Raw genomic sequence first — 56,974 nt, forward strand, 5'->3', positions numbered from 1 at the left:
CGGTCGCGCGTGGTGGCCTGCGCTGGTCGGACCGGCGCGAGGACTTCCGGACCGAGGTGCTGGGTCTGGTCAAGGCGCAGATGGTGAAGAACTCCGTGATCGTGCCCGTCGGCGCGAAGGGCGGGTTCTACGCCAAGCACCTGCCGGATCCCCAGGTGGATCGCGACGCGTGGCTGGCGGAGGGGATCGCGTCGTACAAGACGTTCATCTCCGGGCTGCTGGACATCACCGACAATATTGTTGCCGGTGACATCGTTCCGCCGCGCGACGTGGTCCGGTACGACGAGGACGACGCCTACCTGGTCGTTGCCGCGGACAAGGGTACGGCGACCTTCTCCGACATCGCGAACGGTGTGGCCAAGGAGTACGGGTTCTGGCTGGGCGACGCGTTCGCGTCGGGTGGTTCGGTGGGTTACGACCACAAGGCGATGGGCATCACCGCGCGGGGTGCGTGGGAGTCGGTCAAGCGGCACTTCCGCGAGATGGGCCACGACTGCCAGAACGAGCCGTTCACCGTGGTCGGTGTCGGTGACATGTCCGGTGACGTGTTCGGCAACGGGATGCTGTTGTCGGAGCACATCCAGCTGGTCGCGGCCTTCGACCACCGGCACATCTTCCTGGACCCGGCGCCGGATGCGGCGAAGTCCTTCGCTGAGCGGCGTCGGCTGTTCGAGCTGCCGCGCTCGTCGTGGGCCGACTACGACGCGGCGCTGATCTCCGAAGGCGGCGGCGTCTATCCGCGGACGGAGAAGGCGATCCCGGTCTCGGCCGAGATCTGCGACGCGCTCGGGATCGAGGGCTCACCGGCCCGGCTGACCCCGGCAGAGTTGATGAACGCGATCCTGAAGGCTCCGGTCGACCTGTTCTGGAACGGCGGGATCGGCACCTACGTGAAGGCGGCCGCCGAGTCGCACGGCGATGTCGGCGACAAGGCCAACGACCCGATCCGGATCAACGGCTCCGAGCTGCGTGCCAAGGCCGTCGGTGAGGGCGGCAACCTCGGCTTCACCCAGCTGGGCCGGATCGAGTACGCCGCGACCGGCGGCCGGATCAACACCGACTTCATCGACAACGTGGCCGGCGTGGACACCTCCGACCACGAGGTGAACATCAAGATCCTGCTCGACACCGTGGTCGCCGACGGCGATCTGACCGAGAAGCAGCGCAACGACATCATCGCGTCGATGACCGACGAGGTCGGCGGGCTGGTGCTGAAGTCGAACTACCGGCAGAACATCGCGCTCGCGAACGCAGCCGCGCAGGCCCCGGCGCTGATGCACGTCCACCAGGATTGGGTACGGCGGCTGGAGAAGCAGAAGCTGCTGGACCGCGAGCTGGAGTTCCTGCCGAGTGTCGCGGAGTTCAAGCGCCGCAAGGCCGACGGGCGCGGGCTGACCTCGCCGGAGCTGTCGGTGCTGATCGCCTATACCAAGATCGTGCTCGAGGCCGACCTGCTGGCGACCACGCTGCCCGACGACGCGTTCCTCAAGCACAAACTCGCGTCGTACTTCCCGAAGGCGATCCAGGAGCGGTTCGCCGACCAGATCCAGTCCCACCAGCTGCGCCGCGAGATCATCACCACCCAGGTGGTGAACGAGTTCGTGAACACCTCGGGGATCACCGCGTTCCACCGGCTCTCCCTGGAGACCGGCGGTTCGGTGGAGGACGTCGTACGGGCGAACCTGGCCGCGTCCCGGATCTTCGCGCAGCCCAGCCTGTTGTCGGCGAACGCCGATCTGGACAACGTGGTCGACGCGGCCACCCAGACGCACATGCGGCTGGAGACCCGCACGCTCGTCGAGCGCGCGACCCGTTGGCTGGTCAGCAACCGCCGCCCACCGGTGGACATCCAGGACCTGATCGACACGTTCGGTCCCGGAATTGCCAAGCTGACCACGGCGTTGCCGGAGCTGCTGCGCGGGCGTGAGCTGGCTTTGTTCGAGCAGCGTCGCGAGGCTCTGGTCGCGAAGGGCGTCCCGGTCGACGTCGCAACCAGCGTCGCGATCCTGCCCCCGGCGTACGCGGGCCTGGGCATCGTCGAAACGGCCTCGGCCGACGACCTCGACATCTTCGAGGTCGCGAAGGTCCACTTCGCGCTCAACGAACGCCTGCAGCTCGGCCTCTTCCTCGAGCGCATCATCGGCCTGCCACGCACCGATCGCTGGCAGACGATGGCCCGGGCCGCTCTCCGCGACGACCTGCACGCCGTCCACGCCCGCCTCACCCGCCAGGTCCTGGCCACCACGGATGCCGACGCCGACCCCGAAACCAGGGTTATCGCCTGGCAGGACCAGAACGCGACGGCGTTGTCCAGAGCAGCCACCATGCTCGAAGAAATCGTCGACACCGAAGGCCCGGAACTGGCTCATCTCTCGGTAGGCCTCCGCCTGGTCCGGACCTTGCTGGCCAACCAGGCTTAGCTTCGACGACGCTGAAACACCCTTGACAGAAGTGCGAACCCTCAGAGAGGTTTGATCACGTCGCGTTTACGCCCGAACGCGACGTGACGCCAACGCTCTGGGGGAGTGCGGTATGCGTTCGTCCCGCCCGAAATCGTTCACTGCAAGCGTTCTGGCCCTCGCCGTAGCGGTCACCGGTCTGCAAGGACCACCGGCCGCGGCGGCCGATCCGAAGAAACCCGATCCGGTATCGGCCGATAATTCGGTCATCTCCGTATCGGCCCGGACAGTGCCGACCCAACTTGATCCGTCCACGGCCGGTACCGCCAGGCCGCAGGCGACACCGACGAAGGTTGTCTGGCCCGCCGCGGGCACCGCCTCCGTCAACCTCTCCGGCTCCAGCCGCTCCCGTAGCGCTGGAGCCGTTTCCTTGCGCCCGGTCGCCGGTGGTCCGGACCAGGTGACCGTCGCGACGTACGACCACACGGTCGCCGAGAAGCTCGGCGGACACGGACTCGCGCTGCAGCTCACCCGCGCCGACGGCAGCCGTCGTACGGCGGCGGTCGGTGTCAGCGTCGATGTCGGCGGCTTCGCCGAAGCGTACGGCGGGAACTTCGAGTCGCGACTGCGGTTGATCGCCAAGCCTGCTTGCGCTCTGAAGACCCCGGCAGCGGCCGCGTGTTCCGCAAGCCGACCGGTGCCGAGCAAGATCGACCTGATCAACCACAAGCTGACCGCGACACTTCCGGTCGCTCAGCAAGGCATGGTGTACGTCGTCGCGGCCGCCCCGAGCGGTGAGGCCGGCTCGTACACGGCGACCAAGCTTTCGTCGTCGAGCAAGTGGTCCGTCGGCCTGCAGTCCGGTGATTTCAACTGGAGTTACCCGATTCCGAAGGTCGCTGCGATCTCCGGCAAGGCCCCGGACCTGGACCTGTCCTACTCGTCGCAGTCTGTCGACGGCATGACCGCCTCCGAGAACGCGCAACCCTCGTGGGCGGGCCTCGGCTGGAACCTCGACACGCCGTACCTGGAGCGTCGCTACAACGGCTGCTCGGACGACGGCGGCGACACCGGCGACCTGTGCTGGGCCGGTGACCAACTGATGCTGTCCCTCGAAGGCACCTCCTCCGAGCTCGTCAAAGACAAGGCCGCCGGCGGTGACATCTGGCGGGCCAAGCAGGACCCGGGCTGGAAGGTCGAGCGCAAGAAGGACGCCGACAACGGCGACAACGACGGCGAGTACTGGGTCGTCCGGACGCCGCAGGGGATGACGTTCACCTTCGGTCGCGGCAAGCAGGCGACCACCGGTACGGCGACCAACTCGGTCTTCACCGTTCCTGTCTTCGGCGACGACGACGGCGAGCCCTGTCACAAGAGCAGTGTCGAGGACTCCTGGTGCACCCAGGCCTGGCGCTGGAACCTCGACGGCGTAGTCGATGCCCACGGCAACAGTACGACGTACTTCTACGACGTCGAGAAGAACAAGTACGCCCGCAACGGCGAGTCCGGCAAGTCGACCGAGTACGTCCGCGGCGGCCACGTCCGCGACATCGTCTACTCGCAGCGCTCCGGCGACGAGGGTACGACGGCGCCCGCGCGACTGCACTTCGCCACCGACCTGCGCTGTATCGAGGCAGCGGGTGGATCCGGCACGTGTCCCGCGTTCGACAAGGACCACGCGTCGTCGTATCCCGACGTACCGATGGATCAGGTGTGCACCGGCAGCTGCACCGGCGATGAGCAGAAGTCGCCAAGCTTCTTCACGAACCAGCTGCTGCGCTCGGTCACCGCGCAGCGCAACGACGGCACCGACTTCGTCGATGTCGACCGGGTGGACTTCACCTACTCGTTCCCGGAGCCGTCCGATGGGACCAGCGCGTCGCTGTGGCTGGAGAAGTTCCAGCAGGTCGGCCTCGGTGGTTCCGGTACCGAGAAGCTGCCCCCGGTCGTGATCGCGGGTCGCGAGTCGCCCAACCGCGTCGACGCTGCGCCAGGGAGCGGCGTACCGAAGCTGCAGAAGTTGCGAGTCAGCGCGGTCACCGACGAGCTCGGCCGCCGGGTCGAGGTCGGCTACACCCAGCCCGACGGCTGCACGATCGACACGATCCCCGAGGGCAAGGCCGACACGAACACCCAGACCTGCTTCCCGGGCTGGCGTTCGAACGGCGACAGTTCCGGCTTCGGTTGGTGGCACCGGTACCTCGTCAGCAAGGTCACCGTGGTCGACCAGGCCGGTGGCGCGCCGCCGCAGGTGAACGAGTACCGGTACCGCGGCAAGGCGTCTTGGCACTACGACGATGACGACGTGACGCCGGTCAAGCGGAAGACCTGGAGCGACTGGCGCGGTTACGGCTCTGTCGACGTGGTCAAGCTGTCGCAGGCCGCGAAACCGCTGGAGGTCACCCGGAACCTGTTCTTCCAGGGGATGGACGGCGACCGGCTCGCGAACGGCGACAAGAAGTCCGTCGACGTCACCGACTCGACCGGCGGTTCGGTCAAGGACGTGCCCTGGTTGCGCGGCAAGGAGCGCGAGACGCAGCAATTCGCGCTGGACGCGTCCGGCAACCCGTCGTACGAGCTGGGCGGTTCGCTGCACACGTACACCTCGGCGCACACGACGCCGCTCGAGCCCGGTAAGACCGATCCGGACGATGACGCTCACCTGGTCGTCGAGAGCGAGTCGGTCAAGCGGGAGGCGGTCGTCCCCGAGGCCGGCGGCGCGAACACCACGCGCACCACGAAGATGACCACGACGTACGACGACTATGGCCAAGCGACCGACGTTGTCGACACGGCCGGCACCGACGTCCGCTGTACGCGCACGAGCTATGCACGTGACGACGCCACGATCGGCGACTGGATGCTCGCGTTCCCGTACCGGGTCCGCACGTACGACGGCACCTGTGCCGCGCCGAACAGCCTGATCTCGTCCAAGGACCAGTACTACGACGGGTCGGACACGGTCGGTGGTCCGGTCAGCAAGGGCGATGTCACCAAGACCGTCTCGGCGGTCACCGCCAGCGGTCCGAACGACATCACCAAGACCACCACCACGTCAGCCACCTTCGACGCTTACGGCCGCAGCCTCACCGAGACCGACGCCAACGGCCATACGAACAAAACCGTCTACGCCCCGGCGACCGGTCGGCCTGTCACCGTCACCGAGACCAACGCCCTCGGCCAGGTCGAGCTCACGACGATGGATCCCGATCGCCAGCAACCGTCGACGGTCAAGGACGCCAACAACCAGGTCACTTCGCAGACCTATGACCCGCTCGGCCGCCTGGCTACGGTCCGGCTGCCCGGTCAGGCCGCGGATGCCCCCGCGGCGAAGGTGTTCAGCTACCAGCTCGACCCGGATCACCAGCAGCCTCCGTTGGTGACCACCAAAGAGCTGCAGTCCGGGACGACCTACGTGACGTCGTGGTCCTTCCTCGACTCGACCGGCCGCGAACGCCAGACCCAAGAGGTCTCGCCGGCGTCGACCGGGGACAAGCCGAAGACGATCATCACCGACACCCGGTACGACGACACCGGCCACGTCGCCGCGGAGACGCTTCCAGTCGTCGTCGACGCTGCCGCGGGGAGCTCGCTTCAGGCAGTGCCGGGTGATCAGGTGGTCGAGACGCGGCACAGCTATGACGCCCTTGGGCGCAACACGAAGGCCGCACACTTTGCCCAGGGCAAGGAATTGTGGAGCTCGTCGACTGCGTACTTCGGCGATCACCTCCGGACGACTCCACCCCCAGGTGGTGTGGTGAAGACGTCGTGGGTCGATGTCCGCGGCCGTCAGGTCAAGACCGAGGACGGGACCGGATCGTCGATCGCAGCCACGACGTACACCTACTACCCGTCGGGTCTGCTGGCCAGTACGACGGATCCGGGCGGTCACAAGTCCACATTCAGCTACGACCTGCTCGATCGCAGGACCGAGACCGTGGACGCCGACTCCGGCCGGAGCCGCACTCAGTACGACGATGAGGGGAACGTCCTCGCGACCTGGGACGCGAAGACGCTGGCGTCCGGTCGACCGGGTCCGACGGTGTCCACGCAGTACGACGCCTTGGATCGGCCGACCGCCCGGTACGCCGGTGCGGCCGGGACTGGCGAGAAGATCGCCGCCTGGACATACGACTCGACCGAGATCGCGAACGGCATCGGCCGTGGGACGGCGCAAACGACGTACTGGAAGGGCAAGGCGTTCACCCGGGCCGCCATCGGGTACGACGCTCGCGGCCGGATCACCGGGCGCAAATGGACCTTCCCGCAGGGAGTGGGCGGTCTGCTGCACGGGTCGTCGTACACGGTGAACTATGGGTATGACGAGGCGGACAACAAGCTCACCACGACGTACCAGGACCCGGCGCTCGGCAACCCGAAGGAGACGATCACCGCCGGGTACGACAACCTGGGGAACCCGACGACGCTGTCCGGTGAGCTCACGGATCCGCTGACTGGCAACACGCACACGGATTCGTACGTGACGTCGACCGGCTACGCGGCTGACGGCAAACTCGCCGGTCGTGAGTATGCGAATGCGCATCACTCGCTGCGGCGCGCTTACGGCTATGAGCCGCAGACTCAGCGACTGTCCCGGATCCAGACCCTGATCGGCGACGAGAAGGCTGCCCAGGACGACAGCTTCGCCTGGGATCCGGACGGCAACATTCAGCAGATCACCGACGTCACGGGCTCGAAGTCCGTCGCGACCTGCTTCGACTACGACGGTCTCAACCGGCTCAACCACAGCTGGACGACGTACCAGACCGACTGTTCGGACGGCTCGTCGGAGACCGTCCACGACGGACCGGCCGGGTACAACCAGTCGTGGACCTACACGCCGGACGGCAACCTGACCTCGGAGACGACGCTCGGGCTGACGAAGAAGTACACGTACGGCGATCCGGCGCATCCGCACGCGGTGACGAAGGCCGGCGCGGCCGGCTTCAAGTACGACGCGAACGGCGCGATGATCGAGCGGCCCGGCCTGCTCGGTGGGCTGGTCCCGACCAAGCTCGAGTGGGATGCCCAGCAGCGGCTCGAGTCCGAGACCAGCACGCTGGTCAGCGAGACGCAGTTTGTCTATCTGCCGGATGGGACGCGGACGGCCCGGGTTGACCCGCTCGGGGTGACCGCGACGCTGTACATCGACGGCCAGGAACTCACGATCATAGCCGGTGTGCTCAAGGCATCCAGCCGGTTCTACGACCAGGCGGGTGTGGCGGTCGCTGTCCGCCAGACGCTCGGCAACGTGGTCTGGCAGTTGAACGACCAGCAGGGCTCGGCGCAGATTTCGGTTGCCGACGGCACCAGTATCGCCGCTCGCACCTACTACTCGCCGTACGGCGAGATCCGCAACCTGCTGCCGCCACTGCCATCCGAGCACGGCTGGCTGAACAAGATCAAGGATCCGACCACCGGGCTGAGCGCACTGGGTGAGCGGTACTACGACGCGACCCTGGGCCGGTTCCTCTCGACCGACCCGGCGACCGACGGGTCGTCCGCGCAGGCGGCGAACCCGTACTCGTACGCCGAGAACAACCCGATCACCTACATGGACCCGACCGGTCTGTGGAGTCTGTCGGGTGCCTGGAACGCGGTGAAGAGTGGTGTCAGCAAGGCGGTCGACTGGGTCGACGAGCACAAGGGACTGATCACCAACATCGCAGTCGGTATCGGCGTCGGCATCGCCATCGGCGCAGTCTGTGCGACCGGTGTCGGGTGCCTGATCATGGCTGGTGTCGCAGCCGGCGCTGCCGGTGCGGCGGCCGGGTACGGCGTCGATGTCGCCGAGGGGAAGAAGGACTTCTCCTGGGGTGGTCTGGCCACCGAAGTCGGTGTCGGGGCCGCGGTCGGTGGTCTGACCGCGGGGATCGGCGCAGGTCTCGGAGCCGGGGCCAGAGCGTTGGCCAACACGACCGCGGGTAAGGCGGTGACCGCAGCCGCCAGCAAGGCCGGTACGTCGGTCGCCAACTCCGCAGCCGGACAAGCGATCTCGGGTGCGGCGAAGGCGGCCACCGGTGCGATCAAGACGGCCGGCGGGAGGACAGCGGGCAAGGTCGCCGCGGTCGCCCGGCAGGCGACCGGCCGGGTCGCGCCACGAACCGCACGAGATATCGCCGCCAAACCGATGGCGCCGGCTGCCAAGTCACTGGCGCGCAAGATCGGGAACAGCCCGACCCAGAATGCCCAGCTGCAGAACGACATCCGCGCACTCCGCGCCCGCGGCGCCACCGACATGCGCGTCAACCAGCAGCAGGTCAACATCAACGGCGATCGGGTCGGCGTCAACCGGCCTGACCTCCAATACACTCTGAACGGCCGGCGGCACTACGCGGAGTACGACGCCCCGCCGCCCGTCCGTGCGCCGGGGCACAAGCAACGGATCATCGCGAACGATCCGACCGCCAAGGTGCACCTCTACACGGTTCCGTGATGGCAGCAAGGAGAATGCTGGAGTGATCACGCTTCTGTCCGACCGGTTCGCGCCCACGACCTCGCGGTTCGGGTTTCTCGAGGTGCCACTGGAGGTGGCGGCCGAGGGGCTCCGTGCGTGGCGGCAACAGCTGCACGGGCGGGCGAAGGCGGTACCGGTTGGCGGGAGTCTCCCGGAGATGCTCGAGCGGCTGCCACCACTGACAGGTGGTGTGCGGCCGCGCGAGCTCCTCGTCGGCACAGTGGGGGACCGCTGGACGGCGTACTTCGACTGTGGGTTCCAGGGCACTGATGCGGTGAGCACGGTCGGGTATCTGACCGAGGAGCTGAAGTGCCACGGGCTCGCTCTCGACTCGACGCCGCACACGTTCGGTACCGGGCTGGAGACGCCGGGGCGGTACGGCGCGGTGCAGTTCGAGCTGTTCGGGCCGCTGCCGACCGACTTCCTGAACTACGTCCGGACGATCTCGGCTTCGCACGACGGTAGCCGGTGGAGTTTCGAGGCTTCCGGAACGGTCCAGGCGTTCGAGCAGCCGGATCGGTACCAGGCTCGCACCGTGCGCTCGCGGTTCACTTCGGAGTTGCTTGCCGAGTACGCCGCCGCGCTCGGTGTCCGTCCGTTCGACGAAGACTTCTACGCCGACCGGGGAGTCCTCATCGAGACGCGTCAGAAGGTGCCGCGCAAGGGTCATGCGATGTCGCTTGCGGACACTCAGCACTACTGGGGCATCGTGCCCGGCGTCGCCTCGAAGATCCCTGGCTAGCGCTCGGAGACCAGTACGTCGACCGAGTACTGGTCGGCGCGGTAGCAGTGGCTGCCGTATTCGACCGGGGCGCCGTCGGCGTCGTACGCGGATCGGGTCATGGTGACCAGCGGCTCGGCCTTGGACATGTGGAGGGTACGGCGTTCCTCGGCGGTCGCGTTGCGGGCGCCGATGCGCTGGCGGGCGACGGTCGGACGAATGCCGCGGGCGCGGAGGACGGCGTACAGGCCGTCTCGTTCGAGGTCTGCGGTGGTCAAGTCGTTGAGTGCCGGGGGCAACCAGTTTCGCAAGATCGCGAGCGGTTGATCGCCGGCGTACCGGAGGCGGACGATCGAGACCAACGGGGTGCCGGTGGGCAGGCCGAGCATCTCGGCGGCGCGGTCGTCGTGGGCCTCGGTGGTCAAGGACAGTACGTCGGTGCGCGGGGTACGGCCCTCGCGGATCAGGTCGTCGTACAGGCTCGTCAGCTCGGCCTTGCGGTGCACCATGCGGTTGGCGACGGTGGTGCCGATGCCGCGGCGGCGGACCAGCAGGCCTTTGTTGACGAGCTCCGAGATTGCGCGGCGCACGGTCGGCCGCGAGAGGCCGAGGCGGTCCGACATCGCGATCTCGTTCTCGAACGGGTCGCCGGGGCGCAGGGTGCCGCCGCTGATGGCAGCAGTCAACTGCTCGGCGAGCTGGTGGTAGAGCGGCACCGGGCTCGTCCGATCGATGCTGATCGGGAGGGTCGCCATGGCCCGGGATAATACATGCCGCAGGTATGTATGTCTCTACGTGCGAATGTGTTAACAAACTATTGACACCCCGGGTACAGCCAGGAAAGCTGGCCGCGGTGGATCGGGTGCCGGCGGCGCGCGTCGTCGGGTGCGGCCGGTGGTCGGAGTGTGGACAGGAGAGGGCAGCGGATGCGGGTCGGGTTGGTTGGGGTTGGGCGGATCGGGGCGTTTCACGCCTCGACGCTGCGGGGTTTGCCGGCGGTGGATCAGGTGGTCGTCGCCGATGCTGACCCCTCCCGGGCCGAGACCGTGGCGAAAGAGCTCGGTCTCGGGTTCGCCCCCGACGTCGCTTCCCTTCTTGCTTCCGACCTCGACGGTTTCGTGATCGCGGCGGCGACCGGGGCCCATGCGGAGCTCATCGCGGCGGGGGTGGCGGCCGGCGTACCGACGTTTTGTGAGAAGCCGGTTGCGCTTGATCTGGCCGAGACGCAGCGGGTGGTCGAGCTGGTCGAGGCCGGTGGGGTGCCGGTTCACATCGGGTTTCAGCGGCGGTTCGATGCCGGTTATCAGGCTGCGCGGGCCGCGGTTGAGTCCGGCGAGCTCGGCTTCGTGCATCACATCCGCGCGAACACGAACGACGCGTTCCCGCCGCACCGCGACTACATCCCGCAGAGTGGCGGCTTCTTCCGCGACTGCTCGGTCCACGACTTCGACATCATCCGGTACGTCACCGGGCGCGAGATCGTCAGCGTGTACGCGACCGGCGCGAACCGCGGTGAGGCGTTCTTCGGCGAGGCCGGCGACGTCGACTCCGCGGCGGCGCTGCTCACCCTCGACGACGGGACCTTCGCGATCGTGAGCGGGACGCGCTACAACGCGGCCGGCCACGACGTTCGGATGGAGCTGCAGGGCAGTCTGGGGTCTATCGCGGTCGGGCTCGACGAGCACACCGCACTCCGGTCGGCCGAGCCCGGAGTGAACTTCCCGCCCGGTCCGCCGCATCTCACCTTCATGGATCGCTTCCAGGCGGCGTACGTGGCCGAGCTGACCGCCTTCACCGAAGTGGCCGCCGGGACGCGTGACGTCCCGTGCACGGTCCGCGATGCGCTCGCAGCGTTCCGGATCGCCGATGCCTGTGAGCTTTCTCGCCACGAGAACCGTGTTGTCACCGTTTCTGCCTGACCCACCTTGTTGCTGCGATAGAGGAGACTGTGCTCGATGACTGACCTGGCTGCCCGGATCGCGGGTGCTCCGATCTCGTGGGGTGTCTGCGAAGTTCCCGGCTGGGGCTATCAGTACGACGCCGAGACCGTCCTGGCCGAGATGCGCGCCGTCGGGCTCGCCGCGACCGAGTTCGGGCCGGACGGGTTCCTGCCCGAGGACCCGGCCGAGAAGGCGAAGACACTGGCCGATGCCGGGCTGCGTGCGGTGGGCGGGTTCGTGCCCGTCGTACTGCACGATCCGGCGCACGACCCGGCACCTGAGGTTGCCACTGCGCTCGAGGGGTTTGTCGCTGCCGGTGCGGGGACGCTGGTGCTCGCGGCCGCTACTGGCAGCGATGGGTACGACGACCGCCCGGTGCTGGATGAGACTGGGTGGAGCACGTTGCTCGGCAACCTGGACAAGCTGTCCGCACTGGCCGCCCGGAGCGGTGTGCTGGCGACCATCCACCCGCACGTCGGGACCATGGTCGAGAACGCTGCTGAGGTCGACCGGGTCCTGCAGGGCTCGTCGATCGGGCTCACGCTGGACACCGGCCACCTGCTGATCGGTGGGGTCGACCCGGTCGCACTGACGCTGGCTCACGCGGACCGCATCAGGCACACGCATCTGAAGGACGTGGATGCCGCCTGGGCCGCGAAGGTGCAGTCGGGTGAGGTTTCGTACACGGACGCGGTACGCGAGGGCATGTACCGTCCGCTCGGGCACGGTGACGTCGACCTCGGTGCGATCGTGAGCACGCTGGAGAAGGCCGGGTACGACGGCTGGTACGTGCTGGAGCAGGACACCATCCTGCAGGCCCGCCCGGCCGACGAGGGCCCGGTGGTCGACGTACGGGTGAGTATCGCGCACCTGCGCGCGATCGCGGAGGCTGTCGGATGAGCTGGGACGCTGCTGTTGTGAGACGGGGAGTTTGATGGCGGACGACGTACTGACGATCGGTCGTATCGGGGTAGACCTGTACCCGCTGCAGATCGGCACGCATCTGGAGGACGTGACCTCGTTCGGGAAGTTCCTGGGCGGGAGTGCCACCAACGTCGCGGTAGCCGCGGCGCGGCACGGCCGGAAGTCCGCGGTGATCAGCCGGACGGGGAACGACCCGTTCGGCACCTTCATCCACTCGTCGCTGCGTGAACTCGGCGTGGACGACCGCTTCGTCACGCCGGTGGAGGGGTTGCCGACGCCGATCACGTTCTGCGAGATCTTCCCGCCGGACAACTTCCCGCTTTACTTCTACCGCTTCCCGAAGGCGCCGGACCTGGTCATCAACCCGTCCGAACTGGACCTGGACGCGATCCGAGACGCCTCGATCTACTGGTCGACGGTCACCGGGTTGTCCGCGGAACCGTCGCGCTCCGCCCACTTCGCCGCTTGGGAAGCGCGTGGGCGCCGCCCGATCACCGTGCTCGACCTGGACTACCGCCCGATGTTCTGGGCCGACCCGAGCGAAGCACACGCCCAGGTCAGCCGCGCTTTGGACTACTGCACAGTTGCCGTCGGCAACCGCGAGGAGTGCGAGGTCGCAGTCGGCGAAACCGATCCGGACAAGGCGGCTCAGGCTCTGCTGGATCGCGGGCTCGAGCTCGCCGTCGTCAAACAAGGTCCCAAGGGCACCCTCGCCCGCACCCGCGACGAACGCGTCGAGGTCCCACCCCACCCGGTAGAAGTAGTCAACGGCCTAGGCGCCGGCGACGGCTTCGGCGGAGCCCTCTGCCACGGCCTACTAGCTGGCTGGCCCCTGGAGAAAATCATCCGCTTCGCCAACACGGCAGGCGCCATAGTCGCCGCCCGCCTCGAATGCTCCACCGCCATGCCCACCACCACCGAGGTCCTCACCACGATGGGTGAAAACGCATGACCGACTCCCGCCGCCCCATCCCAGTCCAACGCCCCACCCAGGGTGAGCCGCAGCCCGACCAGGTCAGCCCCACGGACCCCACCGTCGTACAGCGTGTAGTCCCACCAACCGCTCAGCCGAGCGAGGTAAGCCCCACGGACCCCACGGTCGTACAGTCGGTGCAGGCGGCCCGGGCCCGGCGGCGGGCCGGGATGCCGAACGATCCGACGATCGTGGCGCGTGTACAGGTTCCCGGTGCCGACGACCCGACGACCGTCGTTCCGATGAACGAACCGGCCCGTACGACGGACGAACCAACCATGACCGTCGCCGCAAACGACACAACCGTCGTCGTACCGACCGCCCCTGGAGTCGCCCACCCGGCCGCCACCTACGCCGGTCCCGACGACCCAACCGTCGCCGTGCCAACCACCCCGACCGAGGCCAGCGGTCCCGCACACCCACCACCCCCGAACGTGGTGGCCGCCGCGCCCGGAGTTGCTTACCCCGCTGATGATCCGACGGTTGTCGCGCCGGCTGGCGGATTCGAGCAGGGCGCTCCAGAGCGGGCGGCCGAGCCGGCTGTTGCGGTGCCGGCTGGTGGCGTGCCGACTGGGGGTGGGCAGGGGCGGGTGGTGCCTGCGGTGGATTCTTGGCATCCGGCGACGGAGGGTGGACGACCGCGTCCGGCTGCGGATCCGGTTGGACGGTCCGAGTCAGCACGAACCGGGCGCGACGATCTGCTGGCTCGATTGGACGAGTTGACGGAGATTCGGGTTCGGCAGCCGGAGCGGATTGCCGAGGCTTGGCAACGTCGTCGTACTCGCGAACTGGTGGGATCGGACGGCCGACTGCTGATCGTCGCCGCCGACCACCCGGCTCGTGGTGCACTGGGTGTTCGCGACGATCACTTCGCGATGGGCAGCCGCCCCGGCCTGATCGCACGACTGATGACGGCACTCGAGCGACCCGGTGTTGACGGCGTACTGGCGACTCCCGACGTACTGGAAGACCTTCTGTTGCTTGGTGCCCTGGAAGGCAAGGTCGTCATCGGTTCGATGAACCGCGGCGGCTTGCAGGGCTCGTCGTTCGAACTCGACGACCGCTTCACCGCCTACGGTTCCGCCGCGGATCTCGCGTCCCGCCGCCTCGACGGCGGCAAGATGCTGACCCGGATCGATCTCGCAGACCCCGGCACGGTCGCCACCCTGGAAGCCAGCGCGAAGGCCGTCACCGAGCTCGCCGAACACAAGCTGATGGCAATGGTCGAGCCGTTCTGGTCGACCCGCAAGGACGGCCGCGTCACGAACGTCCTCGACGCGGACTCGGTCATCAAGTCCGTCCACATCGCCGCCGGTCTAGGCGCGACAAGCGCCTACACCTGGCTCAAGCTCCCAGTCGTCGACAACCTCGAACGCGTGATGGACGCGACCACCCTGCCCACACTCCTCCTCGGCGGCGACCCCACGGTTGCCCCCGAAGAAACCTACGCACGCTGGGGCAAAGCACTCACCCTTCCCTCGGTCCGCGGTCTGGTGGTCGGCAGAGCACTCCTCTTCCCACCCGACGGCAACGTCGCCTACGCCGTAGACCAAGCCGCCTCCCTCGTCCACGGAGCCACCGCATGACCGCCGCAGCCCGTGACACCAGCCGCGCGATCTGCCTCCACGGAGGTGCCGCATGACCGAGTGGTTCAAACCAGCAGGCAGCACGGCGCGCGATGGGTTTGATGTGGCCGTCACCCCGGGGGACAAGGAGTGGGAGTACAGCGGTTTGTACGTCGCCACGCTTCGACCCGGGCAATCGGTCGAGTTCGATACCGACGACTGCGAGTACCTCGTGCTCCCGCTCAGCGGCTCGGCTGAAGTCGTCGTCGACGGCGAGAGCGTGCCGCTTGGTGGGCGGGCCGACGTGTTTGCCGGGCCGACGGACTTCGCGTACGTCCCGCGGGGAACCACCGTCGCGGTCACCAGCGCAGGCGGTGCACGCATCGCCTTCCCACACGCGAAGGCCGCGAACGACTACCTCTTCCGCCGGATCGGCATCGAGCAGGTGGAGTCCGAGTTGCGTGGGGCGGGCGTCTCGTCCCGGCAGGTGCGCAACTTCGGCACGCCGGGGGTTCTCGAGGCCGACTCGATGATCGCCTGCGAGGTTCTCACCCCTGCAGGGAACTGGTCGTCGTACCCGCCGCACAAGCACGACGAGCACAAGCCTGGTAAGGAAAGTGTGCTCGAAGAGATCTACTACTTCGAGCTGCAGCTGTCCGACGCGGCCCCGGTAGGTGTCCAGGGCAACGACCCGATCGGTTACCAGCGGGTCTACGGCACCGCGGACCGGCCGATCGACGTGCTTGCGGAGGTCCGCAGCGGCGATCTGGTCCTGGTACCTCATGGTTGGCATGGTCCTGCGATGGCGCCTCCTGGCTATGACATGTACTACCTGAATGTGATGGCCGGCCCCGGTGCCGAGCGCGAGTGGCTGATCACCGACGACCCGCAACACGGCTGGGTCCGCGAGCTGTGGGCGACCCAGCAGATCGATCCCCGCCTGCCCTTCGAACAAGCACTGCCTTTCGGAGCTGAAGGAGAAGAGTCATGACGGTGCGCCTCACGGTCGCGCAGGCGTTGGTGCGATTCCTGAGCGTCCAGTACTCGGAGCGCGACGGAGTCCGGCAGCGGCTGATCGCCGGCACCTTGGGCATCTTCGGGCACGGGAACGTTGCGGGTGTCGGCCAAGCATTGCTGCAGGCCGAGCTCGAGGACCCGACTGCTCTGCCGTACATCCTGTCCCGCAACGAGCAGGCCATGGTGCACACCGCAGCCGCGTTCGCCCGCACCCGCGACCGGCTCCAGACCTACGCCTGTACAGCAAGCGTCGGCCCAGGCTCGACCAACATGGTCACCGGCGCGGCCTTGGCCACGATCAACCGGCTCCCGGTTCTGATCCTCCCTTCGGATGTGTTCGCAACCCGGGTGGCGACTCCCGTGCTGCAGGAGCTGGAGAGCTTCGGCGCCGGCGACGTGTCGGTGAATGACGCCTTCCGCCCGGTCTCGAAGTACTTCGACCGAGTCTGGCGCCCCGAGCAACTTCCGTCAGCCTTGCTGAACGCGATGCGCGTGCTCACCGACCCGGTCGAGACCGGTGCGGTGACGCTGGCGCTCCCACAGGACGTGCAGGCCGAGGCCTACGACTGGCCGGAGGAGCTCTTCGCCGAGCGCACCTGGTACGTCGCGCGCCCGTTGCCGGAAGCATCAATTGTCGACAAGGCGGTAGATCTCCTACGGTCCGCGCAGCGGCCGTTGATCGTCGCCGGTGGCGGCGTGCACTACTCCGGTGCCGAGGACGCGCTGCGGGTCTTCGCGGAAGCGACCGGTATCCCGGTCGCGGAAACCCAGGCAGGTAAGGGATCGCTGACCTACGACCACCCGCAGTCGATGGGTGCGGTCGGCTCGACCGGCACGACGGCGGCGAACGCGCTGGCCCGTGAGGCCGACCTGGTGATCGGTATCGGCACTCGCTACAGCGACTTCACGACGGCCTCCCGGACCGCCTTCGCCAACCAGGCGGTGCGCTTCGTGAACATCAACGTGGCGCGCTTCGACAGTGCCAAACATGCCGGCCTTCCTTTCGTCGCGGATGCGCGGGAAGCCCTTGTTTCGTTGGGATCCGCGCTCGGTGACTGGTCCGTGGACAGCCAGTACACCTCGACGGCCACGGAACTCTCAAGGAACTGGGACGGCATTGTCTCGGCACATTACAACCCCTCCGCCGAGGTGATCGGGAAGTTGGCCAACGGCCTGCTCACCCAGGGCCAGGTTCTCGGTGCCGTCAACGAATTGTCGGCGCCGTCTGATGTAGTCGTGTGTGCCGCCGGATCGATGCCCGGCGACCTGCACAAACTCTGGCGGACCCGCGACCCGAAGGGATACCACGTCGAATATGGCTTCTCCTGCATGGGTTACGAGATCGCCGGCGGTCTGGGTGTCCGCCTCGCCGCGCCGGAGCGCGATGTCTTCGTCATGGTCGGCGACGGGTCGTACCTGATGATGTCGAGCGAGCTGGCCACCGCCGTCCAGGAGAACCTGAAGATCATCGTCGTCCTGGTGCAGAACCACGGCTTCGCGTCGATCGGCGCCCTCTCGGAGTCACTGGGTTCGCAGCGGTTCGGGACGGCGTACCGCAAGCGCGCCGGCGACGGCCGGCTGGACGGCGACTACCTCCCGGTCGACCTCGCGGCGAATGTCCGCAGCTTCGGGATCGAGGTGCTCGACGTGCACAGCCGTGATGAGCTGGAGAAGGCGATCCACACCGCCAAGGCGGCGACCGGCCCGATCGCGATCCACGTCACGACCGACCCGCTGATCGGTTCGCCGGACAGCGAGGCGTGGTGGGACGTTCCGGTGAGCGAGGTGTCCGAGCTGCAATCCACGCAGGCCGCCGCGGCGTCGTACCAGGAGAGTAAGAAGGCCCAGCACGGGTACCTCGCACCAGTCGAGGGCGACTGACAGATGGCACCTATCAACGTCGGTACGGCGCCGGACTCATGGGGAGTCTGGTTCGCCGACAACCCCCGGCAGACACCGTGGACCCGGTTCCTCGATGAGGTCGTCGAGGCCGGCTACACGCGGATCGAGCTGGGTCCGTACGGCTATCTGCCGACCGACAAGGGCCAGCTGAAGGCAGAGCTCGACCAGCGTGGCCTCACCATGACGGCTGGTACGACGTTCGAGCAGCTGCACCGGCCCGATGGCTGGGAGTCGACCTGGCAGGGCGTCGCGCCGACCGCCGAGTTGGCCGCGGCAATGGGTGCCAAGCACCTCGTCGTGATGCCGTCGATGTGGCGCGATGCCGATGGCAGCATCACCGAGGAGCGCCTCGACCACGCCGGCCAGGTGGCGCACGGCAAGCAGATGAGCGAGCTCGGTCGCCGGGTCGCGGAGGAGTTCGGTGTCCGGCTGCAGTACCACCCGCACGCGGATGGTCACGTGGACAACCAGGGCACGGTCGAGCGCTTTCTCGAGGAGACGGACCCGCAACACGTCGGCCTGTGTCTGGACACCGGTCACATCAGCTACTGCGGCGGCGACAACCTCGAGCTCATCCGCAAATACCCGGACCGCATCGGTTACCTGCACCTCAAGCAGGTGAACCCGGAGGTCCTGGCCGCGATCCAGGGTCAGGAGATCAGCTTCGACCAGGCGATCGAGCGCGGTGTGATGGCTGAGCCACCGCACGGCGTACCGGAGTTTCCGCCGCTGCTGGCGGAGCTCGCCGGGCTCGACGTCGAGCTGTTCGCGATCGTGGAGCAGGACATGTACCCCTGCCCACCGGACGTGCCGCTGCCGATCGCGGCCCGGACGTTGGCCTATCTGAGATCCCACGGGGGTGGCGTATCGGTGTGATGGCCAGCAGAGTGTGAAACTCGCTGGTCCCAACGCAATTCTCCGCGGGTCGACCGCGGAACATCTGAAAGGCTGGTTGGAGTCATGGTTCGGTGGCACAGGAAGGCAGTGGCCGCGAGCGCGGCGGTCGTGCTCGTCACGGCACTCGCCGCGTGCAGTTCCTCCGGGGGCAAGCAGGAGGAGCAGGGCTCGAGCGGCAGCGGTAGCGGTGTCGCGGACACGCCGCGGATGAAGGTCGCACTGATCACCCACTCGGGGCCCGGTGACACCTTCTGGGACATCGTCCGGCGCGGTGCCGAGGCGGCGGCGAAGAAGGACAACATCGAGCTGCAGTACTCCAGCGACCCGGATGGCGCGGCCCAGGCGAACCTGGTGCAGACCGCGATCGACGCCAAGGTCGACGGCATCGCGCTCACCCTGAACAAGCCGGACGCCGTGATCCCGAACCTGAAGAAGGCGGTCGCGGCCGGGATCCCGGTGACGGTGCTGAACGGCGGGCTGGACAGCTGGAAGGGCACCGGAGCGATCGGGTACTTCGGCCAGGACGAGCGGATCGCCGGTCAGGCGACGGGTGAGAAGCTCAAGGAGCTCGGCGCGAAGAAGGTCATCTGCGTCATCCACGAGCAGGGCAACGTCAGCCTCGAGGCTCGCTGCCAGGGCATCAAGGACAAGTTCGGCGCCGTCGAGAACGTGAACGTCACCGGATCCGACCAGCCCGGGACCGAGGCGACGCTGACCGCGAAGCTGCAGCAGGACAAGACCGCGGACTACGTCGTCGCGCTGAACGCCGGCGTCGCGCTGACCGCGGTCAAGGCGGCCAAGACGGCCGGCTCGGCGGCCAAGGTCGGCAGCTTCGACATGAGCAAGGAGATGGCGAAGGCGGTCCAGGACGGCACCGTGCAGTTCGCCGTCGACCAGCAGCCGTACCTGCAGGGCTACCTCGCGGTGGACGCGATCTGGCTGAACAAGACCAACGGCGACACCATCGGCGGTGGTGAGGCGACCCTGACCGGGCCGGCCTTCATCGACAAGACGAACATCGAGGCCGTCGCGAAGTACGCCGCGGCCGGGACCCGCTGAGGTAGCGCCATGGCATCGACCATCACTTCTCCCGCCGCGGCGGACGACCGGGTCTCGGCCCGGTCCGTCGGGGTGCGGCTGCTCAGCCGGCCCGAGATCGGATCGCTGGTCGGCGCAGCGGTCATCCTGGTGTTCTTCCTGATCGCCGCGCCACCGTTCCGCGACGTCAACAACACCGGCACGATCCTGTACCAGGCCGCGCTGATCGGAGTGATGGCGGTGCCGGTCGCGCTGCTGATGATCGGCGGCGAGTTCGACCTGTCGGCCGGTGTCGCGGTGACGACATCCGGTCTGACGGCCGGCCTGTTCGCCTATCAACTCAGTCTGAACGTGTGGGTCGGCATCCTGCTGGCGCTGGTCGTCTCGTTGGCGGTCGGTGCGTTCAACGGCTGGCTGCTGATGCGGACGGGGTTGCCCAGCTTCCTGGTGACGCTGGGCACCTTCTTCATCCTGCAAGGCCTGAACATCGCCGTCACCCGGCTGGCGTCCGGGGCGGTCGCGTCGAACTCGATCAGCGACATGGACGGTTTCGGGTCCGCCCAGAAGCTGTTCGCCTCGGAGTTCAAGCTGGGCGGCGTGACGATCAAGATCATCATCGTCTGGTGGATCGTGTTCGTCGCGATCGCCGCCTGGGTGCTGCTCAAGACCCAGATCGGCAACTGGATCTTCGCGGTCGGCGGCGACGCCGCGGCGGCCCGGGCGGTCGGCGTACCGGTGCGGAAGGTGAAGATCGGCCTGTTCATGACGGTCGGGTTCTTCGCCTGGTTCGCCGGGATGCAGTTGCTGTTCGTCCAGAACGGCGTGGTGCAGTCCGGTGAGGGCGTCGGCAAGGAGTTCCTCTACATCATCGCCGCGGTGGTGGGCGGTTGCCTGCTCACCGGTGGCTACGGCTCGGTGGTCGGCGGCGCGGTCGGTGCGCTGATCTTCGGCATGGTGCAGCTCGGCGTCGTGTACGCCGGCTGGAACCCCGACTGGTTCAAGGCCTTCCTCGGTGCAATGTTGCTGCTGGCCACCATCGTCAACCTGATCGTCAAGAACCGGGCGGAGGCACGATGACCACCACGGAGAGCTTCGCGTCCGAGGCTACGAACAGTCCGACCACACCGATCGTCCTCCTGGAGGACGTCGGCAAGAGCTACGGCAACATCCACGCGCTGCGTGGGGTGTCGCTGTCGGTGCGGCAAGGTGAGATCACCTGCGTGCTCGGCGACAACGGCGCCGGCAAGTCGACGCTGATCAAGATCATCGCCGGGCTGCACGACTACACCTCCGGCACCATGTCGGTGAACGGCGAGGAGCGGCACTTCAGCTCGCCGCGTGAGTCACTGGACAGCGGGATCGCGACTGTCTACCAGGACCTCGCACTGGCACCGCTGATGTCGGTCTGGCGAAACTTCTTCCTCGGGAACGAGCTCACCCGCGGGCCGTTCCGGCAGCTCGACGAGCGGGCGATGAAGCGGATCGCCGGCGAGGAGCTGACCAAGATGGGGATCTCGATCCCCGACCTGGAGCAGCCGGTCGGCAAGCTGTCGGGCGGTCAGCGGCAGTGTGTCGCGATCGCGCGGGCCATCCACTTCGGCGCAAAGGTGCTGATCCTGGACGAGCCGACTGCGGCGCTGGGCGTGAACCAATCCGGCGTGGTGCTCAAGTACGTCGTGAAGGCCCGCGACGCCGGGATCGGCGTCATCTTCATCACCCACAACCCGCATCACGCCTACCTGGTCGGCAACCACTTCGTCGTACTGAAACTCGGACGGGTCGCACTCGACACCCACCGGGCCGACATCACGCTGGAGCAGCTGACCACGGAGATGGCCGGTGGCTCCGAGCTGGAGGCGCTGAGCCACGAGCTGCGCGATCTGGCCCCCGATGCGGTGGCCGAGATCGAGGACGAGACGAACACAGGGGAGAAGGAGCAATGACTGATCTGCGGATCGGCATCGTCGGGGTCGGCGCGATGGGCGCGGACCACGCCGAGCGGATCGTACGGCGGACGTCGGGCGCGCGCCTGGTCGCGGTATCGGACCCGGACACCGCTCGCGCGGAGGAACTCGCGAGCCGGCTCTCGGCCGCCCCGGGCGCTGGTACGTCGCCGAGCGTGGTGCGGGTGGTTACCGATCCGCTGGCGCTGATCGGCGCGCGTGACGTGGATGCGGTGATCCTTGCGTCACCGGGGTTCGCACACGCGGAGCAGCTGTTCGCGTGTCTCGAGCACGGCAAACCGGTGCTCTGCGAGAAGCCGCTGACGATGGACGCGGCCTCTTCGCTGCAGGTGGTCGAGGCCGAGCACAAACTCGGTCGGCAGCTCATCCAGGTCGGCTTCATGCGGCGCTTCGACCCCGAGTACGACGCTCTGAAGCAGCTGCTCGATTCCGGGGAGCTCGGCCGCCCGCTGCTGTTGCACAACGTGCACCGCAACAAGGCCAACGGTCCGGGGTTCCGCAGCGAGATGATCGTGCGGGACTCGATGGTGCATGAGGTCGACGTCGCGCGCTGGCTGCTCGACTCCGAGATCAGCAAGATCACCGTGCATGCGCCGAAGCCCACCAGTTCGGTGCCCGAGGGCGTGCTCGATCCGCAGTTCGCGGTGTTCGAGATGGCGAACGGCGCGATGGCCGACGTCGAGGTGTTCGTGAACTTCCAGGTCGGGTACGAAGTGCGCTGCGAGGCGGTTGCCGAGCGCGGGAGCGCGACCATCGGGCTCGGCTCTGGGGTCGTCACCCGGGCCGCGGGACACTGGGGTGGTGCGATGCCGGAGGACTTCCGGATTCGCTTCGACCTTGCGTACGACATCGAGGTGCAGCGTTGGGTCGAGGCGGTCGGACGCGGTGAGATCGACGGCCCGAGCGCCTGGGACGGTTACGCGGCCGCCGCAGTCTGTGAGGCCGGGGTCGAGTCGTTGAGCACCGGGCAGCCCGTCACTGTCGACCTTGCCGACCGCCAGGCAGTCCTCGGCTGAGGCCGAAGCTGAAGCTGAAAGGAATTCGTTGTGAGTACTGAGATCAAGCGCATCACGCATCTGGTCGGCGGCAGCCCGTGGACCGGCGTCGCCGAGCGCACCAGCAACGTCTACAACCCCGCCACCGGCGAGGTCACCGGTGAGCTCGACCTCGCCTCGACGGCCACCGTCGACGAGGTCGTCAAGGTCGCGCACGACGCGTCGAAGGCGTGGGGGCAGACCTCGCTGACCAAGCGCACGCAGGTGCTGTTCGCCTACCGCGAGCTGGTGAACGAGCGTAAGGAGCAGATCGCCGCGCTGATCACGGCCGAGCACGGCAAGGTGCTGTCCGACGCCCTCGGCGAGGTCACCCGCGGTCTCGAGGTGATCGAGTTCGCCTGTGGGATCCCGCATCTGCTCAAGGGCGGTTTCAGCGAAGGCGTCTCGACCAAGGTCGACGTCTACTCGATCCGTCAGCCGCTCGGCGTCAGCGCGGTCATCTCGCCGTTCAACTTCCCGGCGATGGTGCCGATGTGGTTCGTCCCGATCGCGGTGGCCTGCGGCAACAGCGTGGTGATCAAGCCGTCCGAGAAGGACCCGTCGGCGGCGAACGCGATGGCCGAGCTCTGGAAGGAGGCCGGCCTGCCGGACGGCGTGGTGAACGTGCTGCACGGCGACAAGGAGGCCGTCGACCGGCTGCTCGAGCACCCGGACATCAAGTCGGTCTCGTTCGTCGGCTCGACACCGATCGCGAAGTACGTCTACGAGAACGGCACCAAGAACGGCAAGCGCGTGCAGGCGCTCGGCGGCGCGAAGAACCACATGATCGTGCTGCCTGACGCCGACCTCGACCTGGCCGCCGACGCCGCGGTGAACGCCGGCTTCGGTTCGGCCGGCGAGCGCTGTATGGCGATCTCGGCGCTGGTCGCGGTCGAGCCGATCGCCGACGAGCTGATCGGCAAGATCACCGAGCGGATGGCGAAGCTCAAGACCGGTGACGGTACGCGTTCCACCGACATGGGCCCGCTGGTCACCGGCCCACACCGCGACAAGGTCGTCGGGTATGTGGCCGCCGGTGTCGAGGAGGGCGCCGAGCTTGTCGTCGACGGCCGGAACGGCGACTTCGACGGTGGTGACGACGGTTTCTGGCTCGCCCCGACCCTGTTCGACAAGGTGACGCCGGAGATGTCGATCTACACCGACGAGATCTTCGGCCCGGTGCTGTCGGTGGTCCGCCTGCCGTCGTACGACGCCGCTCTCGACCTGGTGAACTCCAACCCGTACGGCAACGGGACGGCGATCTTCACCAACGACGGCGGCGCCGCCCGTCGCTTCCAGAACGAGGTCGAGGTCGGCATGGTCGGGATCAACGTCCCGATCCCGGTCCCGATGGCCTACTACTCGTTCGGTGGCTGGAAGAACTCACTCTTCGGCGACACGCATGCGCACGGCATGGACGGCGTGCACTTCTTCACCCGCACCAAGGTCGTCACCTCCCGCTGGCTCGACCCCAGCCACGGTGGCATCAACCTCGGCTTCCCGACCCACGACTAATTCCTTCATCCGGCGAGCGCGGCGGCGAGGGAGGCTGCCGCGATGCCGGGGAGGTGGCCGTGCAGGAGATCGATGCGGTGCTGCAGGCGTGGCGTTGTGAGCGGCACGGTGGTGGCCGTCGGCGCCAGGGCAGCCGGCAGTACGGCGAGGCCGTGGCCGGCGGCGACCAGGTCCAGAAGTGTGGTGAGGTCGCTGCCGGTGTAGGTGAGAGCCGGGCGGAAGCCGTCGGAGTCGGTGGCCGCGCGGAGGGCCGCGAGGGGTGCGGCGACGTCCGGGGCGTCGATCCAGCGGGCGTCGACCAAGTCGTGCAAAGCGATCCGGCGCCGTTTGGCCAATGGGTGATCGTTGGCCAGGGCAACGACCAGGGCGTCGTGCGCTACCGCGCTGGTGCGCAGCGTGCCGGCATCGACGAGCAGGAGCGGGTCGGTCGGCGCAGCCACGCCGTCGATCAGGCCCAGATGGTATTCGCCGACTGCCACGCCGTGGGCGACTTCGGCGCGACCACAGACCGTGAGCGTGACCACGGTTCCAGGGTGCGATCGTCGTACGGCGGTGAGAGCCGTGGCGAGGCGGCCACCGACGGCTGCCAGCGGTGAGGCGGCGATCGTTAGCGTTCCGGGCGGATCGCCGACCGCGCGGTGGACGTCAGCTCGGGCGGCGGCGAGGCGGAGCAGGATCGCACCGGCGTGTTCGAGCAGGCGCTCACCGGCGGGCGTCGGAGTCACCGGTCGTCGGTGCAAGAGCGGCGTACCGAGGTCGGACTCCAGTACGGCGATGTGCTGCGACACGGCCGATTGGGTGTAGCCGAGCCGGTCCGCGGCGGCGGAGAACGAGCCAAGCTCGGCCACTGTGACGAAGGTGCGCAGCAGATGCGGATCCACGAGATAAGTATCGCTGATACTCGGTGCAGAGATCATCGTTGGCGCTGATGCGGCCATCTGCCACACCATGAATCCATGAACGCTTACTCAGCACGCATCGCCCTCGTAGGCGACCGCTCTCCACATGTCCGGTCACACACCAGAGTGCCCGGTCTGCTCGATCGGCTGCGCGAACGCGACAGCCTCGATCTCGACGTCTACTGGGTGCCGACCGGCGAGGTCGACGCGTCGCTCAAGGGCTTCGACGGGATCTGGTTGCTGCCGGGCAGCCCGTACCGCGACGAGGCCGGAGCGATCCAGGCGGTCCAGATCGCACGCGAGAACGGGATCGCATTCTTCGGGACCTGTGGTGGTTTCCAGCACGCGATGCTGGAATTCGCCCGCAACGTCTGCGGCCAGACCGCAGTACAGCACGGCGAGAACCACCCGGAGGCCGAAGACCAGCTGATCGTCGAGCTGGCCTGCTCACTCGTCGGCCACGAGGGCGTGATCCACATAACGCCGGGGACGCGGGCGGCCGCCGTACTGGGTGTTGAGCGGTCGACCGAGCGCTACCACTGTGCCTATGGCCTCGACAGCAGCCGGTTGGACGTGCTGCGCGAGCAGGGCATGGTCTTCAGCGCGTACGACGACGAGGGTGATCCGCGGATCGCGGAGCTGCCCGAGCACCCGTTCTACCTGGCCACGTTGTTCCAGCCGGAGCTGGCGGGCGATGGCACTCGACCACATGCACTGATCGAGGCCTTCGCCCGCGCAGCCTGCACCAATTAGAGCGACGGACGGGGAGAGAGACCTGCTGCCAAGTAGGCCTCGTCGATCAGCTGCATGGTTGCCACAGCGTCGTCGGCGTCGGTCGGCAGCGGGGCGCCAGTGCGGAGGTGGGCGGCGAACGCCTCCAGTTGGTACGCGTACGACGACTTGCGGCCGAGGTGCTCGACCCAGTGGTCTTCCTTCGTGGTAACGATGACGCGGTCGTCGTTGTGCGGCAGCACGAAGCTTGGTGCGAACGCCTCACCACGAGTGCCGACGATCTTGCAGCTGAAGTCGAGAGTCTCCGCGCCCATGCTGGTCCGCACTGCACCAGTAGCGCCGTTCGGGAACTCCAGGTCGGCGTTCAGCCACTCGTCCACACCAGGCAGCCGCTTGCGCTCACCAGCGCGGGCGCTGACCAGACGCGGCGCACCGCCGGCCCAGGGCGCCACAGAGCGCTGTGCGTGCAGGGCGTAGCAGCCCACGTCCATCAGTGCGCCGCCGGCCAGCGGCAGGGACCAGCGCGGGTCGTCCTCCGGCGGCGGAGGCATCACCATGGTGGTTTCCACATGCTGCAGGTCGCCGAGCTCACCTTTGGCGAGCAGTTCGTGCAGCCGGCGGGTCACCGGGTGGAAGAGGTAGTGAAAGCCTTCCATGACTGCCACACCGCGCTCCGCGGCAGCGTCGCGCACCAACGCTGCCTCGGTTGCGTTGCTGGCCGAGGGTTTCTCCGTCAGCACATGTTTGCCGGCGGCAATCGCCTTGAGGTTCCAGGGGCCGTGCAACGCATTCGCGAGCGGGTTGTAGATCGCCTCGACCTCCGGGTCGGCGAGCACGGCGTCGTACGACGCATGCACGCGTTCGACGCCGTGTTCCGCCGCGAACGCTTCGGCGCGGTCCCGGTCCCGCGCGGCGACGGCGACCAGCCGGGCGCCGGTCAGCCGGGCCGGTTCGGCGATCGCGCGCCCCGCGATCCGGGCCGCACCAAGGATCCCGATACGCAACGGTTCCATGCTTGTCCTCATCTCACCTGAAGCCAGCGCAGCCCCCGAGTGGGCCGGCGGATGATCCAGAAGGCGACATCCTCGCGTATACAAAGCCTCGGCAGATATCCCCGGACCGCTATCCGGACCCGATTCCGGGCACGTTCACCCGCCGTTCACGATGCTGTGTGTGGCGATAGTTGAACGTTGGGTGATCGGAAAGGATCTGATCAAATCACCGCCCCGGGTCGACTGATCAGGGTGGAGGCTTCAGGATGTGCCCATGAGTACCGTGCAGGTCCAGGTTGATCGGAGCAGTCGGACGCCGTTGCATGTGCAGTTGGCACAGCAGCTCGAGGCGGCGATCCAAGGTGGCGAGCTCCCGGTCGGGTCCCGGCTGAGCAACGAGGTGGACCTCGCGGAGGCGTACGGGCTGAGCCGGCCCACGGTGCGGCAGGCGATCGCTCGCCTGGTCGACCAGGGCCTGCTGGTGCGCAAGCGTGGCGTCGGGACGCAGGTGGTCGGCAACTCCGGCCAGGTGCGCCGCTCGCTCGAGCTGACGAGCCTGTACGACGACCTGGCCGCAGCGCACCGCAAGCCGGAGACCGAGGTGCTGCGGCTCGGAATCGCGCCCGCGACCGCCGAGGTGGCGGCGGCGCTGCAGTGTGAGGTGGGCGACCGCGTGCTGCGTCTGGAGCGCCTACGCCGCGCAGACGGCGAGCCGCTCGCTCTGATGCGCAACTGGCTCCCGCCGGACCTCCTGGAGACCGACCCGACCACCTTGGCCGAGCGCGGGCTCTACCAGCTGCTGCGGGCCGAGGGCGTGCGGCTGAAGGTGGCTCACCAGACCATCTCCGCCGTACCGGCGTCTCCGGAGCAGGCCAGGCTGCTGGGCGAGGAGCCTGGGCACCCGCTACTGGCCACCACTCGGATCACGTACGACGACCACGGTCAGCCGGTCGAGTTCGGTTCGCACCTCTATCGCGCCAGCCGGTACTCCTTCGAGCACACCCTGATCCACCGCTGACATCAGTCGTTTGCAACAACGTGCAACTTTGTGGACGCGCAGGTGCGGCGCGGATACGCTCAGTGAGCCTCTGGCATGGCACGGTTATCCACAGGCCGCCGTGAGCAAGTGGCGCAGGGTGCCCCGAAGTTGAAAAGATGGTCGCGCACGGTGACCGCGGGGTCGCCGGACGGGACCAACGGGGAGACCGATGACAGCCGACAGACTTGCCGCGCGCCGGTCGGGCTGGGACGGTGCCGTCGAGCTCATCGACGCCCAGGTCCGCGATGTCGTGCGCCGCGAGGGGATCGACCCGCTCCGCGACCCGGGCGCGGTGAACGCGATCGTCGCCATCGTCGTCCGCGAGTACGACGAGCGCAGCCTGACCGGCGTGGTCCCGCCGATCGGCGACATCGAGGCGGTCAGTCGCGAGGTGCACGACCGGGTCGCCGGATTTGGTCCGCTGCAGCGGTATCTCGACGACCCCAAGGTCGAGGAGATCTGGATCAACGAGCCGAGCCGGGTCTTCATCGCCCGCGAGGGCCGGCACGAGCTCACCACGACGGTGCTGACCGAGGAAGAGGTCAGCGACCTGGTCGAGCGGATGCTGAAGACGACCGGGCGCCGGGTCGACGTCTCGCAGCCCTTCACCGACGCCCGGCTGCCTGACGGCAGCCGGGTCCACATCGTCCTCGGTGGCATCACCCAGCGCTTCGCAGCGATCAACATCAGGAAGTTCACGGTCCGCGCGACCCGGCTGAACGACCTGGTCCAGCTCGGGTCGCTGACTCCGCACGCGGCGGCCGTGCTGGACGCATCGGTGGCCTGCGGGCTCAACATCCTGGTCTCGGGCGGCACCCAGGCCGGCAAGACCACGATGCTGAACGCGCTGGCCGGGTCGATCCCGGGCAGCGAACGCGTGATCAGCTGCGAAGAGGTCTTCGAGATCAAGCTGCCGATCCCCGACTGGGTGTCGATGCAGACCCGGCAGGCCGGTCTCGAAGGGACTGGCGAGGTCCGGCTGCGCGACCTGGTCAAGGAGTCGCTGCGGATGCGACCGTCCCGGGTCATCGTCGGCGAGGTCCGAGGTGAGGAGTGCCTGGATCTCTTGCTGGCTTTGAACTCTGGATTGCCAGGCATGTGCACGATCCACGCGAACTCGGCGCGCGAAGCGCTCACCAAGATGTGCACGCTACCGCTGCTGGCTGGCGAGAACATCGGTTCGCGGTTCGTGCTGCCGACAGTGGCCGGCTGCGTCGACCTCGTCGTACACCTCGGGATCGCTGCGGACGGACGTCGTCGGGTGCGGGAGATTCTGGCGGTGAGCGGGCGGATCGAGGATCAGGCGATCGAGACCGAGACGCTGTTCGGCACGGTGGACGGGTTGTTGCGGCGGGCCGAAGGGCACCTGCCGCATCCCGAGCGGTTCCAGCACGCGGGGTACAACGTGGCCGGTCTGCTGACCGAGCTGCCGCGAGGTGCCGGCTGATGGGGCTTCTGCTCGGACTCTTCTTCGGTGTCGGTCTGTTGCTGATCATCGCAACATTCGTGGCGCCGGCCGAGGCCCGCGTTGCGCAGGACGGTCGCCTGGTGACGCGCAGCCGCGACCTGCTGGCCAGTGCCGGAGTCGAGGGCGTGACACCGGCTGCCTTCATCGGTGCGTGTCTGGTCACCGGACTGATCGGGCTCGTGGTGATGTTCGCGGTGTCCGGTGCTTGGCCGGTCGGTGTGGTGTTCGGTCTGATGGCTGGCGGTGCGCCCGTGGCGTTGGTGCGGAGTCGCGCCCGGCGACGGCTGGCCGAGTTCCGCGAGCTCTGGCCGGATGTCGTCGACAACATCGCGTCAGCGGTCCGGGCTGGGTTGTCACTGTCCGAGGCGCTGGCCCAGGTGGGCGAGCGCGGACCGCTGCCGTTGCGGGAGCCGTTCCGGCGGTTCGGTGCGGACTATGCCTCGACCGGCCGGTTCGCGGAGTCGCTGGACAGGTTGAAAGCCCGGCTGGCGGATCCCGTCGGTGACCGGGTCGTGGAGGCGTTGCGGATCGCGCGCGAGGTCGGCGGTGGCGATCTCGGTCGGCTGCTCCGATCCCTGTCGACGTTCCTGCGCGACGATGCCCGGACCAGGTCCGAGCTGGAGTCGCGGCAGTCCTGGTCGGTGAACGGCGCGCGCGTCGCGGTCGCGGCACCATGGCTCGTGCTGGCGATGCTGTCGTTCCAGGGCGATGTGATCCAGCGGTACAACTCACCAGTGGGTGCGATTGTCATCGGCGCCGGTGCGGTGATCTGCGTGCTGGCATACCGGTTGATGCTGCGAATCGGTCGACTGCCCGAGCCCGAGCGGGTGCTGCGATGACTCCGATCGTGCTCGGTGGTGTGCTCGGCGCCTTGTTCGGTGCCGGCCTGCTCATCGTCGTACGGCGCTTGCCGTTCCTGCGCCGACCAACGCCCGACGACCGCATCGCGCCGTACCTGCGGGATATCGACGGGTCCGAGGTGTTCCTCGGTGCCGTCGCGTCGAACTCGCCGTTCTACGCGATCCTCCGGCTGTTCGGCCCGTCGTTGCGTTCTGGCGCGCGACGGCTGGAGCGCGTCCTCGGCGGCGCGAACTCGATCCGCCGAAGACTCGCCCGCGCCGGGCTGGAGCGCACGGTCGAGGAGTTCCGCATCGAGCAACTCCTCTGGGGTACGGCGGCCTTCGGTGTCGGCCTGGTTGCGTCGTTGATCGCGGTGTCCCTCGGGATCGGAAACCCGGTCGGGATGCTGGTCGTCTGCGCGCTCTTGGGTGTGCTCGGAGTGCTTGCCCGAGACACCTATCTCGGCACGCAGGTCCGCAACCGTGAGCGCCGGTTGCTCGCGGAGCTGCCCACGGTGGCCGAGTTGTTGGCGCTGTCGGTCGCGGCAGGCGAAGGCCCAGCCGCAGCACTCGATCGCGTCGCTCGGTCCTGCCGAGGTGATCTCGCGGACGAACTCAAGCGGGTGCTGGCCGAGACTCGCGCCGGTGACACCCTGGTCAAGGCGCTGGATGCGCTGGCGGATCGGACCGGCCTGCTGGCCTTGTCACGGTTCGCCGACGGCTTGGCCGTCGCACTCGAGCGCGGTACACCGCTGGCCGACGTACTGCGTGCGCAGGCCGGCGATATTCGTGAGGCCGGTCGGCGTGAGCTGATCGAGTCCGGAGCCCGCCGTGAAGTCGCCATGATGGTCCCGGTGATCTTCCTGATCCTGCCGGTCACCATCGCATTTGCCTTCTACCCGGGGGCTGTCGGAATCCGGCTGATCGCCGGATGAATCGAGGAGAGGTCATGTCCCAACTGATGACGAGACTGTGCGTGGCGTTGCTGACGCCGCGGCCCGCGCGCAAGGAGCGCGGCGACGTCCCGGGCTGGGTGCTCATCACGGTGATGACGGCCGGTCTGGTCGTGGCGATCTGGGCGGTTGCCGGTCCGCAGCTGGCACAGATGCTGAAGAACGCTCTGGACTCCGTCTCCAACAAGTGACCCGGAGACGGAGCGACCGTGGGTCTGCGGTCGTGGACTTCGTGCTGGTCTCGATGCTGGTGGTGCCGTTGTTCCTCGGCATCCTCCAGGTCGGCCTTTATCTGTACGTGCGTAACACGGTGACAGCCGCGGCTTCGGAGGGCGCCCATTACGCGGCGGTCCTGAATCGGACACCGGCCGACGGCCAGGCGCGGACGCGCGAGCTGATTAGCGGCGTTGTGAACGATCGCCTGGTCGACTCCGTTGACGCGAGTGCGACTGATATCGACGGGCAGCCGGGTGTCGAGGTCGTCGTACGGGCGCATATGCCGGCGCTCGGGCTGTGGGGCCCGTCCGTCGACTTCAGCGTCGCCGGGCATGCGGTCAAGGAGACCGGCGAATGAAACAGCGGGACGAGCGTGGCAGTGCAGTCGTCGAGTTCTCCTGGCTCGCGCTCCTGCTGATGGTTCCGTTGATCTACGTGATGCTCGGAGTCTTCGACGTCCAGCGAGCCTCGTACGGCGCGACAGCGGCGACCCGTGCGGCCGGGCGCGCGTTCATCATCGTGCCGGACGGGCTGTCGGAGGACGAGGCTCGGGCACGGGCCTTCGAGGCGGCCCGATTGGCGATGAAGGACCAAGGCATGGAGCTGACCTCGGACCAGCTCACGATCAGTTGCAACCCGGCTTGTCTGCAACCAGGTTCGACGGTCACCGTCACGCTGAACACGAGCGTCCGGCTGCCGTTGATCCCCGATGCGCTCGGCGGCGAGCCGCCCGCGATTCAGATCAGCTCCGCGCACACCGAGCCGTACGGCGACTATCGCGAGGCGAAGGGCGACGGATGAGTCGCAGATCGCGTGACGACCAAGGCCAGATGACCGTGCTGATCATCGGCTTCACGTTCGTCATCCTGCTGATGATCGTGGTCGTCACCGACATCTCCAAGGTCTTCCTGGTACGGCGCGACCTGGACGCCACCGCCGACGGCGCCGTACTGGCCGCGGCCAACGGGCTGGCCGCGATCTACGCCCAGCCTGCCGCCGACGGCAACGCCGAGCTTGATCCCGACCAGGCTCGCCGACTGACCGCCGAGTACCTGGATCAAGTTGCCGCAAGCAACCGTTTCGACGGCCTCGACTGGTCGGCCGACGTCACCGGTACGACGGTCACCGTCCAACTGACGTCGTCGGTCGACCTGCCCTTCCAGCCACCCGGCTTCCCAGGTGCCGCGGACATCGCCACCGAGGCGTCAGCCGTCGTACCGATCCGCTGACCCTGCGTGGCTCAATCCCGCACCGTGTCTCGGCGCGATGGCATCAGGTAGAGAGCGAGCACGAGGATCATGGTGGCGACGGCGGCCAGGCCCACGGCGTGGTAGCCGTCGACGAAGGCGCTCTTGACCTGTCTGAGGAGAACGCTGTCGGTCTGTTCGAAGCCGTCGACCCAGGTGCCCTTCGCCGAGCCCGCGGTTGCGGACAGCCGGGCGCGATAGACGACCGTCGCGAGACTGCCGAGGATCACCAGGCCGGTCGCGATCCCGATCTCGTTGGCGGTCTGCGCCAGCGAGGCCGCCGAACCGGCTCGCTCCGGCGGCGCGTGCGAGATGATGTCGTTCATCAGGAACGGGAACGCGGCCCCGATCCCGGCGGTCGTCAGGATGCCGCCACAGGCCACCGCGAACAGACCGGATCGGCCCAGCGGAAGCAGCGCGAACGGCACGAAGCCGACAGCCATCAGCACCAGACCGCCCAGTACGACGTGCTTCGGCTGGTACCGGCGACCGAGCCAGGGGCCGAGGTTCGAGGCGACGATCATCGCGATGATCGACGGGATCGTCCACAGCGTCGCGGTCAACGGCGACAGGCCGTGGGCGGACTGCAGGTAGAAGCCGGCGAAGATCGACGTTCCGCCCATCAGGAGCGCGGTCAGGAACAGCACCCACATCGCTCGGGTCACGCCCGGCCGCCGGAGCAAGGACAGGTCGACCAACGGGTGCTCGAGAGTGTGCTGTCGGCGGACGAACACGGCGCCGAGAACGAGACCGACGATGCCCAGACTGACGATCTTCCACAGCTCAGTGCCGTTGACCGCCCACTTGAGCGCGGCGACGAGGCTGAGGATCGACACCAGGCACAGGGCGGCGCTGCGCAGATCCAGCCGGGTACCGGGCTGGGGCTGCGATTCCGGGAGCAGTCGGGGTGCGGCCAGCAGTGTCACCACCATCACCGGTACACCGAGCAGGAACACCGAACCCCACCACCAGTACTGCAGCATCACGCCGCCGATCAGCGGCGCCACTGCCATCCCGCCGAGGAAGCACGTCATATAGGCACCCATCGCCGAGACCTGGGCCTTCGGATCCGGGAAGATCTGCCCGATCAGCGCCATCGAGGCCGGCATGATCGCCGCACCCGCCAGCCCCATCACCGCACGGGTCACGATGATCATCCACGGGGCGGTCGAGAACGCCGCGACGGCCGACGCGACCGCGAACACGGCAGCACAGATCACGATCAGCCGACGCCGGCCGATCCGGTCACCGACCGCGCCCATCGTGATCATCGTGCCGCCGACCATGAACCCGTAGATGTCGTTCATCCACAGCAGCTCCGCCGGCGACGGCCGCAGATCGGCGGACATCCTGGGCAGCGCCACGCCGAGCACGCTGATGTCGATCGCGATCAGCAACGAGGGCAAGGCCAGCAAGGCCAGCGCGAGCCGTGGACTGCGCCGGAGCGTCGTGTCGGTGGTTGGCATGGTGGTTCCTCTCGGGTGGGCACGCTGCGGTTGCTCATCTCTCTGTCGAACCAGGTCCCCGGTTTTTGACAGCGGCCGGGGCGATATCTCAAGAATCTTCAGGCGGGCCGGTAGTGCGAGACCACGACCTGGCCGTCGAGAGCCGCGGTGTCGACGAGACGGAGGCCGCGGCGCTGGTTCGGGCGCGCGAACAGCGGCTTCCCACCGCCGAGCACCACGGGATGGGCGGCGATGTGGAACTCGTCGATCAGCCCGAGCTCGGCCAATGCCCCGGCGAGGGCCGAGCCGCCGGTGAGGAGGAGGTCGCCGCCCGGTGCGGCCTTGAGCGCTCCGACCTCCGCTGCCAGGTTGTCGCTGATGACCTGGCTCGTCCACTCGTCGCCCTGGTAGGTGTTCGAGAAGACGATCTTCGGCGTGGACCGCCAGAACGGCGCGAACTTCGCCACGTGCGGATCGTCGGTGATCGACTCGGCGGTCGGCCAGAAGCCGACCATCATCTCCCAGACGGGCCGGCCGAACAGGAGAGTGTCGACCCGCTGGTCGAGACCCTCCGAGTACGCCGACAGTTCGGGGCCCATCGTCGGCCAGTCGAACTCGCCGTTCGGGCCGTCCACGAACCCGTCGACCGAGGTGTGGACCCAGTAGATGACCTTGCGCATGATGCTCTCCTCAGGGTGTGTGCTCACCCCTCGGTCGGAGTCGGTCACGGCTTCTTGACATCGCTCGGCACTGTCTTTCGCATCTCGGCGGTACGGCGTGGGCACCATGGGTGAATGCAGATCGAGCTGAGCGGGCGACGGGCACTGGTTTCCGGATCGAGTCAGGGGATCGGGCTGGCGATTGCGACCGAACTGGCGCGGGCCGGAGCGGCAGTGGTGGTGAATGGGCGGACCGCCGACAAGACCGAGACTGCGGCCGAGCAGGTGCGGAACGCCGTACCGGGTGCTGAGGTCACTGCGGTTGCGGCGGATCTGGCGACGGGTGAAGGTGCTGAGCAGTTGCGAGCGGTCGTCCCGGAGTTGGACATCCTGGTGAACAACCTCGGGATCTTCGGGGCCAAGCCGGTGCTGGAGGTCGATGACGACGAGTGGCGGCGGTACTTCGAGGTGAACGTGCTGTCGGCGATCCGGCTGATCCGGATGTACCTGCCGGGGATGACCGAGCGTGGATTCGGGCGGGTGCTCAACGTCGCCAGCGACTCGGCCGTCGTGACGCCGGTCGAGATGGTGCATTACGGCGTGACGAAGACAGCGCTGTTGGCGGTGACCCGCGGCTACGCGAAGGCCGCGGCCGGCACCGGCGTGACGGTGAACTCGGTGATCGCCGGCCCGACGCACACGCCCGGTGTCGAGGACTTCGTGCATGAGTTGGTCGGCGACGATCAGGAGTGGGAGGACGCGCAGCGGCAGTTCATGAAGGAGCACCGCCCGTACTCCCTGATCCAGCGGCTGATCGAGCCGCAGGAGATCGGCAACCTGGTCGTCTACCTGAGCTCGGACCAGGCCTCGGCGACCACTGGCGGAGCGCTGCGCGTCGATGGTGGGTACGTCGATTCGATCCTCCCGTAAACCTCCGTGGCGGGTTTCCGACATGTCGTGGCGGTCCAGGGGAGTAGCGCCCTACGGTAAACGAAAGGTCGCTGCATATCTGGACGGGAGTCGCCATGAAACGACGGGTTGGCGTTGTGGTCGCGAGTGCTATCGCAGCTGGGCTCCTGTTCGGATCGGTCGCTCTGGTGGCTCAGGCCGGTGAGTCGTCCGTGCAAGCAGCCTGTACGGCGCCCGCTTGGGCTGAGGGAGTTGCCTACGCTGCCGGTGCCAAGGTGACCTACCAGAGCCGGACCTACCAGGCCCGGTCCGCGCACACCGCGCCACCCGGCTCCGGCTGGAACCCGGTCGCTGCGCCATCCCTCTGGCTCGACCTCGGCGCCTGTGACAGCACACCGCCCACCGATCCGCCGACCACGCCACCGACCCCGCCGCCTGGCGCGACCTGCGCGGTGAAGTCACGGCCGGCCGGCAAGGTCCTGCACGGCTACTGGGAGAACTGGGACGGCTCCTCGAACGGTGTCCACCCGCCCTTCGGCTGGACGCCGATCACCGACTCGCGCATGGGTCAGCACGGCTACAACGTGATCAACGCAGCCTTCCCGGTGATCCTTTCTGACGGGACGGTGAAGTGGGAGGACGGGATGGACGCGACCGTGAAGGTCGCCACCCCGGCCGAGATGTGCGCCGCGAAGGCAGCCGGTCAGACCATCCTGCTCTCGATCGGTGGCGCCACCGCCGGGATCGACCTCAGTTCGTCCGCTGTCGCCGACCGGTTCGTGGCGACCGTCGTACCGATCCTGAAGCAGTACAACTTCGACGGGATCGACATCGACATCGAGACCGGCCTCACCGGTAGCGGCAATATCAACCAACTCTCCACCTCGCAGGCGAACCTGATCCGGATCATCGACGGCGTGCTGGCGCAGATGCCGTCGAACTTCGGGCTGACGATGGCACCGGAGACGGCGTACGTGACCGGTGGCAGTGTCACGTATGGCTCGATCTGGGGTTCCTACCTCCCGATCATCAAGAAGTACGCCGACAACGGCCGGCTGTGGTGGCTGAACATGCAGTACTACAACGGCAGCATGTACGGCTGCTCGGGCGACTCGTACTCCGCCGGGACCGTGCAGGGCTTCGTCGCCCAGACCACGTGTCTGAACAACGGCCTGGTGATCCAGGGCGTCACCATCCGGGTCCCCTACGACAAGCAGGTCCCCGGACTACCTGCCCAGAGCGGCGCCGGCGGCGGCTACATGTCACCGTCCCTCGTCTCCCAGTCCTGGAACAGCTTCAACGGCCAACTCAAGGGCCTGATGACCTGGTCGATCAACTGGGACGGTTCGAAGAACTGGACCTTCGGCGACAACGTCAAGTCCCTCCAGGGTCGTTAGCCGAACAGACCTGGGTGGTCCGCCAGCCAGGTGGTGAAAGTACGAGCCGTGTGGCCGGTCAGTAGTTCGACGCCCGGCTCGACCGGCTGCGGTACGCCGACGCGCGAGGCCCAGTAGGCCAGGAGGGTCTCGCGCTGGCCCTCGTCTCGCATCTGCATCTCGGCTCGGGCCTGGTCGGGGGTGAGGTCGACGGCCTCGATCGGTACGCCGGTGACCTCGGTGACCAGGGCGATCTGGTGTCGCCGGGTCATCGAGACGGGACCGGTGAGCGGGTAGCCGCGGTCGTCGTGACCATTCCCCGGTCCGTCGAGCAAAACCCGCAGTACGGCGTCTGCGATGTCCTGCTCGTGGATCGGCGCCTCCTCGGCGTCGAGGTAGGGAAGCCGGATCTGGCCGGTCGCGCGTGCCTGGTAGGCCCAGAACTTGGCGTTGCTCATGAAGGCGCCGGGTTGCATCCGGGTGGTCGCGTAGCCACCGGAGGAGATGACGTGCTCGGTCTTCGCATGCGGGTCTTCGGGGCCGCCGGCCGCGGACATCGACGAGAGCAGGACGACCTGTTTGACCCCGGCGGCGTCGGCAGCGGCCACGAACGCCGGTGCGGACTCCGGGTCGGAGTACAGGAAGACCTGGCTGACGCCTTCGAGAGCGGGAGCCGGGTCAGCTGGGTCGTACGCGACGGCGGCCGGGCCGAGGTCGGCGGGCTCGCGGCTGGCGATCCGGATGTCCTGGCCGGCATCGGTCAGGCCGGTCGCGACAGCGCGGGCGATCGCTCCGCGACCGCCGGTGACAAGAATAGTCATTGGATGAACTCCAAAGATGTAGTCGCTACAAGATTGGGTTCAGTAAATCAGGATGCTCTACCGTTGTCCAATGGAGCTCGGGCGGCGGGAACGCAAGAAACAGCAGACGAAGGCGGCGATCTCGAAGGTCGCGACCGAGCTGTTCCTCGAGCGTGGGTTCGATGCGGTCACCGTGGCGGAGGTCGCCCAGGCCGCGGATGTCGCTGTCCAGACGGTGTTCAACCACTTCGCGACGAAGGAAGATCTCCTCTTCGACGAGGAGGGCTGGTGGGTCGGCCCGGCGCGCGCGGTCCACGAATCCACCGATGACCCACTCGACGTGCTCGAGGCGCACTATCTGGCCACGGCCCGGGAGCGGCTCGCGGTCGGGCATCTCGCGACCTGGAAGCAGTTCGTCCGGACGATCGAGATGAGCCCGTCGCTGCTCGCGCGACGTCGCCTGTACTCCGATGAGCTGGTGAGGTTCCTGGCCAGAGCGCTCGACGACCGATCGGACGACCGGCTGCGCAACCGCCTGCTCGCCGCGCAGTACGGCGCGGCTCAGAACACACTGGAGGCCGAGCTGATGCGGATCCTTCCCGAGAATCCAACGGCCGAGCAGCTCGTGCAGGCGCAGCAGCAGTTGGAGCAGATGGTCGGCGAGGTGTTTGCGATCCTTCGAAACGGTTTAACGGCCACGCGGGGTTAGCGGGTACGCTGCATGGTTGTGGCTGGACTGGATTTTGACGCTGAGCTCAAGCAGCTCGACGCGACGCTGACCTCGATCGAGAAGGTGCTCGATCTCCCTGCCCTGCGCGCGGAGATCGCCGAGCTCGGCGAGGCGGTGGCCGCGCCGGACCTGTGGGACGACCAGGCGAACGCGCAGAAGGTGACGTCCCGGCTGTCCAGCCTGCAGGCCGATGTGGAGCGCGTCACCGGTCTCCGGTCGCGGGTCGAGGACCTCGGCGTCCTGATCGAGCTCGCCCGCGAGGAGAACGACCCGGACAGCATCGCCGAGGCGGAGAAGGAGCTCGGCTCGGTCGCCAAGGCGATCCAGTCGCTCGAGGTCCGCACGCTGCTCTCGGGTGAGTACGACGAGCGCGAGGCCCTCGTGACGATCCGCTCCGGCGCCGGTGGTGTCGATGCCGCGGACTTCGCCGAGATGCTGCAGCGGATGTACCTGCGCTGGGCCGAGCGGCACGGCTACGCGACCGAGGTCTACGACACGTCGTACGCCGAAGAGGCCGGGCTCAAGTCGACCACCTTCGCGGTCAAGGCGCCGTACGCGTATGGAACGCTGAGCGTGGAGTCCGGGACGCACCGGCTGGTCCGGATCTCGCCGTTCGACAACCAGGGCCGGCGGCAGACGTCGTTCGCCGCGGTCGAGGTCGTTCCGGTGCTGGAGCAGACCGACGAGATCGACGTACCGGACGAAGAGATCCGGGTCGACGTGTACCGGTCGTCCGGCCCGGGTGGTCAGAGCGTCAACACGACCGACTCCGCGGTCCGGCTCACGCACATCCCGACCGGCACCGTGGTCTCGTGTCAGAACGAGAAGTCCCAGCTGCAGAACAAGGCTTCGGCCATGGTCATCCTGAAGGCCAAGCTGCTCGCGCTGAAGAAGGCCGAGGAGCGGGCGCACCTGGATTCGCTGCGTGGTGACGTCCAGGGGTCGTGGGGCGACCAGATGCGGTCCTACGTCCTGCACCCGTACCAGATGGTGAAGGACCTGCGGACGCTGTTCGAGTCCGGGAACACCACGGGCGTCTTCGACGGTGAGATCGATGACTTCGTCGAGGCCGGCATCCGCTGGCGCCGTACCGGCCAGACGGTTGCCGACAACAACTGAGCTCCGCGCCGACTGCGGTAGCTGCTTCGGCCTCTGCTGTGTCGCGCTGACGTTCAGCAAGTCCGCCGACTTCGCCATCGACAAGCCGGCGGGCGAGCCCTGCCGAAATCTCGACGACGCTTTCCGCTGCCGGATTCACACCGACTTGCGGCCCAAGGGTTTCCAGGGCTGCACTGTCTATGACTGTTTCGGGGCTGGACAGGAGATCTCGCGGCGCGCCGGGAAGAGCTGGCGGGAGCAGTCGGGTGCCGAGATGTTCGCGGCGCTGCCGATCCTTCGTCAGCTGCATGAGCTGTTGTGGTACTTGACGGAAGCCCTTACCTATAAGGGAACTGAGCCGATCCACGCTGACCTCCGTACGGCGCTCGCCCGCGTCGAGCAAGTGAGCCGTACGACGGACCTCACCACCGTCGACGTGATGGCGGAACGCGCTGTCGTCAACGAGCTGCTGCTGAAAACCAGCAAGCTCGTTCGCGGCAAACAACCCAAGTCGAAGGAACGTCGAGGCGCCGACCTGATCGGCAAACGCCTCCGCAACGCCGACCTGCAGAACGCCAACCTCCGCGGCGCCTACCTGATAGCCGCCGACCTCACCAACGCCAACCTCCGCGGCGCAGACCTCATCGGCGCCGACCTCCGAGACACCAACCTCTCAGGCGCCGACCTCACGAACACCCTCTTCCTAACCCAGTCCCAACTGAACGCAGCCCAGGGCAACGCCCAAACCAAACTCCCAGCAGCCCTCACTCGTCCGTCCCACTGGTAGCCGGCCGCCGCCACACCAACCGCCACAAGCGATACCCGAGATCACCTCGGTAGGTTGACGATTGCGATGACCAGCCCGATGACGGCTGCCAGCAGGTAGAGCGTGCTGAGCAGCGCCGGGCCGACACGCCTAGCCGCAGCTCTACCCTCCACCGTCGGATCGTATGCGGACGCTAAGTCCCCCTGCACGCCGCGCCCAAAGACACGCCGCCCCACCCTTGTGAACGAGTGCCATCTTTGAGAACCCACCAGCCATTCCCCGCCCGGAAAAGTGGTTGGTGGGTTCCCAAAGATGGGGGTGGTGCACAAAGAGACGAGGGCTGCTCTTTGGGGGCGGGGTGCGGGGGCGGGGTGGGGTGAGGGGCTAGGCGCGGGTGGTGCGGAGTTGGTTGGTGATGGGGGCCATGAGGATGGCTGTGGCGGCTAGGGCTAGGGAGATTGTGGCTAGGGCGGTGCCGAAGTCCCAGGCGGTGGCTAGGGAGAGGAAGACGGTTCCTACGGTGGCGGCGCCTAGGGCTAGGCAGGTTTGTTGGCTGGTGAGGAGGATGCCGCTGCCTAGGCCTGCTTGGGCTGGTGGGACTTGGCTGACTACTACGCCGATCAGGGGGATCATGACGAAGCCGCCGCCGAAGCCGATGACGAGCATGGGGAGGGCGAGCTTGAGGACTGTTACGTCGGGCCAGAGGGCTAGGGCGGCGACTGCGAGTAGGACGTAGCCGCCTGCCTGGATGATCCAGCCGGTGACGACCATGGCGACGCCGTACCGGCGTTGGAGGGCTGGGCCCCAGATGCAGGTGATCAGGAAGCCGATGGCTAGGGGGAGCAGGCTCAGGCCGCCTTCTAGGGCAGTCATGTGGGCGCCGGCTTGGGTGGCTAGGGCGAAGGCGAACATGAAGCCGCCGAAGCTGGTGAAGAAGCCTACGGCCATCACGAGACCGATCCGCATCGCGCGGTGTTTAAGGACCGAAGGCGGAATCAGGGGAGCGTGGCCGGCTCGCTCGGCGTTGCGCTGGTGCAGGGCCAACAAACCCACAGCCGGTACGACGGCTGCCAGGCTGAGCCACGTCCACAAGGGCCAGTGGAGTGCGCGGCCCTCGGTGAGGGGGAGCAGGAGGAGTACCAGGGTGACTGCTAGTAGTGCGGCGCCGACGAGGTCGACTCGGTGTGCTTCAGCGGCCTTGGTGTCGGGGACGGATGCTGCGATGGCGATGAGGGCCAGCAGACCGCCCAGTGCGAGTACGACGAAGACCGAGCGCCAGCCGAGTCCGAAGGGGTTCGCGTCGACCAGGACGCCGCCGAGGATCTGACCGAGTGCGGCGGAGATGCCGTTGGCGACGCCGAAGAGGGCCATTCCGCGGGCGCGGTGCTCGCCGGTCATCAGGCTGGTGATCGAGGCCAGCACCTGCGGGGTGACAGCGGCGGCCGAGGCGCCTTGGATGATTCGAGCGATCAGCAGGACCGAGACCGACGGGGCGATGGCGCAGATCACGGACGCTACGACGAACCCGGTGAGGCCGCCCAGGAGCAGTCGGCGGCGGCCGAAGCCGTCGCCGAGGCGGCCGGCGACTACCAAGAGGGTGGCGACTGCGATGCCGTAGGCGCCGACGATGAGCTGGAGCTCACCGGCGCTGGCGTGCAGGTCGGTGCCGATCGCGGGCAGCGAGACGTTGATCATGAAGAACGAGAGCATCGGCAGCAGGGAGCCGAAGAGCAGTGAGGTGAGCGCCGCCGGTGCCAGCGAAGTCGCCGGCGGTCGGGTGGCGGTGAGCTGGTCAGTCATGGGTACCAGGTTGCGCGCGGCTGGATCCTGGTGGTGAGAGCCTGCTTATCCTGGTACTGACACCACCTGGCACCAGGTTGTGCGGCCGTGCACCATAAGACCATGACGGATGCACGGAGACGAGAGCTTGGCGTGTTCCTGCGCACCCGGCGCGAGCGGATCCAGCCCGAGGAAGTCGGGTTCGCTCCGGGACAGAGACGCCGTACGCCGGGATTGCGGCGCGAGGAGGTTGCGCTGCTCGCCGGGGTCGGGGTGACCTGGTACACCTGGCTCGAGCAGGGTCGCGACATCAACGTGTCCGCGCAGGTCCTGGAGGCGATCGCCGGGACGCTGCGACTGGACCGGTTGGAGCGCAACCACCTCTACACCCTGGCGGGACTGCGGTTCGGTCCGGCGCCGGAGTCCACGCTGCTGCCGCCGTCGATTCAGAAGACGCTCGACGCAGTCTCGCCGTACCCGGCAATCGTGATGAACGAGCGGTACGACATCCTCGCGTTCAACGACGCCTACTGCCAGGTGGTGCTGGACCTGCGGCAGATCCCGGTCGAGGAGCGCAACATGCTCTGGCTGAGTTTCGTCTCCGACGATTGGCACTGCATGTTCGTCGATGCGGAGACCACCAGCCTGCACATGGTCGCCGCCTACCGCGCTGCGCTGGCGAACCATCTCAACGAGCCGTCCTGGCAGGAGCTGACCCAGGGGCTGCTGGCCCGGTCGCCGAAGTTCGCGGCGATGTGGCAGCGGTACGACGTCGCTGCGCCGAGCGCTCAGGTCAAGATCCTCGACCATCCCGAGGCAGGGCTGTTGCGGGTGGACCCGGCGATCATGTGGCTGTCGCAGGCAAACCAGTCCCGGATGAACGTCTACACCGCCGCCGACGCGGAGACCGAGGCCAAACTGCAGGCACTGGTCACCGCGAAGGTCCCAGCCGGCCGCGGGGCGGTGCGGCCGGCTGGAGCTCGCGTGAGCCCGGGACAGAGCTCACGCGAGCAAGTGCTGAACTAGCGGTTGCGGATCCGTTCGCGGATCCACACGCCGGCCGGCTTCAGGACCGACGTACCGGTGAAGTTGCTCCCGGCGCAGGTGCCTTGCTTGAAGACGGCGCCGGACCGGAAGTCGTCGGAGAAGTTCCAGTTCGTCCAGCCGATCTGCCGGCTGTTCAGGAAGTCCAGGTACTTCTGCGACCAGGTGAAGTCGTTGCCGCCGTCACCGGTGTAGGTCTGGGTGCCGAACTCGGTGACGAAGATCGGGATCTTGCTCGAGGCTCGAGTCAGGGCGTCCAGATACTCCTGCTTGTGCGACGCGGCGTAGAAGTGGAACGTGTACATCAGGTTCGTCGCCCGGACCGGGTTGTTCACGACATCGGCCTCGGTACGGCCGTCGGAGACCCCGAGCGAGGCCCAGCCGTGGGTGCCGACGAAGATCACACCGTCGGCGTCCTTGGCCCGGATCACCGGCACCATCTGCTCGGCGTACGACTTGATGCCGGCCCAGCTGACGCCGTTGGGCTCGTTCGCGATGTCGTAGATGATGTTGTTCTTGCCCTTGTGCCGATCGGCGATCTCGGTGAAGAACGTCTTGGCCTTGGACAGGTTGGCGTTCGGGTCACCGGGGTCGAGCTGGTGCCAGTCGACGAGCGCGTACATGCCGCGCTTGGTGGCCTCTTCGATGTATCCGTGGACCATGTCGGTGAACTTGCGCGGGTTCGTCTCGTACCCGCCTTCCTGCACGTACATCGAGATGCGCAGGATGTCGGCCTTCCAGTCATAGGCCAGCGCGTCGAGGGACGCGGTCTTGATGCAGCTCGAGTACCACTGGATGCCGTGCGTGCTCATGCCGCGGAGCTGGACGGGCTGGTTGTTCTGGTTGCACAGCTTGACGCCACAGACGTGCAGCTGACCGTTCCGGGAGACCGGGGTGTCTGCTGCCGGAGCGGCGGTCGCGGGGGCGGTGGTCGGGACCAGAGCGGCTGCGGTCAGCAGCGCACCGGCCAGGAGGGCGCGAATCATGGAGGGGTTCCTCCTCAGTGGGGGCGGGGTTTTGTTGCTCAGAGATTGCGGTCGATCACCCGTGCGCGGATCCACACACCGGCTTCCTTCAACTTCGACGTACCGGTGAAGCTGTTCCCGGCGCAGGTGCCTTCCTTGAAGACGGCACCACTGCGTTCGTCGTCGGAGAAGTTCCAGTTGGTCCACCCGATCTGCTTGCTCTTCAGGAAGTCCAGGTACTTCTTCGACCAGGTGAAGTCGTTGGCGCCTTCACCCTCGTAGTTCTGGGTGCCGAACTCGGTGACGAACAGCGGGATCTTGGTGGACGCACGGGACAGGGCATTGAAGTTGTCCTCGTGGTGCGACGCGGCGTAGAAGTGGAACGTGTACATGATGTTCGTCGCGTTGATCTGATTGTTGACGACATCGGCCTCGGTGCGGTCCTCGGAGACGCCGAGTGACGACCAGGCGTGGGTGCCGACGAAGATCACGCTGTCGGAGTCCTTGGCCCGGATGGTCGGAATGACCTGCTCGGCATAGGACTTCACCTTCGCCCAGCTGACGCCGTTCGGCTCGTTGGCGATGTCGTAGATGATGTTGTTCTTGTTCTTGTGACGCTCCGCGATCTCGGCGAAGAACGTCTTGGCCTTGGCGGTGTAGATGTTCGGGTCGCCCGGGTCGAGCTGGTGCCAGTCGACCAGCGCGTACATCCCGCGCTTGGTGGCCTCTTCGATATAGCCGTGCACCATGTCGGTGAACTTGCGCGGATTCGTCTCGTAGCCGTCCTCCTGGGCGGCGACGTACATCGAGATGCGCAGGATGTCGGCCTTCCAGTCGAAGGCCAGTGCGTCGAGCGACGCGGTCTTGATACAGCTCGAGTACCACTGGATGCCGTGCGTGCTCATCCCGCGGAGCTGGACCGGCTGGTTGTTCTGATTGCACAGCTTCAGGCCGCAGACATGCAGCTGGCCGTTCCGCGATACTGGGGTGTCCGCTGCCGGTGCAGCGGTCGCCGGGATGGCGGGGACCAGAGCGCTTGCCACGAGCAGAGCGCCGGCCATGATGTAGCGCATCATCGACTGCCTCCAAATGACATCAGGGCGGGGAGGTAGTTATCCGACTATTAGGAAAGTTTCCTGATAATTGAGAGGAACTTAATCTCGACGCTGAGTGTTGTCAACGGGTCGCGCAAAGTAATCACGCAGTTGTGCGCTCGGGCCATGCTTTCTTGAGCGCCGACAGCGTGACCACCAGCGCCGGCCGCCGCGAGGTGACGGTCCGCCAGACGGCATAGACCCGCCGGCTCGGCACGGGATGCAGCGGTACGGCGACCACTCCGTCCGGCACGGGTCCTCGGCCCAGCCGGGGGAGCAGGCCGATCCCGATGCCGCGGGCAAGTATCGCCAACTGGGTCTGGTATTCAGCCACTGAATAGGCGACATCGGGCTCGACCCCGGCCCGGCGCATCGTCCGGACCAGCCACTCGTGGCAGATCGAACCCGGGACCTGGCAGATCCAGCGCTCGCCGACCAGATCCTCGGCGCGGACGAACTCCTTACCTGCCAGGCGATGCGAGGCCGGCACCAGTACGTCGGCCGGATCGGACCCGAGCTTGATCCGCGACAGGCCCTCGGGCAGCGCGAGCGGGGTGTTGTGCCAGTCGTGCACCAACGCGAGTTGCGCGTCACCGCGGTTGACCGAGGCAACAGCCTCGAGCGGGTCGATCTCGTTCACCCGTACGTCGAGCTCCGGGTGATCGACGATGAGTCGGCTCAGCGCCGTCGGCAGCAAGCCGCGGGCGGCGGTCGGGAAGGCCGCGATCCGCAGTGTGCCGATCGCCTGTCCACGTTGCTCTTCCAGCGTCAGCTCGGCGTCCTCGACCAGCTCCAGCACACGGGCCGCGGTGGCCGCGAGCTGCAGTGCCGCATCCGTCAATGCGATCCCACGCCCCTGCCGCTCGACCAGGGTGGTCCGAGTCTCGCGCTCGAGTTTGGCCAGCTGCTGCGATACCGCGGAGGGCGTGTAACCGAGCGCCTCGGCAGCACGATTCACCGAGCCGTGCTGCGCGACGGCGTACAGGGCTCGTAGCCGGCCGAGATCGATCATGTAGCACTCCTACAGAGACAGCGGTAGCAATCGGTGCTGGTGCTTAAGTCTAGTCCGCAACCAGACTGGCTGCATGAAACCTCGTGACCTGCTCCTGGCGCTCGCCGTCGTGATCGCCTGGGGCGTGAACTTCGTGGTGATCGAGGTCGGCCTGGAGGATTTCCCGCCGTTGCTGTTCTCGGCGCTGCGATTCTTTTTGGCCGCCGTTCCGGCAATCTTCTTTCTCGGCCGGCCGCGGGTGGCCTGGCGTTATGTGATCGGGGTCGGGCTGGCGCTCGGCGTCGCGAAGTTCGGGCTGCTGTTCCTGGCCATGGATCGCGGCGTTCCGGCCGGACTCGCGTCGCTGGTTCTGCAATGCCAGGTGATCTTCACCGTGCTGTTCGCGATCACGGTACTGCGGGAGCGGCCGCGGCCGGCCCAGATCGCCGGGATCGCGATCGCCTGTGGCGGGATGCTGCTGATCATGCTCGACCGCGGTCTGTCCGCGCCGCTCGGCGCGCTCGCGCTGGTGATCCTCGCTGGGGCGTGCTGGGGCGTTTCCAACACCATCACCCGGTACGCGAAGCCGCCGGACACGCTGCGATTCATGGTCTGGGTCAGCGCGGTCGCCGTCGTACCGCTGACGCTGTTGTCGCTGCTCACCGAAGGGCCGCGGGCCGACCTCGATGCGATCTGGGGGATCGAGCTCACCGGGGTCGGCGCGCTGGCCTACCTGGCTGTGGTGGCCACGCTCTTCGGGTTCGGCGTGTGGGGCTACCTGCTGCGCCAGTACGACGCCAGCACCGTGGCGCCGTTCTCGCTCCTGGTACCGGTTGTCGGGATGGCGGCCGCCTGGGCGTTGCGCGGTGAGGCGGTCGGCGGGCAGCAGGCGATCGCCGCCGTACTGATCATCGGCGGAATGGCCTGTACTGTCATCCGACGTTCAGGGGCGGCATCTGCCACCCCCGAGCCAGCGACGATTCGTACGCCGGAGCTCCACCAGCGAAGTATTCGGTGAACTTCATGATCAGCGGGTCCCAGCGGAGTGGGTCGATGTAGCGGTCGTTGCTCATCAGCAGGTCGTCGCGGACCTGCACCTGCTCGACCTTCATCGAGAGTGCGCAGAGGTGTTCCGAAGGGCCGCCGATCGGGTGGATCGCCTCGATCCGGCCCTCGAGCGTGATCGGGCTTTCCTCGACCATGTCGAGTCCGGTCACGGCTCCCGCCGTACGGGTGAGTCCGGCGGCGGCGAACTTGTCCGGCTCGAAGCGGTAGCCGCGGGCGCGCTTCGAGTCCGACATCTCCTCCGAGCCGGTGAGCAGGGCGATCCGGTCCAGGGCGGCGACCATGGCCGGGTCGACCAGGTTGAGGACGACCTCGGGGCGGTCGACGAGGTTCTTGACCGTCTGCGAGCTCGTCCCCATCCCGAGCATGGCGTAGTAGCCGAGCCACCAGGCCGACGACATCGGGGCGAGGTTGGTGGAGCCGTCCGGGTTCCGCGTGCTGACCAGGACGACCGGCGTGCCGAAGTAGAGAACCTTGGGCTCAACTGTGCGCTTCATGCCCATGGAACGCACAGCAGGTCAGATGTGTGAGGGCGCTACTCGTAGGGGTTGGCAGGGGCGGCGACCGACTTGACCGAGTCGACCGTGAGGGCGGCGACGTCACCGTCGACGCGCTTACTCGGTTCGGCCCACTCGCCGGTGACGGTGACCCACTGGTTCTTCGGTGGCGCGGCCTGGCCGCGGGCCTCGACCATGAACGCCGTGGCGTCGGCGACGCAGCAGGTCAGGCCCATCCGGGTCACGTACCAGGTGCCGTTCTTGGCCGGGGTCACGAAGCCGGTGAGCGAGAAGGAACGACCCTTCATGCTCTCCTTCTCCCACACCGCCCAGACGGAGTAGTCGCGGACCGCGAGGTTGACCGGGCCGCCTTGCGGGTTATCGGCCAGCCAGGAGTTGCTCTTCGGCTGGATCGGCTTCGACGCCACCGGTGACTGGCGCTGAGCCGCCGCGGCACCGAGCGCGGGCGGGTCGACGACCAGCAGGGCGAAGATCGGGATCAGCAGCAGCCAAGCGGCCCGCGGGAGGCCGTGGTGGCCGTGCCCGTCGTCGTGCTCATGCTCATGCTCGTCCTCGGGCTTCTTCTTGCGGGTGTCCATCAGTACGTCGGCCACCGCGAGCGCGATCAGGATCAATCCGGCCGCGAGCAGCATCCACCGCATCCCGGGTTTCACGTATCGCAAATAGGTGTTCGACACCGCGAGCTGGACCACCGCGGCCCCGACGAACACGATCACCAGTCCGGCCACATTGCGCTTCACAGCAACCACCACCCCACTCCGAGACTGGCCAGTACGGCGACCACGAACGTGGCCGGCGCGAACCGGACGGCGAACTTCGGACCGAACGTTCCGGCCTGCAGAGCAATCAGCTTCACGTCGACGATCGGGCCGACCACCATGAACGCGAGACGCGCGGTCAGCGAGAACTGGGTCAGGCTCGCAGCGACGAACGCGTCCGCCTCCGAGCAGATCGCCAGCAGTACGGCGAGGAGTCCGAGAACGAGCACGGACAGCAGCAGGTTGCTGGCCACGTGGTCGAGCCAGGCGCGCGGGACGACGACGTTCAGCGTGGCGGCCGCGGCGGCGCCGACCACCAGGAAGCCGCCGGCGTGCAGGAAGTCGTGCAGCATCGACGAGCGGAACACCTCGAACTTCGCGGTGCCCTCGGCGTGCCGGTTCTTCGGCATCTTCAGCCAGGAGCCGCCCTTGCCGGTCAGCAGCCACAGCCAGCCGAGGATCATCGAGACCAGGAGCGAGGTGACCGCGCGGGCCACCACCACCTTCGGCTGCCCGGGGAACGCGACCGCGGTGGACGCCAGCACGACCGGGTTGATTGCCGGCGCGGACAGCAGGAACGCGATCGCCGCGGCCGGCGTGACTCCGCGGGCCATCAGCGCGGCCGACACGGGCACCGAGGCGCACTCACAGCCCGGCAGGATGACCCCGGACGCGCTCGCCACCGGTACGGCGAGGGCCGGGTGCTTGGGCAGCGCCTTCGCGAAGAACGACGCCGGGATGAACGCGGTCAGCGCCGCCGACAGCAGCACGCCGAGCACCAGGAACGGCAGCGCCTGCACGGTCACGCCGACGAACATGGTCGCCCAGGTGCGGACGCCCTCGTCGGTGAAGACGCCGGCGAAGATCCGGCGCCCGAACAGGGCCAGACCCACCAGCAGGACCAGCGTCGCGGTGAAGGCGATCGACGATCCACCTGGTTCTTTCGGCGGCTTCTCGGCCTTTTCGGCGACGTCGGCGGTGGCGCTCATGGGCGGAATCCTGACACAACGGAGCGCGTTCGAACGAGGACTCAGCGCGCCCCTGAAATGAAAATCAGCGTCATTTCGGGAAATACTCGTGATGAGCGCGGACCCCAGGGCCATCACATTTGCCGTCCTGGCGCGGTTCCCCGCGGGGAGGGGCGCGGCGGGGCCAGTTGTGATGGCGTCCAGGTTCGGGCGTGGCAGGCTGGGGAGCATGGATGCCGACGTCGTGCGTGCAGTGAACGACCTGACCGGCCGCTGGGTTCGGAGCCTGGAGCCGGGGAACACCGTCGTGTCCGGGCTCGGTCTGTGGCCGTTGCTGGCGATCCTCGCCACCGCCGGTGATGAACCCGGCCGCGCTGAGCTCGCCGCCGCTGCCGAGGTGGCCGCTGCCGACGGCTCGCGGCTGGCCGTGCGGCTGATCGAGGCGCTCGACGAGTCCGCCGATCTCCACGCGGCGCTCGGCGTCTGGGTGAGCGAGCAACTAAAACTCGCCGAGTCCTTCGGCGAGGTCGTACCGGCTCCCGTGGTCGGGATGCTGACCGGCCGGCCCGACGTGGACAAGCCGAAGCTCGACGCGTGGGCGACCGAGCACACCGACGGGCTGATCCGCGAGATGCCGGTCGACATCGACCCCGACGTGATGCTCGTCCTCGCCTCCGCACTCTGCCTCCGCACGACCTGGGTCCGCCCGTTCACCGAGCAGGTCAAGCGCCTCAAGGGCGAGTGGGCCGGTTCCTGGCGCTGGCTCGAGCGAACCGACCACGACCTCGACTCCGTACGCCGGTACGACGACCTGACCGTGATCACGGTTCGCGGCGACGCGGATGTCGACGTACTGCTCGGTCTTGGTACCGGGGATGTCGTCGGCGGGCTCCTGGACGCGGCGGCCCGCCCGGGCGACGGCGTACCGGGTAGTCGGCTGATCGAGGGGGCCGATGAGGTTGCGCCCGGGGTGCGGATCGGGAAGACGACGAGTGGGCGGCCGGATGTGCGGTTGTCGCTTCCGTCGTTCGAGGTCTCGGCATCCCATGACCTGTTGGCGTCTGCGGAGTTGTTCGGGCTGTCGGCCGTGGCCTCGAACCCTGGGGTCCGCGGTCATTTCAGTGCGATCAGCCCGATGCCGCTGGCGATCGGGCAGGCCAAGCAGGAGGTGCTCGCGCGGTTCTTCGCGACCGGGTTCGAGGCCGCGGCCGTGACGTCGATCGCGATGACGCGAGCCGCGATGGCGACCAGTCATTCGAGGCGGCTGGACGTCGTACTGGATCGTCCTTTTGCCTTCACCGCTGTACTGCGGGAGTCGCGGCTGCCCATCGTCGCTGGCTGGATCGAATCGCCTACCGAGGCAGGCTGAACAAGCGGTTGAGCAGCGCGGACGCCTCGTCGACACCTGTCCTGTCGCCGGTCAGCAGGAGGTCGAAGAGGAGTCCGCGAGAGGCCGCCAGGCCGAGACGCGCGTAGCTTGGCGCTTGGTCAGCTGGGATACCCGCTTTGATGCATAGGGCAACCAACGGTGGCAGCCAGACATTGATCAGGTCCGCCTTGAGCTCCGCCGTGTGCGGCTGGTCGCGCATCGCATGTGCGGAAAGCTCGAAAAACAAGGGGCCGTAGATCAACGTTGCCTCGGTCACCTTTCGCCAGAACTGCTCCGACTGCTCGGCGACCGGCAGTCCCGTCAGCTCCTCGAGCAGGTCACGTTGCTGCTGCTCGACCGTCCGGACCACCTCCGCCAGCAGCCCCTCGCGAGATTTGAAGTGGTAGATCAGCATCCGGTGGCTGGTCCCGAGACCGGCCGCGATACCGCGCAGGCTGGCATCGCCGATCCCGTTCTTCGCGAAGTACTCGACCGCGTCCCCGAGCAGGGTTTCCCGGCTCACCGCTCCGCGAGCTCCTTCAGCTTTTCGGTCTCGGTGGCGATGTAGCGACGCGTCAGCCCGGCGTACAACCGGCCGAACAGCCAGCCGAGCGGCCCCTCCTGAATGATCGTCGCCGTCGCGACCGTGCCCTCCGGCGTACTGACCACGCGGTGACCACCCGTCGTCTTGATCCCGGGGGCCTTCGACACCCACTCGAAGTACTGCCCCTCCACAAGCTCTGTCACCTCCCACACCGCCACCGGAAGCTTCGGCTGCCGGATCCGCGTCCGCGCCCCCGGACGGATGCGTCCTTCGTCGAGCCGCTCCACGCTCTCGACCGTCGGCGTCCACTCGGGCCACCGCTCGACATCGCTGAACACCGCCCAGACCCGCTCGGCCGGTGCCTGGATCGTGACGGAATGGTCGAATCTCATGTACCAAATGGTACACGAAACGGCCTCACGGTATGGTCAGGTTCCATGGCAGACCAGAACACCCCTGAGAACGAGCAGGACCCGGGCGCGAACACCCAGATGTTCCGTGCCTTCGTCAGCGAGGGCGAGGCGCCCGCCGAGTCCAAGCCGAACGGCCGCATCCTCGCCATCGCCGGCGCGGCAGTGCTGCTGGTGGTCGTCATCGTCCTCATCGCGGTCCTCTGACCCCTTGACCGATCTCCCGGTCGCCGTCGTCAAGGTCTTCACCGACCAGGACGGCCACTTCGGCAACCCCTTGGGCATCGTCGCCGGCCACCTGGTCCCACCCAGCGGCCGCCAAGCCCTGGCCGCCCACCTCGGCTACAGCGAGACCGTGTACGTCGACGACGCGGCCACCGGCGCCGTCCGTATCTTCACCGCCACCGGCGAAATGCCGTTCGCCGGCCACCCCACCGTCGGTGTCGCCTGGTGGCTCCGCAGCCAGGGCCACGCCGTACCGACCCTGCGGACGCCAGCCGGCGAAATCCCCGTCACCTTCGAAGGTGACCTGGTCTCCGTCCGAGCCGACACCAGCTGGGGCAGCACCTGGGACTGGACCGAGCTTCCGACCCCCACCGACGTGCTGGCCGCCGACCCCGCTTCCTACTCCGCGGGCCACACCTATCTCTGGTCCTGGATCTCGCCCGGCGTCATCCGCGCCCGAGCGTTCGCCCCCGCCATGGGCGTCCCCGAAGACGAAGCCACCGGCTCCGCGGCCACCCAACTGACGGCCTTGCTCGGCCGCGATCTGCACATCATCCAAGGCGCCGGCTCGCACCTCCACACCACCCACCTCCCGCCGTCCCACGCAACGGTCGGCGGTCGGGTTGTATGGGCCGAATAGCCCTCTGACCTGCGCGAATACCAGATCTGGTCAATTGACCAGGTACTTTCGCGAACTCTGTCACTACCTGCAATTTCGTTGACCCGGCGGGTAGCCGCGGGACAGTCTTGCCCCGCCCTCGGCCGACCTCCGAGTGGCGCGCCTCGGGGGAGGTTCGCGTTTTTCGGCGGTCGTGAATTCCAGGGGTGAGGCATGTCTTCCAATCGGTGGTCCTTGCGCGCGTTCTTGCGCCCGATCAGCGTCCTTTCGATCACATCGGTGCTGGCTGCGGGTCTCGCAGCCGTTCCGGTAGTCGCGCAGGCGAAGTCGGAGGTCGCGCCGTCCTCGGCGAAGACCGTGGCCGACGCCACGCGACTGGCGGCTCGGTTCAACACTTCGGTCGAGGTGGAGGAGAAGACGACGCCGTACGCGCGCACCGTCGCCACCCCGCAGGGCACGCTGAAGGCGGAGATCGCCAACCAGCCGGTCCGCGTCCAGAAGGACGGGGTGTGGACCGCCGTCGACACGAATCTGGCGGTTCGCCCCGACGGCCTGATCGCGCCCAAGGCGTCGACGACCGACATCGTCTTCTCGGCCGGCGGCAACGGCCCGCTCGCCCGCTTCACGCGCTCCGGTGGCATCTTCGAGCTCAAGGCACCTTGGTTGCTCCCGGCACCGACCTTGTCCGGATCCAAGGCGACGTACGCCGCTGTGCTGCCTGGCGTGGACCTTGTCGTCGACGCCGCGGACAGCAGCTTCAGCTACAACCTGGTCGTCCAGAACCGGGCGGCCGCCGCGAACCCCGCGCTGCGCAGCCTGACCTTCCCGGTCACCACCAAGAACCTCAGCCTCCGCACCACGCAGCCCGGCAGGCCGTCGTACGTCGACTCGTCCGGGCGGGAGGTGCTCACAGTCGGTGAACCGCTGATGTGGGACTCGGCCGGCGCGGTCACCAAGACGAAGGGCGTCGCCGCCGAGGCTGTCGAGAGGGGACCCGCGGGCCCGTCCAAGCGCGCGCTGATGCAGTTCTCGGGTAGCAAGCAGGGGCTGACGGTCACGCCGGATCAGAAGCTGCTGACCGCCGCGGACACACAGTTCCCCGTCGTCATCGACCCGACGATCAAGACGGTCGACCGCAACGGCTGGACCGCGATCTGGCAGCTGTACCCGACCACGCCGTTCTGGAAGACGACGCACAGCCTGGGTGTCGGGTTCGAGGACTTCGAGCAGCACAAGATCGTGCGCACCTACTTCCAGTTCGACGTCGCGGCGTACACCGGCAAGAAGATCCTCAGCTCGTCGCTGCGCACCTACGAGATCCACTCCGCCAGTTGCGCCGCGCGCTCGGTCACCGTGTCGCGCACCGCAGCCGTCGGATCGGCCACGACCTGGAACAACGCACCTGGTGGCCAGGCCGACGTCGCCTCCCAGACCGTTGCCAAGGGCTACAACTCGTCCTGCCCCGCGGGCGCCGTCGAGTTCGACGTGACCAACTCGATGCAGTACACCTCCACGGCCAACGGCAAGACCGCGACCTTCCGGCTGCGGGCGACCAGCGAGACCGACGGGATCGCCTGGAAGCAGTTCAACAGCACCGGCAAGCTCGATATCGAGTACGCCGCCTACCCGCTGCCGGCATACGAGCTCGGGGCAGCCACCAGCACCGACCTGCCCAGCGGCTGCGACCCCTCGACAGACCCCGCCATCATCGCCTCGACCGTGCCGTGGATCTATGGCAAGGGCTGGGTCGGCGCCGGTGACACCGGGGCCCGGATCGTCGTGCAGTGGCAGATCGTCAGCCCGTCCCAGTCCGTCTGGACGTTCCAGAGCCCGACGGTCGCACCCGGGGTGAAGGTCAAGGGGCAGCCGCTGGCACCGCTGGCCACCAACGTCATGTACACCTACCGGGCCCGCACGCTGTACGCGGTCAAGGGCGGCACATTGGCCTCGGCATGGTCGCCGTCCTGCTACTTCAAGATCGACACAACGCCACCACCCGCGCCAACGATCACCGCGAGCTACAACGGCCAGACGCTGCAGGACTGCCTGACCAGCTCAACACCTGACGTCTGCCCGGTTTCGGTGCCCTTCGGCGCCAAGGTGCGGTACACGATCTCCTCGACCAGCACTGATGTCTCAGCGCTCAGCTACGGTTTCAACGGAAAGATGACGCGCGTCAACGGACGCTCGGTGACTGTCGACCTGCTCACTCCCGGGCAGACCCTGATGACGCTCGGGGCCAAGAGCCACGATGCGGCCGACCACGCGAGTACGACGAAGTACCACCGGATCAATGTCGGACCCGGATTGCCGCCATCAGGCGCGTGGAACTTCGACGAAGGATCCGGTACGACGGCCGCCGACTCCTCCGGCAAGAATCACCCGCTCGCGGTGACCGGCGCCCAGTTCGACGATGCCGGTCGAGTCGGCGGCTCGCTGACCTTCGACGGCAACAACGACGGCGACAACCGCGCCACCGTCGGCGGTGCCGGAACCTTCATCGACACCTCGCAGAACTTCAGTATCTCGGCCTGGGCCCGCCCGACCGTTTCGAAGGACTCGGGCATCGTGTCGATCACCGGTACCCAGGCCAACGCCGGGCTGCTGCGCTACACCGGCACCCGCTGGTCGTTCATGCAGAACCTGACCGATTCGAGCACAGCCGGCCAAGCCCGGGTGGACTCGACCGCCGTACCGGTCCTGAATGCCTGGACGCACGTGCTGGGTGTCTTCGACGCGAGCAACAAGACAATGGCGCTGTACGTCAACGGCCGCATCCAGGGTGCTCCGGTCAGCTTCAGCCACACCCCCTGGAAGGGGACCGGGACGGTCGAGGTCGGCTCGTACCGCGTCAGCACCTTCAAGGGCGTCTTCAACGGCGCGGTCGACGATGTGAAGATCTACCCCCGCACGATCTCGGCCGCCGAGGCGAATGTGCTCGCCGACCCGCGCACCGGCCCGTCCGGCAGCGATGAGCCGGTTGCCTCGCTCGCCGCGAAGTTCCCCTTCGACAGCGTCTCCGTCCGTCCGAACGGCGTCTGGGTCAGCGAGGACACCGTCTACGGCCAGGACTGGGCCGTCTCCGGCTTCGCCGGCTCGCCGGACCAGACCTCGGCGATCGTCGAGGACCCGGAGCGCGGCAACGTCCTGACCACGACCGGGACCACCTCGGAGCTGCTCGCGGTCAACAGGCCGCTGGTCGACTCGACGGCTTCGTTCACGGTGACGTTGTGGGTGAAGGTTCAGGATCCGACGAAGAAGCAGGTGTTCGTGCGGCAACTGGGAGCCAACAAGGACTCCTGGCGGATCGAATACCGCCCGGGCACCGACGACGACGCCGAATGGGTCTTCAGTCGGGCCGCCAGTGACACGACCACCGGTGCCTACGTGAGCGTCACTCAACCGACCAACCAGACCACCGCCGGCGAGTGGACGGCCCTGGCGGCGCAGTACAGCGCTGCCACGGACCAGATGACCTTGCTGATCACGGACCGGTCCGGCGACGGCGGTACGGCAACGTTCACGACACCGTTCCAGGGCAGCGCGACGATCGTCGCTCGGCCGGATGAGACCGACACGGGTTACTCACCCCTGAATGCCGCGATGGACGACCTGCGTGTCTACACAGGCGTCGTACCGCAACGCCAGCTCTGCATCGAGTTCAGCAACGACCCGACGGAGTGTTCCTGATGAAGCTCAAGCTACGGACCCGCGCCCTCCCGGTCCTGCTCGCGCTGTCGCTGACCGCCACGGTGGCGATCGTCGGGCCGACCAGCGCGGCTGAGGCGGGAAGCCCGGACCGGCCGAAGCCGGTGAAGGCCAAGAGCGTCAAGGTCAAGGACGTCCCGCCGGCCGCGGCTCCGGTCGAGTCGGCGGACCTGCAGAAGGCCGTCGCCAAGACGACCGAGTTCGCGAACCGGCCGGTGCACTGGCCGGCCCCGGGTCGCCAGACGATCGCGGTCAACGCCGCGACCGACAAGCCGGCCGGGCCGGTCGCCGCACGTTCCGCGAAACGTACGGCGCCGGCCGCGGTCGACCTCGATTTCCTCGACCAGGCGGCCAGTGCGCGCGCCGGGGTGAGCGGCGTACTGGTCAAGGCGAGTACGGCGGC

Annotated in this window: 51 protein-coding genes (2 of these 51 only partly in view); 36 read left to right on the forward strand and 15 right to left on the reverse strand. The window is 67.5% G+C overall.

Translation table 11 applies throughout. The features are described 5' to 3' along the window. The 3 genes from ABD231_RS27170 to ABD231_RS27180 all read left to right on the forward strand — a co-directional run. Window positions 1–2,420, forward strand: the final stretch of a protein-coding gene (locus ABD231_RS27170; RefSeq protein WP_344157916.1) for an NAD-glutamate dehydrogenase. Its footprint begins 2,440 nt before the window's first position; 2,420 of the gene's 4,860 nt are visible here — the last part of the coding sequence; the start codon falls outside the window, past its left edge; the stop codon is at window positions 2,418–2,420. Between the two features lie 112 nt (window positions 2,421–2,532). Beyond that, window positions 2,533–8,835 (forward strand): RHS repeat-associated core domain-containing protein, encoded by a 6,303-nt coding sequence (locus ABD231_RS27175; protein WP_344157919.1) that lies wholly within the window; start codon window positions 2,533–2,535, stop codon window positions 8,833–8,835. 22 nt (window positions 8,836–8,857) lie between these two features. Further along, window positions 8,858–9,598: a hypothetical protein gene (locus tag ABD231_RS27180; RefSeq protein WP_344157922.1), complete on the forward strand. Its 741-nt coding sequence runs from the start codon at window positions 8,858–8,860 to the stop codon at window positions 9,596–9,598. Here the strand turns inward: ABD231_RS27180 and ABD231_RS27185 are convergent. Further along, window positions 9,595–10,332, reverse strand: coding sequence for a GntR family transcriptional regulator (locus ABD231_RS27185; RefSeq protein WP_344157925.1), 738 nt, complete (start codon window positions 10,330–10,332; stop codon window positions 9,595–9,597). The two genes, ABD231_RS27180 and ABD231_RS27185, sit on opposite strands and share 4 nt — an antisense overlap. A 171-nt stretch (window positions 10,333–10,503) precedes the next feature. On the opposite strand from ABD231_RS27185, the gene ABD231_RS27190 reads away from it, so the two are divergent. From ABD231_RS27190 to ABD231_RS27245, 12 genes are all read left to right on the forward strand, one after another. After that, entirely contained in the window at window positions 10,504–11,496 is a 993-nt protein-coding gene (locus tag ABD231_RS27190) for a Gfo/Idh/MocA family protein (RefSeq protein ID WP_344157928.1), read from the forward strand. A gap of 36 nt (window positions 11,497–11,532) precedes the next feature. After that, complete coding sequence (locus ABD231_RS27195; RefSeq protein ID WP_344157931.1) at window positions 11,533–12,417, forward strand: sugar phosphate isomerase/epimerase family protein; 885 nt, start codon at window positions 11,533–11,535, stop codon at window positions 12,415–12,417. A gap of 34 nt (window positions 12,418–12,451) precedes the next feature. Beyond that, window positions 12,452–13,393 carry a 5-dehydro-2-deoxygluconokinase gene (gene iolC, locus ABD231_RS27200; RefSeq protein WP_344157934.1) on the forward strand — a complete coding sequence of 314 codons (942 nt, stop codon included), beginning with the start codon at window positions 12,452–12,454 and terminating at the stop codon, window positions 13,391–13,393. A 722-nt stretch (window positions 13,394–14,115) separates the two neighbouring features. Beyond that, entirely contained in the window at window positions 14,116–15,000 is an 885-nt protein-coding gene (locus ABD231_RS27205) for a Cgl0159 family (beta/alpha)8-fold protein (protein ID WP_344158237.1), read from the forward strand. A 52-nt stretch (window positions 15,001–15,052) separates the two neighbouring features. Beyond that, complete coding sequence (gene iolB, locus ABD231_RS27210; protein WP_344157937.1) at window positions 15,053–15,970, forward strand: 5-deoxy-glucuronate isomerase; 918 nt, start codon at window positions 15,053–15,055, stop codon at window positions 15,968–15,970. Then, window positions 15,967–17,877, forward strand: a complete 1,911-nt coding sequence (gene iolD, locus ABD231_RS27215; RefSeq protein WP_344157941.1) for a 3D-(3,5/4)-trihydroxycyclohexane-1,2-dione acylhydrolase (decyclizing) — start codon at window positions 15,967–15,969, stop codon at window positions 17,875–17,877. The genes iolB and iolD overlap by 4 nt, the downstream gene beginning before the upstream one ends. 3 nt (window positions 17,878–17,880) lie before the next feature. Further along, window positions 17,881–18,774 (forward strand): sugar phosphate isomerase/epimerase family protein, encoded by an 894-nt coding sequence (locus ABD231_RS27220; RefSeq protein ID WP_344157944.1) that lies wholly within the window; start codon window positions 17,881–17,883, stop codon window positions 18,772–18,774. A gap of 84 nt (window positions 18,775–18,858) precedes the next feature. After that, on the forward strand, window positions 18,859–19,854 hold the full coding sequence (locus ABD231_RS27225; RefSeq protein WP_344157947.1) for a substrate-binding domain-containing protein: 996 nt from the start codon (window positions 18,859–18,861) through the stop codon (window positions 19,852–19,854). Between the two features lie 9 nt (window positions 19,855–19,863). Then, on the forward strand, window positions 19,864–20,910 hold the full coding sequence (locus ABD231_RS27230; protein ID WP_344157950.1) for an ABC transporter permease: 1,047 nt from the start codon (window positions 19,864–19,866) through the stop codon (window positions 20,908–20,910). Beyond that, entirely contained in the window at window positions 20,907–21,776 is an 870-nt protein-coding gene (locus ABD231_RS27235; RefSeq protein ID WP_344157953.1) for an ATP-binding cassette domain-containing protein, read from the forward strand. The genes ABD231_RS27230 and ABD231_RS27235 overlap by 4 nt, the downstream gene beginning before the upstream one ends. Further along, window positions 21,773–22,813 (forward strand): Gfo/Idh/MocA family protein, encoded by a 1,041-nt coding sequence (locus ABD231_RS27240; RefSeq protein ID WP_344157956.1) that lies wholly within the window; start codon window positions 21,773–21,775, stop codon window positions 22,811–22,813. The genes ABD231_RS27235 and ABD231_RS27240 overlap by 4 nt, the downstream gene beginning before the upstream one ends. Before the next feature lie 30 nt (window positions 22,814–22,843). Next, a complete protein-coding gene (locus ABD231_RS27245) occupies window positions 22,844–24,346 on the forward strand; it encodes a CoA-acylating methylmalonate-semialdehyde dehydrogenase (RefSeq protein ID WP_344157959.1) in 1,503 nt (500 codons plus the stop codon). A 5-nt stretch (window positions 24,347–24,351) separates the two neighbouring features. Here ABD231_RS27245 and ABD231_RS27250 read toward each other — a convergent pair whose 3' ends face one another. Next, window positions 24,352–25,284: a LysR family transcriptional regulator gene (locus tag ABD231_RS27250; RefSeq protein ID WP_344157962.1), complete on the reverse strand. Its 933-nt coding sequence runs from the start codon at window positions 25,282–25,284 to the stop codon at window positions 24,352–24,354. An 18-nt stretch (window positions 25,285–25,302) separates the two neighbouring features. On the opposite strand from ABD231_RS27250, the gene ABD231_RS27255 reads away from it, so the two are divergent. Then, window positions 25,303–25,998, forward strand: coding sequence for a CTP synthase C-terminal region-related (seleno)protein (locus tag ABD231_RS27255; protein ID WP_344157965.1), 696 nt, complete (start codon window positions 25,303–25,305; stop codon window positions 25,996–25,998). Here ABD231_RS27255 and ABD231_RS27260 read toward each other — a convergent pair. Then, complete coding sequence (locus ABD231_RS27260; protein ID WP_344157968.1) at window positions 25,995–26,990, reverse strand: Gfo/Idh/MocA family protein; 996 nt, start codon at window positions 26,988–26,990, stop codon at window positions 25,995–25,997. The two genes, ABD231_RS27255 and ABD231_RS27260, sit on opposite strands and share 4 nt — an antisense overlap. Window positions 26,991–27,243: 253 nt before the next feature. On the opposite strand from ABD231_RS27260, the gene ABD231_RS27265 reads away from it, so the two are divergent. The 8 genes from ABD231_RS27265 to ABD231_RS27300 all read left to right on the forward strand — a co-directional run bounded on the left by ABD231_RS27265 (window position 27,244) and on the right by ABD231_RS27300 (window position 32,713). Continuing rightward, window positions 27,244–27,987, forward strand: a complete 744-nt coding sequence (locus ABD231_RS27265) for a GntR family transcriptional regulator (protein WP_344157971.1) — start codon at window positions 27,244–27,246, stop codon at window positions 27,985–27,987. Window positions 27,988–28,177: 190 nt separating this feature from the next. Further along, window positions 28,178–29,455: a TadA family conjugal transfer-associated ATPase gene (locus ABD231_RS27270; RefSeq protein WP_344157974.1), complete on the forward strand. Its 1,278-nt coding sequence runs from the start codon at window positions 28,178–28,180 to the stop codon at window positions 29,453–29,455. Then, window positions 29,455–30,315 (forward strand): type II secretion system F family protein, encoded by an 861-nt coding sequence (locus tag ABD231_RS27275; RefSeq protein WP_344157977.1) that lies wholly within the window; start codon window positions 29,455–29,457, stop codon window positions 30,313–30,315. The genes ABD231_RS27270 and ABD231_RS27275 overlap by 1 nt, the downstream gene beginning before the upstream one ends. Then, the gene (locus ABD231_RS27280; protein ID WP_344157980.1) at window positions 30,312–31,250 is read left to right on the forward strand and encodes a type II secretion system F family protein; all 939 of its coding nucleotides are present in this window, start codon (window positions 30,312–30,314) and stop codon (window positions 31,248–31,250) included. Before ABD231_RS27275 ends, ABD231_RS27280 begins: the two co-directional genes overlap by 4 nt. Before the next feature lie 14 nt (window positions 31,251–31,264). Further along, entirely contained in the window at window positions 31,265–31,459 is a 195-nt protein-coding gene (locus ABD231_RS27285) for a hypothetical protein (RefSeq protein WP_344157983.1), read from the forward strand. Between the two features lie 32 nt (window positions 31,460–31,491). Next, entirely contained in the window at window positions 31,492–31,842 is a 351-nt protein-coding gene (locus ABD231_RS27290; protein WP_344157986.1) for a TadE family protein, read from the forward strand. After that, window positions 31,839–32,285, forward strand: coding sequence for a TadE/TadG family type IV pilus assembly protein (locus ABD231_RS27295; protein ID WP_344157989.1), 447 nt, complete (start codon window positions 31,839–31,841; stop codon window positions 32,283–32,285). Before ABD231_RS27290 ends, ABD231_RS27295 begins: the two co-directional genes overlap by 4 nt. Continuing rightward, window positions 32,282–32,713 (forward strand): pilus assembly protein TadG-related protein, encoded by a 432-nt coding sequence (locus ABD231_RS27300; protein ID WP_344157992.1) that lies wholly within the window; start codon window positions 32,282–32,284, stop codon window positions 32,711–32,713. Before ABD231_RS27295 ends, ABD231_RS27300 begins: the two co-directional genes overlap by 4 nt. 11 nt (window positions 32,714–32,724) lie before the next feature. On the opposite strand, the gene ABD231_RS27305 is transcribed toward ABD231_RS27300, so the two are convergent. Together ABD231_RS27305 and ABD231_RS27310 are read right to left on the reverse strand one after the other, a co-directional pair. Further along, window positions 32,725–34,197 (reverse strand): MFS transporter, encoded by a 1,473-nt coding sequence (locus ABD231_RS27305; RefSeq protein WP_344157995.1) that lies wholly within the window; start codon window positions 34,195–34,197, stop codon window positions 32,725–32,727. A 98-nt stretch (window positions 34,198–34,295) separates the two neighbouring features. Further along, window positions 34,296–34,856, reverse strand: coding sequence for a dihydrofolate reductase family protein (locus ABD231_RS27310; RefSeq protein ID WP_344157997.1), 561 nt, complete (start codon window positions 34,854–34,856; stop codon window positions 34,296–34,298). Between the two features lie 114 nt (window positions 34,857–34,970). Between ABD231_RS27310 and ABD231_RS27315 the strand changes: the two genes are divergently transcribed. Further along, window positions 34,971–35,765, forward strand: coding sequence for an SDR family NAD(P)-dependent oxidoreductase (locus tag ABD231_RS27315; RefSeq protein ID WP_344158000.1), 795 nt, complete (start codon window positions 34,971–34,973; stop codon window positions 35,763–35,765). A 95-nt stretch (window positions 35,766–35,860) separates the two neighbouring features. Next, window positions 35,861–37,141 (forward strand): glycosyl hydrolase family 18 protein, encoded by a 1,281-nt coding sequence (locus ABD231_RS27320; RefSeq protein ID WP_344158002.1) that lies wholly within the window; start codon window positions 35,861–35,863, stop codon window positions 37,139–37,141. Here ABD231_RS27320 and ABD231_RS27325 read toward each other — a convergent pair. Continuing rightward, the gene (locus ABD231_RS27325) at window positions 37,138–37,941 is read right to left on the reverse strand and encodes a Rossmann-fold NAD(P)-binding domain-containing protein (RefSeq protein ID WP_344158005.1); all 804 of its coding nucleotides are present in this window, start codon (window positions 37,939–37,941) and stop codon (window positions 37,138–37,140) included. The genes ABD231_RS27320 and ABD231_RS27325 overlap by 4 nt on opposite strands. Before the next feature lie 70 nt (window positions 37,942–38,011). On the opposite strand from ABD231_RS27325, the gene ABD231_RS27330 reads away from it, so the two are divergent. The 3 genes from ABD231_RS27330 to ABD231_RS27340 are packed head-to-tail and all read left to right on the forward strand — an operon-like array spanning window position 38,012 to window position 40,535. Continuing rightward, window positions 38,012–38,629: a TetR/AcrR family transcriptional regulator gene (locus tag ABD231_RS27330; RefSeq protein ID WP_344158008.1), complete on the forward strand. Its 618-nt coding sequence runs from the start codon at window positions 38,012–38,014 to the stop codon at window positions 38,627–38,629. An 18-nt stretch (window positions 38,630–38,647) separates the two neighbouring features. Beyond that, window positions 38,648–39,769 carry a peptide chain release factor 2 gene (gene prfB, locus ABD231_RS27335; protein ID WP_344158011.1) on the forward strand — a complete coding sequence of 374 codons (1,122 nt, stop codon included), beginning with the start codon at window positions 38,648–38,650 and terminating at the stop codon, window positions 39,767–39,769. Beyond that, entirely contained in the window at window positions 39,705–40,535 is an 831-nt protein-coding gene (locus ABD231_RS27340; RefSeq protein WP_344158014.1) for a pentapeptide repeat-containing protein, read from the forward strand. The genes prfB and ABD231_RS27340 overlap by 65 nt, the downstream gene beginning before the upstream one ends. Window positions 40,536–40,898: 363 nt before the next feature. Here the strand turns inward: ABD231_RS27340 and ABD231_RS27345 are convergent, their stop codons facing one another. Continuing rightward, window positions 40,899–42,314: an MFS transporter gene (locus ABD231_RS27345; protein WP_344158017.1), complete on the reverse strand. Its 1,416-nt coding sequence runs from the start codon at window positions 42,312–42,314 to the stop codon at window positions 40,899–40,901. A gap of 102 nt (window positions 42,315–42,416) precedes the next feature. Between ABD231_RS27345 and ABD231_RS27350 the strand changes: the two genes are divergently transcribed. Next, the gene (locus tag ABD231_RS27350) at window positions 42,417–43,319 is read left to right on the forward strand and encodes a helix-turn-helix transcriptional regulator (RefSeq protein ID WP_344158020.1); all 903 of its coding nucleotides are present in this window, start codon (window positions 42,417–42,419) and stop codon (window positions 43,317–43,319) included. On the opposite strand, the gene ABD231_RS27355 is transcribed toward ABD231_RS27350, so the two are convergent. From ABD231_RS27355 to ABD231_RS27365, 3 genes are all read right to left on the reverse strand, one after another. Further along, a complete protein-coding gene (locus ABD231_RS27355) occupies window positions 43,316–44,323 on the reverse strand; it encodes a glycoside hydrolase family 5 protein (protein WP_344158023.1) in 1,008 nt (335 codons plus the stop codon). The genes ABD231_RS27350 and ABD231_RS27355 overlap by 4 nt on opposite strands. Window positions 44,324–44,361: 38 nt before the next feature. Continuing rightward, window positions 44,362–45,378, reverse strand: a complete 1,017-nt coding sequence (locus ABD231_RS27360) for a glycoside hydrolase family 5 protein (protein ID WP_344158026.1) — start codon at window positions 45,376–45,378, stop codon at window positions 44,362–44,364. 121 nt (window positions 45,379–45,499) lie between these two features. Next, on the reverse strand, window positions 45,500–46,408 hold the full coding sequence (locus tag ABD231_RS27365) for a LysR family transcriptional regulator (RefSeq protein WP_344158029.1): 909 nt from the start codon (window positions 46,406–46,408) through the stop codon (window positions 45,500–45,502). Between the two features lie 73 nt (window positions 46,409–46,481). Here ABD231_RS27365 and ABD231_RS27370 point away from each other — a divergent pair, with 73 nt between their 5' ends. Next, complete coding sequence (locus ABD231_RS27370) at window positions 46,482–47,405, forward strand: EamA family transporter (RefSeq protein WP_344158032.1); 924 nt, start codon at window positions 46,482–46,484, stop codon at window positions 47,403–47,405. Here ABD231_RS27370 and ABD231_RS27375 read toward each other — a convergent pair. Genes ABD231_RS27375 through ABD231_RS27385 form a run of 3 tightly spaced genes read right to left on the reverse strand, consistent with a single transcriptional unit; the run spans window position 47,320 to window position 49,717 of the window. After that, window positions 47,320–47,949, reverse strand: coding sequence for a flavin reductase family protein (locus ABD231_RS27375; protein ID WP_344158035.1), 630 nt, complete (start codon window positions 47,947–47,949; stop codon window positions 47,320–47,322). The two genes, ABD231_RS27370 and ABD231_RS27375, sit on opposite strands and share 86 nt — an antisense overlap. Before the next feature lie 38 nt (window positions 47,950–47,987). After that, a complete protein-coding gene (locus tag ABD231_RS27380) occupies window positions 47,988–48,710 on the reverse strand; it encodes a TIGR03943 family putative permease subunit (protein WP_344158038.1) in 723 nt (240 codons plus the stop codon). Further along, window positions 48,707–49,717: a permease gene (locus ABD231_RS27385; protein ID WP_344158042.1), complete on the reverse strand. Its 1,011-nt coding sequence runs from the start codon at window positions 49,715–49,717 to the stop codon at window positions 48,707–48,709. The genes ABD231_RS27380 and ABD231_RS27385 overlap by 4 nt, the downstream gene beginning before the upstream one ends. A gap of 208 nt (window positions 49,718–49,925) precedes the next feature. Between ABD231_RS27385 and ABD231_RS27390 the strand changes: the two genes are divergently transcribed. Beyond that, window positions 49,926–51,065 carry a serpin family protein gene (locus ABD231_RS27390; RefSeq protein WP_344158044.1) on the forward strand — a complete coding sequence of 380 codons (1,140 nt, stop codon included), beginning with the start codon at window positions 49,926–49,928 and terminating at the stop codon, window positions 51,063–51,065. Here ABD231_RS27390 and ABD231_RS27395 read toward each other — a convergent pair. Further along, window positions 51,049–51,588 (reverse strand): TetR/AcrR family transcriptional regulator, encoded by a 540-nt coding sequence (locus tag ABD231_RS27395; RefSeq protein WP_344158046.1) that lies wholly within the window; start codon window positions 51,586–51,588, stop codon window positions 51,049–51,051. The two genes, ABD231_RS27390 and ABD231_RS27395, sit on opposite strands and share 17 nt — an antisense overlap. After that, window positions 51,585–52,001, reverse strand: a complete 417-nt coding sequence (locus ABD231_RS27400) for an SRPBCC family protein (RefSeq protein WP_344158048.1) — start codon at window positions 51,999–52,001, stop codon at window positions 51,585–51,587. The genes ABD231_RS27395 and ABD231_RS27400 overlap by 4 nt, the downstream gene beginning before the upstream one ends. A gap of 45 nt (window positions 52,002–52,046) precedes the next feature. Here ABD231_RS27400 and ABD231_RS27405 point away from each other — a divergent pair, with 45 nt between their 5' ends. From ABD231_RS27405 to ABD231_RS27420, 4 genes are all read left to right on the forward strand, one after another. Continuing rightward, window positions 52,047–52,226 carry a hypothetical protein gene (locus tag ABD231_RS27405; RefSeq protein ID WP_344158051.1) on the forward strand — a complete coding sequence of 60 codons (180 nt, stop codon included), beginning with the start codon at window positions 52,047–52,049 and terminating at the stop codon, window positions 52,224–52,226. Between the two features lie 4 nt (window positions 52,227–52,230). Beyond that, window positions 52,231–52,884, forward strand: a complete 654-nt coding sequence (locus ABD231_RS27410) for a PhzF family phenazine biosynthesis protein (RefSeq protein WP_344158054.1) — start codon at window positions 52,231–52,233, stop codon at window positions 52,882–52,884. Between the two features lie 192 nt (window positions 52,885–53,076). Beyond that, a complete protein-coding gene (locus ABD231_RS27415) occupies window positions 53,077–56,553 on the forward strand; it encodes a LamG-like jellyroll fold domain-containing protein (RefSeq protein WP_344158057.1) in 3,477 nt (1,158 codons plus the stop codon). Then, on the forward strand, window positions 56,553–56,974 hold the start of the coding sequence (locus ABD231_RS27420) for a polymorphic toxin-type HINT domain-containing protein (RefSeq protein WP_344158060.1). 6,298 nt of this gene lie beyond the right edge of the window; only the first 422 of its 6,720 coding nucleotides appear in the window; the start codon lies at window positions 56,553–56,555; its stop codon lies off the right edge, out of view. The genes ABD231_RS27415 and ABD231_RS27420 overlap by 1 nt, the downstream gene beginning before the upstream one ends.

This window comes from Kribbella yunnanensis (genome assembly GCF_039529655.1).
In the GTDB taxonomy this organism is placed as follows: domain Bacteria; phylum Actinomycetota; class Actinomycetes; order Propionibacteriales; family Kribbellaceae; genus Kribbella; species Kribbella yunnanensis.

Excerpts from the sequence above, each read along its gene's own strand:
- ABD231_RS27175 (WP_344157919.1), top strand. The coding sequence starts at position 2,533 with ATGCGTTCGTCCCGCCCGAAATCGTTCACTGCAAGCGTTCTGGCCCTC.
- ABD231_RS27185 (WP_344157925.1), bottom strand. The coding sequence starts at position 10,332 with ATGGCGACCCTCCCGATCAGCATCGATCGGACGAGCCCGGTGCCGCTC.
- ABD231_RS27190 (WP_344157928.1), top strand. The coding sequence starts at position 10,504 with ATGCGGGTCGGGTTGGTTGGGGTTGGGCGGATCGGGGCGTTTCACGCC.
- ABD231_RS27195 (WP_344157931.1), top strand. The coding sequence starts at position 11,533 with ATGACTGACCTGGCTGCCCGGATCGCGGGTGCTCCGATCTCGTGGGGT.
- iolC (WP_344157934.1), top strand. The coding sequence starts at position 12,452 with ATGGCGGACGACGTACTGACGATCGGTCGTATCGGGGTAGACCTGTAC.
- iolB (WP_344157937.1), top strand. The coding sequence starts at position 15,053 with ATGACCGAGTGGTTCAAACCAGCAGGCAGCACGGCGCGCGATGGGTTT.
- iolD (WP_344157941.1), top strand. The coding sequence starts at position 15,967 with ATGACGGTGCGCCTCACGGTCGCGCAGGCGTTGGTGCGATTCCTGAGC.
- ABD231_RS27220 (WP_344157944.1), top strand. The coding sequence starts at position 17,881 with ATGGCACCTATCAACGTCGGTACGGCGCCGGACTCATGGGGAGTCTGG.
- ABD231_RS27225 (WP_344157947.1), top strand. The coding sequence starts at position 18,859 with ATGGTTCGGTGGCACAGGAAGGCAGTGGCCGCGAGCGCGGCGGTCGTG.
- ABD231_RS27230 (WP_344157950.1), top strand. The coding sequence starts at position 19,864 with ATGGCATCGACCATCACTTCTCCCGCCGCGGCGGACGACCGGGTCTCG.
- ABD231_RS27235 (WP_344157953.1), top strand. The coding sequence starts at position 20,907 with ATGACCACCACGGAGAGCTTCGCGTCCGAGGCTACGAACAGTCCGACC.
- ABD231_RS27240 (WP_344157956.1), top strand. The coding sequence starts at position 21,773 with ATGACTGATCTGCGGATCGGCATCGTCGGGGTCGGCGCGATGGGCGCG.
- ABD231_RS27250 (WP_344157962.1), bottom strand. The coding sequence starts at position 25,284 with ATGGCCGCATCAGCGCCAACGATGATCTCTGCACCGAGTATCAGCGAT.
- ABD231_RS27255 (WP_344157965.1), top strand. The coding sequence starts at position 25,303 with ATGAACGCTTACTCAGCACGCATCGCCCTCGTAGGCGACCGCTCTCCA.
- ABD231_RS27260 (WP_344157968.1), bottom strand. The coding sequence starts at position 26,990 with ATGGAACCGTTGCGTATCGGGATCCTTGGTGCGGCCCGGATCGCGGGG.
- ABD231_RS27265 (WP_344157971.1), top strand. The coding sequence starts at position 27,244 with ATGAGTACCGTGCAGGTCCAGGTTGATCGGAGCAGTCGGACGCCGTTG.
- ABD231_RS27270 (WP_344157974.1), top strand. The coding sequence starts at position 28,178 with ATGACAGCCGACAGACTTGCCGCGCGCCGGTCGGGCTGGGACGGTGCC.
- ABD231_RS27275 (WP_344157977.1), top strand. The coding sequence starts at position 29,455 with ATGGGGCTTCTGCTCGGACTCTTCTTCGGTGTCGGTCTGTTGCTGATC.
- ABD231_RS27280 (WP_344157980.1), top strand. The coding sequence starts at position 30,312 with ATGACTCCGATCGTGCTCGGTGGTGTGCTCGGCGCCTTGTTCGGTGCC.
- ABD231_RS27285 (WP_344157983.1), top strand. The coding sequence starts at position 31,265 with ATGTCCCAACTGATGACGAGACTGTGCGTGGCGTTGCTGACGCCGCGG.
- ABD231_RS27295 (WP_344157989.1), top strand. The coding sequence starts at position 31,839 with ATGAAACAGCGGGACGAGCGTGGCAGTGCAGTCGTCGAGTTCTCCTGG.
- ABD231_RS27300 (WP_344157992.1), top strand. The coding sequence starts at position 32,282 with ATGAGTCGCAGATCGCGTGACGACCAAGGCCAGATGACCGTGCTGATC.
- ABD231_RS27305 (WP_344157995.1), bottom strand. The coding sequence starts at position 34,197 with ATGCCAACCACCGACACGACGCTCCGGCGCAGTCCACGGCTCGCGCTG.
- ABD231_RS27310 (WP_344157997.1), bottom strand. The coding sequence starts at position 34,856 with ATGCGCAAGGTCATCTACTGGGTCCACACCTCGGTCGACGGGTTCGTG.
- ABD231_RS27315 (WP_344158000.1), top strand. The coding sequence starts at position 34,971 with ATGCAGATCGAGCTGAGCGGGCGACGGGCACTGGTTTCCGGATCGAGT.
- ABD231_RS27320 (WP_344158002.1), top strand. The coding sequence starts at position 35,861 with ATGAAACGACGGGTTGGCGTTGTGGTCGCGAGTGCTATCGCAGCTGGG.
- ABD231_RS27325 (WP_344158005.1), bottom strand. The coding sequence starts at position 37,941 with ATGACTATTCTTGTCACCGGCGGTCGCGGAGCGATCGCCCGCGCTGTC.
- ABD231_RS27330 (WP_344158008.1), top strand. The coding sequence starts at position 38,012 with ATGGAGCTCGGGCGGCGGGAACGCAAGAAACAGCAGACGAAGGCGGCG.
- ABD231_RS27340 (WP_344158014.1), top strand. The coding sequence starts at position 39,705 with ATGACTTCGTCGAGGCCGGCATCCGCTGGCGCCGTACCGGCCAGACGG.
- ABD231_RS27345 (WP_344158017.1), bottom strand. The coding sequence starts at position 42,314 with ATGACTGACCAGCTCACCGCCACCCGACCGCCGGCGACTTCGCTGGCA.
- ABD231_RS27350 (WP_344158020.1), top strand. The coding sequence starts at position 42,417 with ATGACGGATGCACGGAGACGAGAGCTTGGCGTGTTCCTGCGCACCCGG.
- ABD231_RS27355 (WP_344158023.1), bottom strand. The coding sequence starts at position 44,323 with ATGATTCGCGCCCTCCTGGCCGGTGCGCTGCTGACCGCAGCCGCTCTG.
- ABD231_RS27360 (WP_344158026.1), bottom strand. The coding sequence starts at position 45,378 with ATGATGCGCTACATCATGGCCGGCGCTCTGCTCGTGGCAAGCGCTCTG.
- ABD231_RS27365 (WP_344158029.1), bottom strand. The coding sequence starts at position 46,408 with ATGATCGATCTCGGCCGGCTACGAGCCCTGTACGCCGTCGCGCAGCAC.
- ABD231_RS27370 (WP_344158032.1), top strand. The coding sequence starts at position 46,482 with ATGAAACCTCGTGACCTGCTCCTGGCGCTCGCCGTCGTGATCGCCTGG.
- ABD231_RS27375 (WP_344158035.1), bottom strand. The coding sequence starts at position 47,949 with ATGAAGCGCACAGTTGAGCCCAAGGTTCTCTACTTCGGCACGCCGGTC.
- ABD231_RS27385 (WP_344158042.1), bottom strand. The coding sequence starts at position 49,717 with ATGAGCGCCACCGCCGACGTCGCCGAAAAGGCCGAGAAGCCGCCGAAA.
- ABD231_RS27390 (WP_344158044.1), top strand. The coding sequence starts at position 49,926 with ATGGATGCCGACGTCGTGCGTGCAGTGAACGACCTGACCGGCCGCTGG.
- ABD231_RS27400 (WP_344158048.1), bottom strand. The coding sequence starts at position 52,001 with ATGAGATTCGACCATTCCGTCACGATCCAGGCACCGGCCGAGCGGGTC.
- ABD231_RS27405 (WP_344158051.1), top strand. The coding sequence starts at position 52,047 with ATGGCAGACCAGAACACCCCTGAGAACGAGCAGGACCCGGGCGCGAAC.
- ABD231_RS27415 (WP_344158057.1), top strand. The coding sequence starts at position 53,077 with ATGTCTTCCAATCGGTGGTCCTTGCGCGCGTTCTTGCGCCCGATCAGC.